45 protein-coding genes and 2 pseudogenes (1 of these 47 running past the window's edge) are annotated in these 57,671 nt (G+C 40.8%); 28 read left to right on the forward strand and 19 right to left on the reverse strand.

Going from position 1 to position 57,671, the window contains the following annotated elements:
- The 3 genes and pseudogenes from H6G86_RS18805 to H6G86_RS18815 form a co-directional block, all read left to right on the forward strand.
- Positions 1-181 (forward strand): annotated as a pseudogene (locus tag H6G86_RS18805) (IS66 family transposase); the annotation flags it as partial.
- Between the two features lie 380 nt (positions 182-561).
- A complete protein-coding gene (locus H6G86_RS18810) occupies positions 562-2,049 on the forward strand; it encodes an ABC transporter permease subunit (protein ID WP_190935567.1) in 1,488 nt (495 codons plus the stop codon).
- Positions 2,042-2,776, forward strand: coding sequence for an amino acid ABC transporter ATP-binding protein (locus H6G86_RS18815; RefSeq protein WP_190935568.1), 735 nt, complete (start codon positions 2,042-2,044; stop codon positions 2,774-2,776). The genes H6G86_RS18810 and H6G86_RS18815 overlap by 8 nt, the downstream gene beginning before the upstream one ends.
- Here the strand turns inward: H6G86_RS18815 and H6G86_RS18820 are convergent.
- Positions 2,773-3,261, reverse strand: a complete 489-nt coding sequence (locus tag H6G86_RS18820; protein WP_190935569.1) for an NUDIX hydrolase — start codon at positions 3,259-3,261, stop codon at positions 2,773-2,775. The genes H6G86_RS18815 and H6G86_RS18820 overlap by 4 nt on opposite strands.
- 62 nt (positions 3,262-3,323) lie before the next feature.
- On the opposite strand from H6G86_RS18820, the gene H6G86_RS18825 reads away from it, so the two are divergent.
- The gene (locus H6G86_RS18825; protein WP_199338338.1) at positions 3,324-3,944 is read left to right on the forward strand and encodes an NADPH-dependent FMN reductase; all 621 of its coding nucleotides are present in this window, start codon (positions 3,324-3,326) and stop codon (positions 3,942-3,944) included.
- Between the two features lie 5 nt (positions 3,945-3,949).
- Here H6G86_RS18825 and H6G86_RS18830 read toward each other — a convergent pair whose 3' ends face one another.
- The 4 genes from H6G86_RS18830 to H6G86_RS18845 form a co-directional block, all read right to left on the reverse strand.
- A complete protein-coding gene (locus H6G86_RS18830; protein ID WP_190935570.1) occupies positions 3,950-4,321 on the reverse strand; it encodes a sulfite exporter TauE/SafE family protein in 372 nt (123 codons plus the stop codon).
- A 23-nt stretch (positions 4,322-4,344) separates the two neighbouring features.
- Positions 4,345-5,310, reverse strand: coding sequence for an acetamidase/formamidase family protein (locus H6G86_RS18835; RefSeq protein WP_190935571.1), 966 nt, complete (start codon positions 5,308-5,310; stop codon positions 4,345-4,347).
- Positions 5,311-5,459: 149 nt separating this feature from the next.
- On the reverse strand, positions 5,460-5,957 hold the full coding sequence (locus H6G86_RS18840) for a PIN domain-containing protein (RefSeq protein ID WP_190935572.1): 498 nt from the start codon (positions 5,955-5,957) through the stop codon (positions 5,460-5,462).
- Complete coding sequence (locus H6G86_RS18845) at positions 5,950-6,204, reverse strand: UPF0175 family protein (protein ID WP_190935573.1); 255 nt, start codon at positions 6,202-6,204, stop codon at positions 5,950-5,952. Before H6G86_RS18845 ends, H6G86_RS18840 begins: the two co-directional genes overlap by 8 nt.
- Before the next feature lie 635 nt (positions 6,205-6,839).
- Here H6G86_RS18845 and H6G86_RS18850 point away from each other — a divergent pair.
- Together H6G86_RS18850 and H6G86_RS18855 are read left to right on the forward strand one after the other, a co-directional pair.
- Positions 6,840-8,072: a DUF4336 domain-containing protein gene (locus H6G86_RS18850; protein ID WP_190935574.1), complete on the forward strand. Its 1,233-nt coding sequence runs from the start codon at positions 6,840-6,842 to the stop codon at positions 8,070-8,072.
- Positions 8,073-8,287: 215 nt separating this feature from the next.
- The gene (locus H6G86_RS18855; protein ID WP_190935575.1) at positions 8,288-8,464 is read left to right on the forward strand and encodes a hypothetical protein; all 177 of its coding nucleotides are present in this window, start codon (positions 8,288-8,290) and stop codon (positions 8,462-8,464) included.
- Between the two features lie 148 nt (positions 8,465-8,612).
- Here the strand turns inward: H6G86_RS18855 and H6G86_RS18860 are convergent, their stop codons facing one another.
- The 4 genes from H6G86_RS18860 to H6G86_RS18875 all read right to left on the reverse strand — a co-directional run bounded on the left by H6G86_RS18860 (position 8,613) and on the right by H6G86_RS18875 (position 12,340).
- On the reverse strand, positions 8,613-9,119 hold the full coding sequence (locus H6G86_RS18860; RefSeq protein WP_190935576.1) for a GNAT family N-acetyltransferase: 507 nt from the start codon (positions 9,117-9,119) through the stop codon (positions 8,613-8,615).
- Between the two features lie 32 nt (positions 9,120-9,151).
- A complete protein-coding gene (locus tag H6G86_RS18865) occupies positions 9,152-9,706 on the reverse strand; it encodes a pyridoxamine 5'-phosphate oxidase family protein (RefSeq protein ID WP_190935577.1) in 555 nt (184 codons plus the stop codon).
- Between the two features lie 231 nt (positions 9,707-9,937).
- Complete coding sequence (locus H6G86_RS18870) at positions 9,938-10,462, reverse strand: DUF937 domain-containing protein (RefSeq protein ID WP_190935578.1); 525 nt, start codon at positions 10,460-10,462, stop codon at positions 9,938-9,940.
- 156 nt (positions 10,463-10,618) lie between these two features.
- The gene (locus H6G86_RS18875; protein WP_190935579.1) at positions 10,619-12,340 is read right to left on the reverse strand and encodes a sensor histidine kinase; all 1,722 of its coding nucleotides are present in this window, start codon (positions 12,338-12,340) and stop codon (positions 10,619-10,621) included.
- 380 nt (positions 12,341-12,720) lie between these two features.
- Here H6G86_RS18875 and H6G86_RS18880 point away from each other — a divergent pair, with 380 nt between their 5' ends.
- From H6G86_RS18880 to H6G86_RS18905, 6 genes are all read left to right on the forward strand, one after another.
- Positions 12,721-14,274, forward strand: a complete 1,554-nt coding sequence (locus H6G86_RS18880; RefSeq protein WP_190935580.1) for a YcjF family protein — start codon at positions 12,721-12,723, stop codon at positions 14,272-14,274.
- Positions 14,275-15,041: 767 nt separating this feature from the next.
- Complete coding sequence (locus H6G86_RS18885) at positions 15,042-18,164, forward strand: thioester reductase domain-containing protein (protein ID WP_190935581.1); 3,123 nt, start codon at positions 15,042-15,044, stop codon at positions 18,162-18,164.
- Positions 18,165-18,287: 123 nt separating this feature from the next.
- A complete protein-coding gene (locus tag H6G86_RS18890) occupies positions 18,288-19,331 on the forward strand; it encodes a methyltransferase (protein ID WP_190935582.1) in 1,044 nt (347 codons plus the stop codon).
- A 114-nt stretch (positions 19,332-19,445) separates the two neighbouring features.
- A complete protein-coding gene (locus H6G86_RS18895) occupies positions 19,446-20,621 on the forward strand; it encodes a biotin synthase BioB (RefSeq protein ID WP_190935583.1) in 1,176 nt (391 codons plus the stop codon).
- Between the two features lie 198 nt (positions 20,622-20,819).
- The gene (locus tag H6G86_RS18900) at positions 20,820-21,317 is read left to right on the forward strand and encodes a TerB family tellurite resistance protein (RefSeq protein ID WP_190935584.1); all 498 of its coding nucleotides are present in this window, start codon (positions 20,820-20,822) and stop codon (positions 21,315-21,317) included.
- Between the two features lie 544 nt (positions 21,318-21,861).
- Positions 21,862-23,631 (forward strand): serine/threonine-protein kinase, encoded by a 1,770-nt coding sequence (locus H6G86_RS18905; RefSeq protein ID WP_190935585.1) that lies wholly within the window; start codon positions 21,862-21,864, stop codon positions 23,629-23,631.
- A gap of 197 nt (positions 23,632-23,828) precedes the next feature.
- Here H6G86_RS18905 and H6G86_RS18910 read toward each other — a convergent pair whose 3' ends face one another.
- The 3 genes from H6G86_RS18910 to H6G86_RS18920 all read right to left on the reverse strand — a co-directional run bounded on the left by H6G86_RS18910 (position 23,829) and on the right by H6G86_RS18920 (position 29,915).
- Positions 23,829-25,124: a hybrid sensor histidine kinase/response regulator gene (locus H6G86_RS18910; protein WP_190935650.1), complete on the reverse strand. Its 1,296-nt coding sequence runs from the start codon at positions 25,122-25,124 to the stop codon at positions 23,829-23,831.
- On the reverse strand, positions 25,121-27,547 hold the full coding sequence (locus H6G86_RS18915) for a hybrid sensor histidine kinase/response regulator (RefSeq protein ID WP_190935586.1): 2,427 nt from the start codon (positions 27,545-27,547) through the stop codon (positions 25,121-25,123). Before H6G86_RS18915 ends, H6G86_RS18910 begins: the two co-directional genes overlap by 4 nt.
- 238 nt (positions 27,548-27,785) lie before the next feature.
- On the reverse strand, positions 27,786-29,915 hold the full coding sequence (locus H6G86_RS18920) for a serine/threonine-protein kinase (protein ID WP_190935587.1): 2,130 nt from the start codon (positions 29,913-29,915) through the stop codon (positions 27,786-27,788).
- A gap of 138 nt (positions 29,916-30,053) precedes the next feature.
- Between H6G86_RS18920 and H6G86_RS18925 the strand changes: the two genes are divergently transcribed.
- From H6G86_RS18925 to H6G86_RS18940, 4 genes are all read left to right on the forward strand, one after another.
- Positions 30,054-30,755 carry a rhomboid family intramembrane serine protease gene (locus tag H6G86_RS18925; protein WP_190935588.1) on the forward strand — a complete coding sequence of 234 codons (702 nt, stop codon included), beginning with the start codon at positions 30,054-30,056 and terminating at the stop codon, positions 30,753-30,755.
- 177 nt (positions 30,756-30,932) lie between these two features.
- Positions 30,933-33,569 (forward strand): hybrid sensor histidine kinase/response regulator, encoded by a 2,637-nt coding sequence (locus H6G86_RS18930; RefSeq protein ID WP_190935589.1) that lies wholly within the window; start codon positions 30,933-30,935, stop codon positions 33,567-33,569.
- Between the two features lie 532 nt (positions 33,570-34,101).
- The gene (locus H6G86_RS18935) at positions 34,102-35,439 is read left to right on the forward strand and encodes a GTPase family protein (RefSeq protein WP_190935590.1); all 1,338 of its coding nucleotides are present in this window, start codon (positions 34,102-34,104) and stop codon (positions 35,437-35,439) included.
- Between the two features lie 212 nt (positions 35,440-35,651).
- Positions 35,652-36,260 carry a Uma2 family endonuclease gene (locus H6G86_RS18940; protein ID WP_190935591.1) on the forward strand — a complete coding sequence of 203 codons (609 nt, stop codon included), beginning with the start codon at positions 35,652-35,654 and terminating at the stop codon, positions 36,258-36,260.
- Positions 36,261-36,263: 3 nt separating this feature from the next.
- Here the strand turns inward: H6G86_RS18940 and arfB are convergent, their stop codons facing one another.
- On the reverse strand, positions 36,264-36,680 hold the full coding sequence (gene arfB, locus H6G86_RS18945) for an alternative ribosome rescue aminoacyl-tRNA hydrolase ArfB (protein WP_190935592.1): 417 nt from the start codon (positions 36,678-36,680) through the stop codon (positions 36,264-36,266).
- Between the two features lie 46 nt (positions 36,681-36,726).
- Positions 36,727-36,981 carry an RNA-binding S4 domain-containing protein gene (locus tag H6G86_RS18950; RefSeq protein WP_190935593.1) on the reverse strand — a complete coding sequence of 85 codons (255 nt, stop codon included), beginning with the start codon at positions 36,979-36,981 and terminating at the stop codon, positions 36,727-36,729.
- Positions 36,982-37,446: 465 nt separating this feature from the next.
- On the opposite strand from H6G86_RS18950, the gene dpdE reads away from it, so the two are divergent.
- The 5 genes from dpdE (at position 37,447) to H6G86_RS18975 (ending at position 44,539) form a co-directional block, all read left to right on the forward strand.
- Positions 37,447-40,758: a protein DpdE gene (dpdE, locus tag H6G86_RS18955; RefSeq protein WP_190935594.1), complete on the forward strand. Its 3,312-nt coding sequence runs from the start codon at positions 37,447-37,449 to the stop codon at positions 40,756-40,758.
- Between the two features lie 237 nt (positions 40,759-40,995).
- A complete protein-coding gene (locus tag H6G86_RS18960; RefSeq protein ID WP_190935595.1) occupies positions 40,996-42,090 on the forward strand; it encodes a DUF4350 domain-containing protein in 1,095 nt (364 codons plus the stop codon).
- Positions 42,091-42,219: 129 nt separating this feature from the next.
- Positions 42,220-43,170: an AAA family ATPase gene (locus tag H6G86_RS18965; protein ID WP_114082403.1), complete on the forward strand. Its 951-nt coding sequence runs from the start codon at positions 42,220-42,222 to the stop codon at positions 43,168-43,170.
- 125 nt (positions 43,171-43,295) lie between these two features.
- On the forward strand, positions 43,296-43,775 hold the full coding sequence (locus H6G86_RS18970; RefSeq protein WP_190935596.1) for a YbjN domain-containing protein: 480 nt from the start codon (positions 43,296-43,298) through the stop codon (positions 43,773-43,775).
- A 38-nt stretch (positions 43,776-43,813) separates the two neighbouring features.
- Complete coding sequence (locus tag H6G86_RS18975; RefSeq protein ID WP_190935597.1) at positions 43,814-44,539, forward strand: lipoate--protein ligase family protein; 726 nt, start codon at positions 43,814-43,816, stop codon at positions 44,537-44,539.
- 44 nt (positions 44,540-44,583) lie between these two features.
- Here the strand turns inward: H6G86_RS18975 and rppA are convergent, their stop codons facing one another.
- Positions 44,584-45,282 (reverse strand): two-component system response regulator RppA, encoded by a 699-nt coding sequence (gene rppA / locus H6G86_RS18980; protein WP_190935598.1) that lies wholly within the window; start codon positions 45,280-45,282, stop codon positions 44,584-44,586.
- 66 nt (positions 45,283-45,348) lie between these two features.
- On the opposite strand from rppA, the gene hisG reads away from it, so the two are divergent.
- The 4 genes from hisG (at position 45,349) to H6G86_RS19000 (ending at position 51,757) form a co-directional block, all read left to right on the forward strand.
- A complete protein-coding gene (gene hisG / locus H6G86_RS18985; RefSeq protein ID WP_190935599.1) occupies positions 45,349-45,993 on the forward strand; it encodes an ATP phosphoribosyltransferase in 645 nt (214 codons plus the stop codon).
- Between the two features lie 465 nt (positions 45,994-46,458).
- Positions 46,459-49,020 carry a GAF domain-containing protein gene (locus H6G86_RS18990; protein WP_190935600.1) on the forward strand — a complete coding sequence of 854 codons (2,562 nt, stop codon included), beginning with the start codon at positions 46,459-46,461 and terminating at the stop codon, positions 49,018-49,020.
- A gap of 17 nt (positions 49,021-49,037) precedes the next feature.
- On the forward strand, positions 49,038-49,463 hold the full coding sequence (locus tag H6G86_RS18995) for a response regulator (RefSeq protein ID WP_175586658.1): 426 nt from the start codon (positions 49,038-49,040) through the stop codon (positions 49,461-49,463).
- 5 nt (positions 49,464-49,468) lie between these two features.
- Positions 49,469-51,757 carry a hybrid sensor histidine kinase/response regulator gene (locus H6G86_RS19000; RefSeq protein WP_190935651.1) on the forward strand — a complete coding sequence of 763 codons (2,289 nt, stop codon included), beginning with the start codon at positions 49,469-49,471 and terminating at the stop codon, positions 51,755-51,757.
- 268 nt (positions 51,758-52,025) lie between these two features.
- Here the strand turns inward: H6G86_RS19000 and ychF are convergent, their stop codons facing one another.
- The 3 genes from ychF to yidD all read right to left on the reverse strand — a co-directional run bounded on the left by ychF (position 52,026) and on the right by yidD (position 53,796).
- Positions 52,026-53,117, reverse strand: coding sequence for a redox-regulated ATPase YchF (gene ychF, locus H6G86_RS19005; RefSeq protein WP_190935601.1), 1,092 nt, complete (start codon positions 53,115-53,117; stop codon positions 52,026-52,028).
- 45 nt (positions 53,118-53,162) lie between these two features.
- The gene (locus H6G86_RS19010) at positions 53,163-53,360 is read right to left on the reverse strand and encodes a hypothetical protein (protein WP_174709765.1); all 198 of its coding nucleotides are present in this window, start codon (positions 53,358-53,360) and stop codon (positions 53,163-53,165) included.
- A gap of 199 nt (positions 53,361-53,559) precedes the next feature.
- Positions 53,560-53,796 carry a membrane protein insertion efficiency factor YidD gene (gene yidD, locus H6G86_RS19015; protein ID WP_012412579.1) on the reverse strand — a complete coding sequence of 79 codons (237 nt, stop codon included), beginning with the start codon at positions 53,794-53,796 and terminating at the stop codon, positions 53,560-53,562.
- A gap of 61 nt (positions 53,797-53,857) precedes the next feature.
- Here yidD and H6G86_RS19020 point away from each other — a divergent pair, with 61 nt between their 5' ends.
- Both H6G86_RS19020 and H6G86_RS19025 read left to right on the forward strand, forming a co-directional pair.
- Positions 53,858-54,559: a diacylglycerol/polyprenol kinase family protein gene (locus H6G86_RS19020; protein ID WP_190935602.1), complete on the forward strand. Its 702-nt coding sequence runs from the start codon at positions 53,858-53,860 to the stop codon at positions 54,557-54,559.
- Between the two features lie 171 nt (positions 54,560-54,730).
- Positions 54,731-54,856, forward strand: a pseudogene (locus H6G86_RS19025) (Uma2 family endonuclease); the annotation flags it as partial.
- Between the two features lie 34 nt (positions 54,857-54,890).
- Here the strand turns inward: H6G86_RS19025 and miaA are convergent.
- A complete protein-coding gene (miaA, locus tag H6G86_RS19030; protein ID WP_190935603.1) occupies positions 54,891-55,805 on the reverse strand; it encodes a tRNA (adenosine(37)-N6)-dimethylallyltransferase MiaA in 915 nt (304 codons plus the stop codon).
- Positions 55,806-56,002: 197 nt separating this feature from the next.
- Here miaA and gyrB point away from each other — a divergent pair, with 197 nt between their 5' ends.
- Positions 56,003-57,671, forward strand: partial view of a DNA topoisomerase (ATP-hydrolyzing) subunit B gene (gyrB, locus tag H6G86_RS19035; RefSeq protein ID WP_190935604.1) — the 5' portion only. 269 nt of this gene lie beyond the right edge of the window; only the first 1,669 of its 1,938 coding nucleotides appear in the window; the start codon lies at positions 56,003-56,005; the stop codon falls past the right edge of the window.

Genomic DNA, 57,671 nt, shown 5'->3' on the forward strand with positions numbered 1-57,671 from the left:
AAAACGTAAAGTTAGTGGTGGTTCCCGTTCAATGGAGCGGTTTCAGCATACTGCTAATTTGTTGACCGTGGTACAGACTTGTCGCCGTTAAGCTAGGTCTGCCATTGATTTTTTTGCCCAGGCTTTAATTGCTAATTCTAGTAACTCCCTGTCTCGCCCTTCTTTACTTCCTCAATATTAGACCTGAATCCTTACGTTAATTTAAAAGAATATCATCGTAAAATAGTAATGGAGCGAATGGGAAATCGAAAGGCAGGTAATGCTATAGCTTTACTCTAAAAACTCTATTACAAGCCAGTTTTTAATATAGAAATGGCTCAAGAATTTACCCAACTATCATACACTAACGCTAACATTTTAGTCAGAGAATTATGTAATATAGGAATTGTAGAAGAAGTTACTGGAAATAAACGTAACCGAGCTTTTATTTATGAACCATACCTGTCTATTTTTAAGGAGTCTTAACAACAAAGCAAATGTAGATTCAAAAGCTTCTGCACAAAAATTATAGCCACACTAAAATCTTTTGATAGCTATGAAATTTATATACTTATCAACTTCATGAAGAAAAAAAAAGTATGGCTATCAGCGATACTGGTTGTAGCAGTAGTAGGAATCAGTATCATTGCAGGACATAGTAATTCTCTAAAGGCTGCTTCACCTTTAGGGAAAGACACGCTGACGATGATTACTTCTCCAGATTATCCCCCTTATGAGTTTTATGATACGAAAGGAGGCGATCGCCAAATCGTTGGCTTTGATATAGATATAGCCAAAACCCTTGCTGAAAAATTAGGGTTTAAACTTAAAATAATGGAATCCGATTTTAATGGATTAATCCCTGCACTTCAAGCAAATCGCGCTGATTTTGTCATGGCTGGGATGACTCCGACTCCAGAACGTCAGAAAAATATTGATTTTTCAATTATTTATTACGAAGCTAAAGATACAATTGTCGCTCCTAAAGGTAGCAACTTGAAACAACCCCAAGACTTATCAGGAAAAAAGCTTGGGGTACAATTAGGAACGATCCAAGAACAAAATGCTCAGAAAATTGCTAAAAAAGTTTCAGGTATTCAGCTAAAGCAACTCAACAAAGTGCCGGAAGTAGTTCAAGAAATCAAATCTGGGCGAATTGATGCCGCAATTGTTGAGGATACCGTCGCGAAGGGATTTGCCCAAGCTAACCCAGATTTAGAATTTAATACTATTCCGTCAGAGGAAGCAAGTGGCTCGGCGATCGCTTTTCCTAAAGGTTCTTCATTTGTAGAACCGTTTAACAAAGTTCTTCAACAAATGAAGGACGATGGCACATTGAATAAACTTGTCGCCAAGTGGTTTTCAGAGAATACCGCTAACCCTGCATCCTCAACTCCTACCAAAGGCGGATTGAATCTCGACTTCACCAGAATTCTTCCCGATATTCCCTTTATTCTGCGGGGAATCCCTTTAACTTTGTTGTTCACGCTATTATCTGTAACCTTGGGGTTAATCTGGGGAACAATTCTGTCTCTATTAAAAATTCTTGGCATCAAGCCGCTTACCTGGGTTGCTAACGCCTACACCTCTGTTTTTCGAGGTACACCTTTGCTATTACAGTTGGCATTGGTTTACTACGCAACACCGCAGCTTACAGGCTATGACATTTCCGCATTGGAGGCTGGGGTGCTAACTTTTACCCTCAATTCTGGCGCTTATATGTCGGAAACCATCAGAGGTGGGATTCAAGCAGTGGATAAAGGACAAAGTGAAGCGGCGATGTCTATGGGTGTTCCCTATTGGTTGATGATGTGGGATGTGATTTTACCCCAAGCATTGAAGAACATTCTCCCAGCATTGGTGAATGAAACTATTGGATTGCTCAAAGATTCCGCGCTGGTGTCAACGATTGGGGTAGTGGAAATATTACGCAGCGCCCAAATCGTTGGTGCAAATAAGTATATTTATTTTGAACCACTGCTATTTGCAGGGTTAATCTACTATGTTTTGGTAATGGGTATGACTTTGGGTGCATCGGCTTTAGAAAGGAGGTTACGCGAAAGTGAGTAATGTAGTAATTCGCACGGAATTCTTATGTAAATCCTTTGGCAAACTGGATGTACTCAAAGATATTTCCACTGAGTTTTACCAAGGCGAAGTGGTTGCCATATTAGGCCCTTCTGGTTCAGGTAAATCTACCTTTCTGCGATGCATAAACTTGCTAGAACAACCCACCAGAGGCAGAATCTACTTTCACGACCAAGAAATTACCAATCCCAAGGCAAACATCGCTAAAGTACGGCAGCATTTGATGATGGTATTTCAACATTTTAATTTGTTTCCCCACATGAATGTGCTGCAAAATGTCACCTACGCACCCATAAAGGTGAAAGGAATAAACAAGCAAAAAGCAGAAGAACATGGCTTAGAATTGCTTGCTAAGGTAGGTTTAGAAGAAAAAGTGTCTGTGTACCCGTCCAAACTATCGGGGGGACAGAAACAGCGAGTTGCGATCGCGCGGGCATTAGCAATGGAACCAGAGATGATTTTGTTTGATGAACCCACCTCTGCATTAGATCCAGAAATGGTCAAAGATGTGTTGGAAGTGATGAAAGCTTTAGCGCTATCTGGTATGACAATGGCGATTGTCACTCATGAAATGGGGTTTGCAAGAGTTGTTGCCAATCGAATTATGTTCCTCGACCAGGGGATTCTAGCAGAAGATACTACTCCTAGTGAGTTTTTCCAAAATCCTCAGTGCGATCGCGCCAAGCAGTTCTTAGAAAAAATGCTTTAGAACATCAGAAATTCGCCGCTTTTTTTGTATTCTTGAAACTTTTCTAAAACGGGGCGATCGTTTGGCATTAACGTCGGTAAGTCCGCCAAATCAAAAAATTCCAGCGCCAGCGATTCTCCATCTAAGCAAGCGAGGCTGCCTGACCATTCAACGGCTCGCAAAATTAAAATGAAGGTTTGAACGCGATCGCCGTTGGGATAGGTTACAGTTTCAAAGGCTGGGTTGGAAGAAAACCCCACAGCTGCAAAACGCTTAACCGTTAAACCAGTTTCTTCAAAAACCTCTCGTGCTGAACATTCTTCGGCAGATTCACCTACTTCTGGACAGCCACCAGGTAGCCCCCAAAGTTTGAAATCACTTCGCTTTTGCAACAAAACACGCCCCAAATTATCCTCAATAATCACGCGTGCGCCAAATAATAGAAGTAGGCGATCGCCTACAGCTTGTCGTAACTTGCCGAGATAAGAGTCAGACCAATTTGCCATAACGAGAAAGTTTGTAAAGAAACTCTAAAGGTAGCAAATAGCGATCGCCTGAAAACAGGATAATGCAGCTGAACAGGTTAATTATTCCCATTCAACCTAGAATTATGGCATCTCCACCGAAAATCCTCGCCTTTGCTGGCAGTACCCGGATTGATTCTTACAACAAAAAACTGGTAAAAATCGCGGCGGCTGGCGCTAAGGCAGCAGGCGCAGAAGTGACTTATATAGACCTCCGCGATTTGCCCCTACCTCTGTTTGATGAAGACTTGGAAGCTCAAAAAGGACTACCAGCCAACGCCCGCACGTTTAAGGACTTGATGATTTCTCATCAAGGATTGTTGATTGCTTCGCCGGAATATAACAGTTCACTCACAGCAGTTTTGAAAAACGCCATTGACTGGGCATCCCGTCCAGCCCCAAATGAAGCACCGTTGGCTGCTTTTGCAGGGAAGGTTGCTAGTATTATGAGCGCTTCCCCAGGCGCTCTTGGTGGTTTGCGGGGGTTGGTTCATTTGCGCTCTATTTTGGGAAACATCAAAGTTTTGGTACTTCCTGACCAGGTAGCCGTACCCAAAGCTTACGAAGCCTTTAATCCTGATGGCACGTTAAAAGATCCTAAACAGCAACAATCTATTGAAAAGCTAGGCGATGACTTAACAAAGATATTGCTGAAGCTTAATTAAATTCTTCAATTTGACAGTAGATAGCGAATACCTATCATTAGCACAAAGATGCCATACAGCTTTTTCATCAACTCACTGCTAATAAACGGCTGATTTGCAAACAATGCCCCGAAGAAGTTACCCACGATTAAACCAACTGCAATAATCAGGGCATATTTGATATTAAGATTACCGTTGCGATGGTAAACCAAGGCTGCTAAAATCCCGATTGGCAAAATTTGAGCAGCCACAGATGTTCCTGTAGCTAACTTCTGATCCAAACCAATTACTAACACCATTGCCGGAATCATAATTGCGCCGCCACCGATACCAAACATTCCACCAGCAATGCCAGAAACTAAACCGATTAACAACAGTTGGATCAAGATATTAGACATAAAAATGGTTGATATATTGCAACTTACAAATTTACCGTATTAGACAAAATAGATTTGGGTAGCATTCCATGCACGCCTTTTTGAGGACTGTTCACAACTTGAGTAATGTGAAAATTCACAGCTAAACTACATAACACGTAAGCATCTTCTGGCGACAAGTTGGTGAAGCGTTCCAGAAAATCAATCATATTTTTTAAAGCCAGTTCTAAAGCTTCATCTAAGGTTTGGGCAAACCCCATTGTAATGATATGAGTTGGAGTTTCGGCAATTGGTGTTGTTAGCTGTAAATCCTTGCGAAGTTTGAGGGTAATTCTACCATTCATGGAAGTTTCAATGGCGGTGACATTTACTTCGCCATCTCCCTGTGCAGAATGCCCATCACCAATAGAAAATAATGCACCTGGTACGAAAATCGGCAAAAATAAACGAGAACCAGCTTGTAATTCCTGGTTGTCGATATTACCACCGTAAGAACCTGGTGGCACAGAAGTTCGAGAGGTTTCTGGAGTAGCGACACCAAGAATCCCAAAAAACGGTTTTAGGGGAATTTTTATGCCAGTACCCGCCGGAAATTCAGCGATATTGTTGACTAAATCTAGAGGAATGAATCTCAATGCAGGTTGAGGAAACTGATGTGGTAAAGCTCCCCAACCTGTACGAATGGCATTAAAGCCAACGGGTACACTAGGTGCGATCGCATCTAATTGTACTTCTAAAACATCCCCTGGTTCGGCATCACGCACATAAATCGGCCCTGTGAGTAAATGCGGCCCCCCAGCAATCTTGCGTTCTGGTAGAAGATTTTGGCAGATGTTGAGAAATTCTGGTGTGACAAATTCAGGTGGTGCTTTGTCGTAAACGTAGTAACCAGTATAAGTTTCCACATCAACCGTATCACCAGAATCAATAGTGAGCGCTGGTTTTAACAGATGGGAGAAACCACCCAGATGCACGGTTTCCTTAGTAGCTTTTAAAATGTAATGACTCATCGCTATTTTGTTTTTAGTTGCGTGGGCAATTGGGCGAACTGGTGTAGAATTTGTAACGGCATAGGAATATTCCCCACTGGATATTACGTCGAAAAAAAACCGCTATAGTAGTCAGCATTATTGCTTAGAATCACCGAAAGAAAATAGAATTAGTCTGTCTCTCCTGCTTGCTGAAGTGCAACAGCGATGACAGTTTCACTGAGTCGAATACCTCTGTTTAACATACGCTCAATAGCTTGTCGCATTAACACAGGATATCCTTCCTTTTTGGCACGCAACAAAATACCAATAGAACCTGTGAGCGTCAGACCACTCAATCTAGCAATCCGTCTGCCAACAGTCTCATCAATACACACAGTTTTAATACTTTCATTTAAAGCTAATTGAATTACAGATGCTTCACCTAAATCCAACGAGTTGAGCAAAAGAGGTGAAATATTAAGTGGAATTTGCCACTTTTGTAGCCAGGTTGCTGCCTCAAATTCTGTGACTGCAAACCCGCTTGCACCTCCAGCAAGTAATTCCTGACAAACTTCAAAAGGAACTAGTACTTGAGTATATAGCTGCAATACATCTAAATTACCAAGAGCCGCTACTAGACTAATTAGAGGAGCAGTATTAATGACGATGATCTCAGTGTTAGGCATTCTCTAGATCGGCAAGAAGTTCATCTTCTGTTAAATCAATCATAGCTACTCCATAATGATGCAAATTAAGTAAAAAAGAAACTCGATCTGTATTTACTAGTGCAGCTGCCATACCAGAAGACAGGCGTTTCATTTCAAATAGTTTTACTGCCATCGCCCATTTAGCCTCTTCTTCAAATTGTTCCCGTGTCTGTTGTAAGGCATCTGGAAGTGTCTCTGGGTAGTTGATTTTGATTTGCAATGACATAGGCCAAATTATTTTTTTGTAAGATAACTTTTCCCTTACTCTACATTGTTAAGTAGTGAATCACCATACTCTGGATCGTGAAATAGCTTACCATCTGCTAAGGTGTAGATAGCTTGTAAGCCACCACCGCCTCAAAGATGCAGCTTTTAGAGATTGTCTCGTTCTCAGTTGAAGACTGGGAATTCTTTTTCAACTTAGGTCAAGCCTCAGATGATTTGATCGCAAATTTAAGCAAGGATAGGAGCAATCATAAATTCTCTGATTGATATCTCAGCCGTCGGTTTAAAAAGCTTTATATTGCGCTGTAAATAATTTTGCGAAAATTCTAAATAGCTAATATCAGCAAAGTATCTTGCTAATTCTAGCTCTGTAGAGCATAGCTGTACTCAAACTCAGCTACTACATCTATTGTTGGATTAGGTAACAAAAAGTATTGACTAAAAGTGTAACTTTAATCGGGTTTTAAAATTTTATATTTACTCATGATTTTTATCGTGAATGAACTATACCGAAAATATTACGAATTACAATTATGAATTAATAATTGATCTGATTATCTCAATAATTTGCTAAACTCCAACTTTGGGGATAGTAAATAAAAACAATTTGAGCAGGGAATTTGGAGGGGTCGCAGAGTGGCTGATGATGAACGCATAGTCAATGCACAACAGATACATCCAAAAGACTTTTCATGGAAACTATGGCCTGTTCTGCCACTCTACCCTTATGGCAGGCGGCAGACAATCCGCAAAGAAGTGGTTAAGGACACAATCTGGAATTTTGACCAGATTCAGGGCATTTTCTACGTTGTTGTGCCGATTCGCATGACTGTAGTTAAACTCGAAGCTGGAGGTCTTCTTATCTATGCGCCTGTTGCACCAACCCCAGAGTGCATCCGGCTTGTGAATGAGTTGGTGGCGGAACACGGTAATGTTGAGTACATTATTCTGCCGACTATCTCCGGTATAGAACACAAAGTCTTTGTCGGCCCCTTCGCCAGATATTTTCCAACTGCACAGGTGTTTGTGGCTCCCCATCAGTGGAGTTTCCCGCTAAATCTGCCCCTTAGCTGGCTTGGTTTACCCCCAAAACGGACTCAGGTACTCCCAGAAGATAGTAGCAAAACCCCTTTTGCTGACGAGTTTGATTATGCAATGCTGGGCCCCATCGACCTTGGCCCTGGTCGATTTGCAGAAGTTGCTTTTTTTCACAAGCGATCGCATACTCTTTTAGTAACCGATTCTGTACTCTCTATCCCAGACGATCCACCTGCGATCGTTTTATTAGATCCATATCCCCTACTATTCCATGCCAAGGATCGTGCTTCTGATATTGTTGCAGACATTCAGGTAAATCGCCGTAAGGGTTGGCAGCGTATCTGTCTGTTTGCTTTGTACTTTCAACCAAGCGCACTAAATATACCCCAATGGAATCAGGTGTTTCAAGATGCCTTGAAAGCCCCAGAACGCTCAAGGAAAGCTTATTTTGGATTGTACCCCTTTCAATGGCATCCAGATTGGCTGCGATCGTTTGATGCCCTGCGAGGTAATGGGCGGTTGTTTGTTGCACCAATTTTACAGACGTTGATTCTCAACCGCGCACCGAAGGAAACTATTGACTGGGCTGATAAAGTTGCAAGTTGGGATTTCGAGTGGATTATTCCTTGCCACTTTGATGCACCGATAAAAGCGCAAGCGTATCAGTTTCGTCAAGCTTTCTCTTTTTTGGAAAAGCAGCCTGCTGTTAGTGGGGGTTTATTCAGCAGTAGCAGCTATCCTTTACCAGAGGAGGATTTTAAACTACTTAAAGAAATCGATGCAGGTTTAAATAAGTTGGGCATTGTGCCAGCAGCAAAGGAGAAGGTGTAAGAGAATTTTTTGTAACTGCTGTGCTAGAGAATCAGAAATTGCTATGACTGCAAAAATATAGTGGTTCGATTTTTGATTTATAAATTAAACTTTGGCATTCAATTAGTTTGCAAATTCTTACCAGAGAACTAAGATTAATTCCTTCTATTGACTGTGGTCTAGTTCATAGATTAGTTGGTTAACTTGAGAATAGCAACTATTAAAGATGAAAAAAGATGAATAAGACATTACTAACGATTTTGATGCTTGCACTGTTACTCTTATTCATCATTTCTCCCTTTGGTACCCTTGCTAGTTTGATGCTGGTAGTGTTAGTTTCAGCATTTTTCTCTTTACTTGGAAACTTATTTCAAGCAATAATTGCTGGTGACACTAACCCAAAAGGGTCATAAGGGACTTCCAAATAAAAAAATATTCCATCGCTTTCAGGGCAGGGAGCAGGGGAAGGGAAAATCGTAGTGAAGTACAAAGATTGGATAATTTATTTTTTGTAGTTTCCTAAACGCAAAATCAAAATCAAGAGAGGATTTTAAAACTATTTCAAAAATTAATTTTCATCTTAAAAGAGATGCTACCAACTCGATTGATTATTTCGCTACCAAGAACGACTTCAAAGCCAAACCTTTTATATAAACTCAAGGCTGAATTTGTCGATCTGATACTAAGTGATATTGATGAATAAGATGTTTGGGCTGCTGCTAACAAATGTGTGAGTAACTGCGTTCCTATACCTTTATTTCTATGTTGGGGAAGAATGGCAATAGCTAGTTCAGGAGTTTGATCGTCAACATAGCCATATCCTTTATTTTCACCTGTCAATAGACGCAGCCATGCAGATCCTACTGGCTGATTACTAGTTTCTAGAATAGCGATAAAGCCGCTATCATCTTTACATCCCCAATTTTTAACATATTTTGCCAAATCAGGATTATTTATAGCATCCTGCACTGTCAGATTACCTTCTTTTTCCATATGCGCTGCTTCATAAAGCATAAGCCAGAGAAAAGGCTCATCTTCCTGTATCAATGGACGAATAGAATAATCCATAACTCATGCCCCCAAGTCCGCTTTTGTAAAATTTAGGATAATTTACTTAGCGGTGTTGGTAAACCGTCAATGCTGACAAGATTTTTCTTCTGTTGATATTCTCTAACTCCCTCTTCACCTTTTTTACTAGCCCAGTTTACTAAAGTCTGGCGCTGACCCTTATATTCATAAAGTGGTACGCCAAAACCACAAGAAGTCTGTACTTTTTCAATATCAGCGACGATAATTTGGCGAGTTCCAGGCATTGGTAAAAACAGAGAGTACAGAGAGTCCCAGTCTGGAGAACTCGGTAAAATCGTGGTTCCTTGACCGTAAAGACGCAGGATACACGCAGGTTCTTCAAAGGCGCAAAACATGAAGGTTATCCGCCCATTTTCTTGCAAATGGGCTGAGGTTTCGTTACCACTGCCTGTAAGGTCTACGTAACCTACTTGCTTGGGAGAGAGAACGCGAAAGCATCCTAAACCTTTAGGAGATAGATTAACATGACCCGTAGGACTCAAGGGTGCAGAGCCAACAAAGAAAAGGTGTTGAGCTGCAATAAAGTCTTGCAGCTCGTCTGTAATACAGTCAAAAAGTTTAGACATAGACTGTCTGATTTATATTCACATACAAATTTCTCATCTTCTCAGCCTATGCTTTAGCTAAATATCTAGCAAGGCCCAATTGCCGATGTCTGAGCAAATGGGAGTTTGGAGTTAGGAAAAGTATTAAGTAAGTGGGCGTAAATAATTGTCTTTGAGATAAGGAAATAGGTATAAGGATTTTAGCCTAGTTCCTTTTTATTTACATAGTTTGATTTTATTGTGCCAACTTACTTACTGTCTCATATACCGACTAGCCATTTGGATGGCATCAGCAATATCTACATCACCATCGCCGTCAGCATCCAAGAAGGAATTCAGTACAGGGTTTCCGCCAGCTTGGGGATTTTGAGCATTTGCACCTGATTGCAAAAAATTCAGGACTAAAGGTACTGCTAAAGGTAGCAATTGTTGAACTATACCAGCATCCAATCCAGTGCGCTGGGCAGCAACCTGAGCTACCTGTTGTTGTATTTCAGGAGAAAACAGTGAATTGACGGCTTGGGGGTTAGGTGAAGTCCCAGCATATTGATTCACTAAACTTTGCGCGGCTTCATTACCATCTCTGGCTTGCTTGTCTTGTAAAGCGGAACGCACTTGACCACCCACAATTGACAAGACTGATTGAATGGTAGAAGGGTCTGCACCAGTACTTTGGCTTAATTGTTGTACAGTGTTAATAATTCCTCCCAGTTGCCCTAAGCTTCCCTGTTGATTGGGATTAGCAACTGCACCAAGAATCTGATCGAAAAGTCCCATAAATTTATTTCTCCCTTTGTTCTCAAAAAGCTTGCCAAAACTGGCTTGAAGTGTTTGTGTAGGCAAACTTTCGTCAGTCCCCTAAAAGATTTAAACACGCAACCTTATACTTGCTGTTGATTATTATGAAAAAATTAACTTTGAAAAGCTACTAACTCAAGGATGAGAAATGGGCAGAGCGATACCTGCGGTGGGCAGAGCCAACGCAAACTCTGTACCCTTATCTAACTCAGATTGGCAGGTAATCTTACCTTGATGTTTTTCTACCACAATTTGATATGCGATCGCTAGCCCTAAACCAGTACCAATGCCTCGTGGTTTGGTGGTAAAAAATGTTTCAAATATCTTTTTCTGATTTTCTGGTGAAATACCAGGGCCGTTGTCGGCAATTCGCACTATCACCAAATTATTCTCCCAGCATTCTGTAATAATAGTGATTTCAGGGAGAAATTCGGGATTTTCATCTGATTTTTGCTCCAAAGCATCAAGTGCGTTGCTGAGAAGATTCATAAATACTTGATAAAGTAAACCTGTATAACCTGGAATCGCGGGAATGTCTCCATAGCTGCGAACAAGGTTAATGCCATTTTTCAGGCGATTATTCAGAATCAATAATGTACTATCTAGACAAGCGTGTAGGTCGACTAACTGTGCTTCTCCATCGTCTAAACGAGAGAAATCTTTCAAACTTCGGACAATTTCTCGCGTGCGTTCAGCGCCAATTTTCATTGAATTAAAGAGTTTTGGCAAATCGACTTCTAGAAACTCCAAATCAATTTCTTCTGCTAGATTTTGTACATCAGTGGAAGGCTGAGGAACTTCGGCTTTATATACTTGCAGTAATGCGAATAAATCGTCAGTATAGGTTTTCGCGTGTACGAGGTTGCCAGAAATGAAATTTACAGGATTATTAATTTCGTGGGCAACACCAGCCAGCATTCTTCCCAAACTAGACATTTTTTCACTTTGAATTAGTCGGATTTGGGACTCAGCTTGTTGTTCTTCTAAAAGGTGCTTCACCTGTCGAATTAGCTGGTTAAGGGAATTAGTTAAAGCTCCAACTTCATCTTGGGTAATTACGGGCGCTTGCAAGTCAAAATTGGCTTCTTGGCTAACTCTCTGGGCGATATTTGTCACCGCTTTAATCGGATAAGCAATGATTGTACTGGTGTAGAAAGCTAGGATAGCAGCGATCGCTACTGACAGCAGCATACTACCAAGAATAATCTGAGCTTGGATGAGTGCAGCCTGATTCTGGGCTAGATGAGCTTCCTCTTGGCGTTTTTGAAGTGTTTTTGCAAAGTCGGTTAACTCATGGGCAAATTGATAAAACTTTAGAGCATCCTGACTTTGGCTGAATTTGGAGATTAATTGCTCTGCTTTTATAGCTCCCTCCGACTGTGAACTTAATGGCAAAATTTGCCGAATCAGCGACCTGAGTTGTTCAAAATATTCGGCTATTTTGCTGTTATGCTTTGTAAGCAGAGCTTGTAAATCCTCTTGGGAAATGCTTTGACTAAATTCTTGTGCCTGAGAAATCAACGTTTCTGCATCCGCTAGATCGGTTTTGAAATTAGAGATTCCCCTTTGTAACGCTTGCGGCTGCTGCAAAAAAGGCACTATTTCTTTCTGGTGGATCTGTATTTCCAACAGTTTGCCTTGTAAACTACTTAACAAGCTTCCTTCTTCGTCTACCAATATAATCTGCTGTTTGGCTTGTTGAAAGTAGCGATCGCCTATTACCAACCCTGCTGTCGTTCCTAAAACTGCAACTCCCAAAGCCAAACCGTATCCATAAAAAATTTTTTGCCGAATACTAAGGCGATGGAATCTTTGTTGAACCCAGTTAAAATATTTTAATTTAGGTATCGCAGTCATGGTATTACTCGCTGTTGAATTTTTTACTAGGTGGTTTTCATCAAAGACAAGAAATCCAGCCGCAAATGAGAGAGAACATATTTAATCGAAAATGCGCTCTCAGTTTATCAAAAGGGACTTTTTTCTACCCTGGTCAAAAATACTGAAACTATGAAGATTAGAAGTATCTGCCTACTGAATAAGGAGGGGTAGAAGAAGGGGAGGGGAAGCAAGGAGAGTGTGGGGAGTGTGGGGAGTGTGGGGGGTAAGACTTTTTCCCCGTCCTCCCACACCTCCCACGCCTCCCACACTCCTTAATTTCTCACTAGTGAGAAATCAAGGTGAAACTATTAAGATCAGAAGCATCTACCTACTGAAATACCCACTAATCTTTCCTAGCCATGCCTCTGTCGCGCATAGTAACGCTAATTGTTGGTCTGATAGTCATTTTGGGGCTAGCCCTATGGCTAATTGATTCCCTATCACGCCTCTATTGGCAATTGTCCTATTCGCCGTTGCTTGGCAATTTGCTGCTGTTGCTGCTGATTGTTCTTATAGGAGCCTTGGTAGCGGCTTTTGTCTATTATGTATTGGTAATTCAATCTGGGGAAAAGCGATCGCGCCGCAACCCCAAGCGAGTAACTGCGGCGCAAATTCCTGCTGCTAAATCTGACGCTGCTTCTACAACTCTCCAAGCTGTGCGCCAACAGGTAGCGCAAATTCAAGATGAAGTCACACGTCAGGCTTTATTAAGTCGATCGCGCGAGATTGAAGCGAACTTAGCACGCGGTGAAATTCAAGTAGTGGTATTTGGTACGGGGAGTGCTGGCAAAACTTCCCTAGTGAATGCGATTATGGGACGCATGGTGGGTCAAGTGGATGCACCGATGGGTACAACCCAGGTTGGAGAAACCTATTGTCTGCGGTTGAAGGGATTAGAACGCAAGATTTTAATTACAGATACGCCAGGGATTTTAGAAGCGGGTGTGGCGGGAACGGAACGGGAACAAATGGCGCGAGAACTGGCAACAGAAGCAGATTTGCTGTTGTTTGTGGTGGATAATGACTTACGACGCTCAGAATATGAGCCGTTGCGGGGATTGGCTGAAATTGGTAAGCGATCGCTCCTAGTTCTCAACAAAACCGATTTATATACAGATGAAGATAAAGAATCCATCCTCGCTAGGTTGCGTCAACGGGTACGGGGATTTATTGCTACTAATGATGTAGTGGCGATCGCAGCTAATCCCCAATCTGCACAACTAGAAACCGGCGAAACCTACCAGCCGGAACCCGATATTGTCCCTTTACTGCGGCGCACAGCTGCTGTTTTACGCGCCGAAGGTGAAGATTTGGTGGCGGATAACATTCTTTTGCAATCTCTGCGATTGGGAGACGAGGCGCGAAAACTTATCGATGGTCAGCGTCGCCGTCAAGCTGACAAAATCGTAGAACGATTTCAGTGGATTGGCGCTGGTGTGGTGTCAGTCACGCCAATACCAGTTGTGGATTTATTGGCGACAGCCGCAGTCAACGCTCAAATGGTTGTGGAAATTGGCAGAGTCTACGGCTGTGAATTGAATATGGAACGGGGACGAGAGTTAGCCCTTTCTTTAGCGAAAACTATTGCTAGTTTGGGCATTGTCAAGGGAGCAATTCAATTATTATCTACAGCGTTGCAACTCAATGTTGCCACCTTTCTTATTGGTAGGGCGATTCAAGGTGTGACAGCAGCTTATTTAACGCGAATTGCTGGTAAAAGTTTTATTGAATATTTTCGTCACGATCAAGATTGGGGTGACGGTGGAATGACGGAAGTTGTTCAGAAACAGTTTCAAATTAATCGCCGAGATGAATTTATTAAAGCTTTTATTCAAGAAGCGATCGCGCGCGTGGTGAAGCCGTTACAAGATAAATCTGAAGTAGTTGAACAAGATGAAGAAATCAATAGTTAAACAATTAAAAATTCAAAAACAAATGCGCTTCCTGTTATTAGGTGGGCAGAAGTCAAGTCGCTTCGCTCCAATTAAAAATTAAAAATGTAAAATTAGAAATTGCAAGACGCGACGCTCCTGCGTCGCTAACGCGGACTCGCTCTAAGCGAAGCCATGCCGAAGGCTTTACGCTGCGCTATCAGTGGGGGCTTGTACCCAAAATTAATTAATTAATTAAAAATTATTATTCTTCACTAATTTTTAATTTAATTTTTAATTAAAAAAAGGTCAAGGTAAAAGAATAATCGCTCAAACAGCAACTCTTTAAGACAGATATTTAAAGTGTATTAGTGCCATTTTATTGCTGTTGTAATTTAGCCAAAAGATGGTAATGCACATAACGCATTATCAAATTTTTTATTTTTCCTTAAGTTGTTTAGGTAAGATTCTTTTTCACAAATAATTGAGGAAGGTTAAGTAAAACCTATAAAATATAAAATATCTATCTGAATATATTATATATCGTGTTAACTGTCTTAAGTGTCTTAACTGTTCTTGCATTCTTATTAAAAGTCTGAGACGTTAAGAAAGATAAAGTGTGGTGTTATGCATTCCAATCAATTTGGAGAGCTTAAACAATGGCAACCACAACAACTAGCAAACTAAAGTCTACTTACAAGTCACAGCAAGCATCTGGAACGTTTAAACAAGTCTTTATTAGTTCCGCTTGCTGAAATTAGCTATGAAAAGTTTTGTCCTATAAATATCTGCTCAAAAAATAAATTCTAATGATTTTTGGTAGTCCATACCCTGACATTTTTATCCCTAAACAGCCACTGACAGAATTTGTATTGCAACGAGCAATAGAGTTAGCGGACAAACCAGCCCTCATTGAAGGGCTAACTAACAGCATAATAACATATAAACAACTAGCAGACTTCATTAGTCGAGTTGCTGGTAGGTTTGCGGCGCGCGGCTTCTGCAAGGGTGATGTATTGGCTATTTACAGCCCTAACCTTCCCGAATATGCGATCGCTTTCCATGCCGTAGCAACTTTAGGTGGGATCATCACTACAATCAACCCATCTCATACAGCAAAAGAGCTTACATATCAACTCAATGATGCTGGTACAAAATATCTCATCACCATCCCAGACCTTGTAGGGCATGCATTAGAAGCGATTGGTCAGTCAAAGGTAGAGGAAGTATTTGTATTTGGTGAAGCAGCTGGAGCTACCTCATTTTCTGTGCTTTTAGAAGGTGAAGGAGAGACACCACAAGTACAGATCAATCCACAAAAAGATTTGATAGCCTTGCTCTACTCTAGTGGCACTACTGGTATGCCTAAAGGTGTAATGCACACTCACCATTCATTTGTGGCCAATTTTCACCAATTCCAAAACTGCGAACCAGTCAGTGAGGCTGATGCAATTATCGGAGTTTTACCTTTTTTTCACGCCTACGGACTGGTAATGCTGAATTATAGCCTGGCTTGCGGTGCTACTGTTGTGACGATGCCGCACTTTGATTTAGAGGCCTTTCTAAGCCTGATTGAAAAGCATAAAATCACCCGTATCCACATCGTTCCGCCAATTTTGCTGGCATTAGCAAAGCAGCCAATAGTAGATAAATACGATCTTTCGAGCTTGCGGGTGCTGACTTCTGGGGCAGCACCACTAAGCCATCAATTGATCGAGGAGTGCGAACAGCGTCTTCCTAATTGCGTTGTAAAGCAAGCATACGGAACGACAGAAACCTTTGTGACCACCTATACTCCAGATGAACGTGAAAAAATCAAGCCTGGTTCAGTAGGTCAATGTCTCCCTCATGTGGAATGTCAAATCGTAGATGTCGATACCCAACAACCATTAGGTTTTAATCAAGCAGGGGAGTTGTGGGTACGGGGGCCACAGCTTATGAAAGGCTATTTGAATAATCCCGACGCAACTGCCAGCACAATTGATCGAGATGGTTGGTCTCACACCGGCGATATTGTCTATATTGACGAAGACGGCTACTTTTACATAGTCGATCGCATCAAAGAATTGATTAAGTGTAATGGCTACTCCATAGCACCAGCCGAATTAGAAGCAGTCTTGTTGAGTCATCCCGCGATCGCTGATACTTGTGTAGTCAAGAGTCCTCATCCTAGTAGTGGGGAAGTTCCCAAAGCTTTTGTCGTACTAAAAGCCGCTGCCACTGCACAGGAAATTATGGAGTTTGTCGCTGGGCAAGTTGCACCACATAAAATGATCCGCAGACTTGAATTTGTGGACAAAATTCCCAAATCACCTTCTGGCAAAATTTTGCGCCGCATATTGGCAGAACAAGAACTGATAAAGATTAAAGAAGCATCCTCCGACGAGCAGCCATTGCAGCAACAACTGGAGTTTCTACAACAGTTAGATAATGCTTGTTACAGTCAACGTCAAGAGCTATTAATTGCTTACATTCAAGAGCAATTTGCCAAAGTTTTAGGTATCAATACATCTCATCATCTGGATATAGAAAAGCCTTTGCATGAACTGAGGCTTGATTCTCTAATGAATATCGATTTGAAGAATCGTATTGATACTGAATTAGGGGTAGATATACCCATAGAAATGTTTCTGGGTAACTCCAATATCAACCAATTGGTAAATTTGTTACTTCAGCAACTAGCAGCAAAAAACACAATTATCGCAAAAAAATCGCCTGCTGAGTTAACAATAGATTTAAATTCAGAGGTTGTTTTGGACTCTACTATATTTCCTGAATATCCATCTGAGTCATTTGTAACTGAGCCTGCTGCTATTTTATTAACTGGAGCTACAGGTTTTTTAGGAGCTTTTTTACTGCAAGAACTGCTATTAAAAACCCAGGCGGATGTTTATTGCTTGGTACGTTCTACTGATGCTGAATCAGGGAAGATGAGGATTCAAAATAACTTAGAATCCTATGGAATTTGGTATGATAATTTTGCTGATAGAATTATTCCTGTGTTGGGTGATTTATCTCAACCACTGTTAGGTTTGTCATCACAAGATTTTCAAAATATCAGCAGCCTTATTGATGTGATTTATCACAACGCTGCTTGGATTAACTATGTTTATCCCTACTCAGCATTAAAGCCTACCAATGTTTTGGGAACTCAGGAAATATTGAGATTGGCGAGTTATGTAAAAATCAAGCCCGTACATTATATTTCTACTATTGCTGTTTTTGAGTCACCAGCTTATGCAGGAAAAGTCGTAAGTGAATCCGATCGACTTGCTCATAGTGAGGGAATGAAACTAGCTTATTCCCAGAGTAAATGGGTGGGAGAAAAATTAGTGATGTTAGCACGTGATCGCGGTATTCCAGTTGTGATTTATAGACCACCATTTATTTCCGGTCATAGTCAAACAGGCGCCTGGTATAAAAATGATGTAATTTGCCGCACCATCAAAGGCTGTATACAAATGGGGAGTATGACAGACATCACTGACACCTTGGATTTAGCCCCTGTGGATTACCTCAGCCAAAGTATTGTGTATTTATCACAGCAAAAAGATTCTCTTGGCAAGGCTTTTCACTTAAATAATCCTCAACCTATTTCTTGGAGAGAACTAACAGATTTTATTTGCAGTTTTGGTTATCCAGTGAAGCATATTGACTATAAAGATTGGGAAATACAGGTAAATGATTCCGTCCGCTCTAAAGAAAACCCTTTATATCATCTCTTACCTTTTTATCAAAAGCAGTTGTCTCAAGAAAAACTAGGTATTTCAGAGTGGTATCAGCAATCAACTTACCCAAAAATTAGTTGTTTGATGACACAGAATGCCCTATCAGTTAGTTCCATAGTGTGTCCGCCTGTAAATGCTCAACTGCTCAATACTTATTTCTCGTATTTTATTCGTAGTGGTTGGCTTGGCTTAGTTACAAAATAGCGAAAGAGAAGGAAGTAATTCAAAATAAAAAACCTAGCATAGGCTATTTGATTTGAATTTTTCTGATTGCTTTTCAATAGCTCAAGAAACCTTATTAGAAACCACTTTGTTCATTAGGTGTTTATGTTTCAAGCTCAATTACAACATCCTACAAGAAAAAATGAGATGCAGACTACACAAACATTAAAGCAAATGATCGCTGGTGCTTGGATTACCCAAGGTATTTATGTGATTGCTCAACTTGGTATTGCCGATTTACTCAAAGATGGTTCTAAAAATTATGCTGAATTAGCAACAGCAACTGGTGTAGATGCCCGATCGCTCTACCGACTACTACGCGCCCTTGCCAGTGTTGGTATATTTGCTGAAGGTAATTCAGGCTACTTTGAATTGACACCTGTTGCCGAAAGTTTGCAAAGCGATCGCACCGATTCCTTACGTGGTTATGCTATCAAGTCTGGTCAAGCCTGGGAATGGCAACCTTGGGGACATCTACTTGAAAGTATCAAAACCGGAAAACCTGTATTCAAAAATATCTTCGGAATGGAGAGATTTGATTACCTAGCCACTGACCCTTCAGCTTCTAAAATATACACTCAAGCTATAAGTAGTATTTCTGGTGAACAAGATGCGGCGATCGCAGCTGGTTACGACTTCTCATCCATCCACAACTTAATTGAGGTTGGAGGTGGAAATGGTACTTTAATGACCTCGATTCTTAAAGCAAATTTGACAATGCAGGGGATTTTATTTGATTTACCCCATGTAGTTGCACAAGCCAAGCCTTTGATAGAAGACTTGGGACTACAAAATCGTTGTCAATTAGTTGGCGGGAACTTCTTTGAGTCAGTACCCACAGGTGGAGATGCTTACTTGCTGCGGTATATTGTTCACGATTGGGATGATGAAAGAGCGATCGCCATCCTGAAAAATTGCTACCAAGCGATGCAGCCTAACGGCAGATTGCTGCTAGTCGAAATGGTTATACCTCAAGGCAATGAACCATTCTTTGGCAAACTCCTCGACTTGCAGATGCTCGTGAATTATGGCGGCCGTGAACGGACTGAAGCTGAGTATCAAGTCCTATTAGAAACAGCAGGCTTCTCATTGACAAAAATTTATCCAGTAGCACCTCCAATCAGCATGATTGAGGCTATTCGTCTATGAAACGGAATAGGTAACGGGCAACAGACAACAGGAAAACTAAGTCTCCGTTCCCGCCACCAAGAGGCTTGGTAAATCATTTGTTAGCAGAACACTCATAGTCTTAAGGTAAATGAAATGAAGCAAAATTTGATTGAAACTTTACTAGATATTTCAGAACAGGAAAAAGAGCGGCTTTTAGCAGCCATCCAAATTGATGCTATTACTGAAAGTCCATATCTAGAAAAGGAATCAACAGAATCCCAAGAGTACAGACAATTTTTCCAATCACTCTTCCAAGAAATACTTCATTTTGAAGACAACGATCAGCAAATGCTTTTTGAACTAGCAAGATATGTGCGTCACAAGTATTTGGAAAATAAAGGAAATTTGAGAGGTGTGATTGAGATTACTAATGCTTGCGAAAGGAGTTGTAATTATTGTCCAATGAGAATTGAAAATGAAGAATTAGGAGATCGTTATAATTTTTCTAGCGAAAAAATATTAGAAACCGCTATAGAAATCAAAGAAGCGAAAATTCCCATTGTATTCATTCAAGCAGGTGAAATCAAAGCAACGACTAAAACCGTATCTAGAGCCATACCTAAAATTAGACAGCTTTTTGAGAATAACGTCATCATCCTTCTGAATCTTGGCGATAAACCTAAAGAAGATTACACAATACTCAAAGAAGCTGGTGCAAATCAATACATTATTAAATTTGAAACGAGCAATTGGAATTTACACAACCAGGCTAGAGGATATAGTTTATCCGATCGCCTAGATAGAATCGATGATTTATTAAGTTTAGGATATGAGGTGGGAAGCGGAACAATTGTCGGTTTAAAAGCAGTAAATGCTAATGGAAAAATCGAAATTGAACAAACTCCAAAGATGCTGGCGAATGACCTTCTACTTGCCATAAAGAAGAAAATTCAGATGTGTAGTGCATCTCCTTTTGTACCTGGTAAAGGTACTCCACTAGCTCAAATGAGTCCGGGCAACGCCAGTATGACTTTAAATTGGATGGCTTTAGCCAGAATTATGATGCCAAAAGTTATGATACCTAGTGTAAGCGCTCTTAATGTTTTATTAGGACAAGATGGTCAATTAAAAGGACTGCAAGCAGGGGCAAATACGATCACCGTGAATTTTACCCCTCCCAACTATCAAGACCAGTACGCTATTTACAGTAAACAAAAACGGTACAAAGTCAAATACGAGTATGCTTTAGATATCATGGAAAAAGCAGGTATCGAGCCAACTTTACTGCCTAATGTGCCTAGCCAAAGCTTTTTATCTTCTCAAAAGTAGAATTTTATTTATCTTAAAAACTAGAAATCTAGTTAATTAAACAGTAGCCTTGAAAGCTTAAAAGCTACTGCTTGCCATGCTATTTTTTAAAATAAATAAAATAGAATAAATAACATTTTTTAATAATCATAATAGCTATTTATGTAATAATAAAAATTGACAAACATAAATAAATTCAAGTAATCCTAGGTCATAATCATGACAACAAATACAGCAAAAATAGAGACGGATTTAGGCATTAAATGGTTGTTCAATGAACAGTTTGGCTTTTCAGAAATTCCATTAAACGCATCTTATGAAGCTTACTTTAAAGCGATGCTTATTTGTGCTAATGGTGATGGCACATTGGCAGATGCAGAAAGAGATTGGGTGATTGGATATGCCTCTGCCTATAACCGCGATTCTGAAGTTATTGAAAAGCTCAAAGCTTACAAAGCTGACGAAGATTTAGAAACAGTATTTAAAGGAGATCCTGTCATCAGTGAAACAAGACGTTCCTTAATTCTTGATGCCATACAAACTTGTGCTGCTGATGGCGAATATAGCGAAAAAGAACGGGCTATTGTCCTCAAAGCAGCCAAAATACTCAATATTTCCAAAGATGAGTTGAAAAAGATTGAAGAAATCTATTTAGAGACAGTTAAACTCCGTGAAAAACGTATAGCAGCTCTGTTTCCCAACGGTTTACCTTACTAAATAAACTCTTATCTTACAAGATATAAATTCAGTAAGTTGATTGTATTTCTCTCGGTTAGTAGTCCGTTTTATTAATTATTTCGGGCTACCATATCCCCGAATTCTTCAATAATTCGAGGATATGGTAGCCTTTTTTTTTGATACTTCTACCCAAAACGATGAATATACTAATTATCCTGGGTGAAATCATATTTTTAATAGTCATTTTCTCGCTATTTAACTGGCTCATTGGCATAATCTTCAAGCAGGTCGCTAAAGTTTCTTGGCTGTAAGGAAAAACTGCAATTATCAGCTTACTGCACCGGAATATCAGCAGATGGTTAATTAATCTCCCTGTTAAGAATGCAGCATAGTCAATACTTCGCAAAGAAGTTGTGAAGTATTGGCTTTAATAAAAAATTATCTTTTTTTACGCAAAAATACTTAAAAAATTAAACTTGTATTTAAGGTATCAAAACTCTCTTGATTTATTTCTAAAGCATTCCGGAAACAGGAGGGAATGTCAGAAAAACTAAATAATAAGGACTTACTGAGTAACCAGGTCATGACCAACCACATAATCGGTAAATTATTACAAGAGCGTTACCAAATTGTCCAAAGCCTGGGTGCAGGGGTATTTGGACAAACATACATAGCTGTAGACGTAGATTTTCCCCAGAATCCTAAATGTGTTATTAAGCAGATAAAAGTTAGCAGTTTCGAACCTGGCTACTTGGAGATGCTGAGGTTAATGTTTCTAACTGAAACTGAAACCCTCAAGCTTCTAGGAAGCCATCAACAAATTCCTGAATTTATCGCCTGTTTTGAAGAAAACAGCCAGTTTTATTTAGTACAAGAGCTAATTGAAGGACATGCGCTGACTGCGGAATTGCCCATTGCTCAACAGTGGGGGTGTCTGTGGAGTGAAAGGGAAGTTGTACAATTCCTGATAGATGTCTTAAGTATTCTAGAATTTGTTCACTCTCAAGGCGTGATCCATTGTGACATCAAACCAGAAAACTTGATTAGACGTAATAGCGATGGCAAGTTAGTTTTGATTGACTTTGGCTCAATCCAGTCTATCGATTTTGGCATAGGTGCGGAATTGCCGATTTATAGGATTCCTGTCACCTCATTGGGATACATACCACCAGAGCAATTTATTGGACAAACACAGCCTAACAGCGATATTTATGCTTTGGGGATGATTGCTATCCAGGCTTTAACTGGGTTAGAACCATTACAATTAAAAGTTGATCCTCATACTAATGAAATTTTTTGGCGTTCTCAAAACACGCCAGTTAACGATTATCTAGCTGCTGTTCTCAGCCAAATGATCCGTTACGATTCTCAAAATCGCTTCCAGTCTGCGACTGAGGTACTGCGGGTACTTAAACAAATAATATGGGATCAGCCACCAGAAATATTAGAGGAAGATTCTGAATTTTTTCTAGCAGAAGTTGCCATTGAGGATAATGATTTTCAAAATCCTCCATCTGTCACATCATCCCCGTTATTGACAGGAATGAAAGTCGGACTAGCAGCTAATTCTTTATTGATGGGATTTGGTGTATATTCTTTAGTTAATACTGCACCAGCATACTCAGAAACAGATACTTTATATCAAGCAACAAAAGAATATCAAGCTGGAGATTTGCAAGAAGCGATCGCACTTGCTAAATCAATTCCCTCCCACAGCAATGTTTATCCAGAAGCTCAAGCCACAATTGAAGAATGGCAAGAGCAATGGCAAGCTGCTGCACAACAATACCAAATAGCTCAAATAGCTTTTCATGAGAGCCGATGGTCAGATGTTCTTGATGCTGTTTCTCAAATTCCAAATATTTCATATTGGCAATCTAAAACAGATAAACTAGTTCATCAAGCATACGTTAACATTGAAGCACAGACACAAGATTTATTAGCAAAAGCTTACGAAAGTGCCGAGATCAGAGATTTTTCTACTGCATTACAATATCTGCGGGAAATTCCTAAAGAAAGTCGTGCGGGGGCTTTAGTTCAAGAAAAGCTGGCTGAGTACAATCGAAAGCGCCAAATCAGAGCAGCTTATTTTTTACAGAACGCTTACAAAAAAGCATCTATCGGTGATTTTGATCGGGCTGTGAAATTTCTCCGAAATATTCCCCAAGATGCTCTGGTTTATGCTCAAGCTCAAGTTAAATTGAATGAGTATACTCAAAAGCAACGCGTGCAGACTAGCAATCAAAAGATAGCTTCTGCAAAAAGAACAAATTCATTTGTCTCTAAAAATTCAGATACTAACATTGAATATCTTCAGCAAGTAAATTATTTGCAAGAAGTGAATATTCGATAGTTACAGTAATTTTTAGATAAATGTATTTGTTACATAGAGCAATTTTAAGTAGAGATGCGAAATTGTACTGGGCTGGGCTTTACCCCGCTACGCTAACGCATCTCTACAAGTCTAAAATCATTAACAAAAATCCTTAACTAAACCGTATTGGTACATAAAGAAGTGATGGTTGCTTTTATTTAGTCTACAATTCTCATTTATCGAATGGGTAGTTCAATGATAAACTCTATACCTTCACCTGGTTTGGAATCGTATGTAAGCTTGCCATGATGGTTATTAACCACAATTTGGTAAGCAATAGATAGACCAAGCCCTGTTCCTTTACCGACAGGTTTTGTTGTGTAAAAAGCATCGAAGATTTTTGTTTTATCTGCATTGCTTATACCTGGGCCATTGTCAGAAACTCTTAAAATAACATGCTCTCCAATTGCCTCAGTTCTAATTTTAATTATCCCAGGATTTTGATAAAATGTATCAATATCTTTATTTTTATTTGCTTCTTCAATGGCATCGATTGCATTACAAATTAAGTTCATAAAAACTTGATTGATCTCGCCAGGAAAACACTCAACAAGTGGCAAATCCCCATATTCTTTAACTAATTTGATAGCTGGGTAATGAGTATTTCGCTTAAACCGATGTCCGAGAATGAGTAATGTGCTTTCTAACCCTTCATGCAAGTTAGCTAGTTTTTTACCAGCTTCTCTGTGACGCGAGAAGTTATTTAAATATGACACAATTTCTGTAACGCGATCTGTACCAAGTTGCATAGATTGAATAATTTTAGATAAATCATCTAATAAAAATTCAAGATCGCTTTTTTTAATGGCGCTTTGAAGTTCATCTGGTGGATCGGGAAGATATTTTTGATAGAGATGCAATAAACTAACTACTTCTTGTATATACTTTTCAACAAATTGTAAGTTGCCAGCTATAAAATTAATGGGATTATTAACTTCATGAGCAATTCCTGCTGTTAGTTGACCTAAAGCTGCTACCTTTTCTGCTTGAATAAGTTGAGTTTGAGTCTGCTGTAATTCGGCGTTTTTAGCAATCAAGGTTTTTGTCAAATTTCTCAGTTTGAGGTGATTTTCAATCCGCACTAATACTTCTTCATACTGAAAAGGTTTTGTAATGTAGTCTACGGCTCCCAATTGCAAACCTTTGACTTTATCAGCCGTTTCTGAAAGGGCTGTCATAAAAATGACTGGAATATCTTGGACACGAGGATTGCTTTTTAGCTGTTTACAGGTTTCAAAACCATCTATACCCGGCATCATTACATCCAGCAAGATTAAATCAGGTAAATCATCATTTTCTAATCGCTGAAGGGCTTTCTCTCCACTGCGGGCTGCCCAAACTTCAAAGCTAGACTGATCCAGAAAGCTGGATAAAACTTGTAAATTGGCAGGGTTATCGTCAACAACTAAAACAATTCCCCTAGAAGGGGCATAATTGATAGAATTATTTTGGTTTTCAATAATAGTTTTTATACTGTTTCTACCGCATATTTAGTCAAAAAATTTATAATTAAATCTTCATCAAATTGCCTTGCTAATTGCCGTAGTTCGTTAGCAAATGGTGCAAAAGTTGTATCTGTTTCTTCTAGTTGATCGGCCCACTTGAGAATGGCATTAAAGTTACCTCTACTGGCTAAAGTGACTAGTTCTTGCAACACCTGGGGGGAAGGAAGGATTAATTGAGCAGTTGCTGTCTTTCCATCTTTGGCTTTTTCTCCATCAGGCTGAGATTGCTTGTAAATCCATACCAAATTTAAGTATTGTTCTAGTTGATGCAATAATTTATCTACTTGTATGGGTTTGCTCAAGAAAGCATTACCTCCAGCTTGCAGACTGCGATTTTGGTCGGCTTCAAAGACACTAGCGGAAGAAACGATAATTAATACATCCTGAATTTCTGAAGTGTGACGCAGGTGTTTAATTAATTCAAACCCATCCATTTCTGGCATCAGCAAATCTGTGATGATTAAGTTTGGCTTGAGGGCGATCGCTTTTTCTAAACCTTCTTTACCGTTACTGGCTTCAACCACATTAAAACCCAGTGGTTGCAGTAAGTTTGTAATCACTGTGCGATTCTCCCAGCGATCGTCAACCATCAGGATGGTGTAGGGGCCACCCTCAAAGCCAATGATTTGTTTCTCTGAGGCAGTCATCGCAGATTGTACCCAGTCAGTCGCTTCGGGTATCTCTAACTCAAACGAAAAGCTACTCCCCTTACCAATCTGACTCTGAACATGGATATCGCTACCCATCATTTGTACCAACTGCCGAGTAATAGCTAAACCCAGCCCTGTACCTTCAGCTTGGCGCTTTTTCTCACCGACTTGTTCAAATGGTAAGAAAATCTGGCTCAATTCTGCGGGAGTTATCCCAATTCCTGTGTCTTCTACAGTAAAGCGAAGGCGATGTTTTATTATCTGCCCATCATTGGGAGGTTGATCGATTACTTCAATATTGAAAGTAACCTGACCTTCATCTGTAAATTTGATGGCATTTCCCAGCAGATTCAATAGTGCCTGACGTAATCTTTTGACATCGACATAAACCCCTGTAGGCAAATTGATCGCAGGTTTATAGATAAACGAAATGCCCTTTTGTTTTGCCCGAATGTGGCATATTTCGACAATTCCTTGAAGAAAGGAGGGGAAATGCACATAATAAGGATGCAGTTCTAACTTTTTTGCTTCAATTTTGGAGAGATCCAAAATGTCATTAATTAAAGTCAGCAGATGAGAGCCACATTGTTCAATAATATTGACGTGATATTGCTCTTGCTTAGGTAAAGCTGGGGAACGCAGTAAAATTTGGGCACAACCGAGAATGCCATTTAAAGGTGTTCGCAGTTCATGACTCATGTTTGCTAAAAATTCGCTTTTAGCATAGTTGGCTGTATCAGCCGCAGCTTTAGATTTTTTCAGTTCACGTTGTTCAAATGCTTGGACTTGCCACAAGACAGTAATCATGGTGAGTGTCAGTCCACCGACAATTAAGGCAATCAAATCGAGGAATTGCAATTGAGATTCAATATTTTGGCGGGGAATCACCAAAGCTACAGACCAATTAGCAGCTTGCAACGGCAGATAAGCTACATACTGTTTAGTGCCGTCAATTTCCATTAACTCAATTCCCTGTTGTTTGTTTACCATCCTCTGAGCGATCGCATTTAAATTGCGATCGCCAATTTTCAACAGCCTGAGTGCTGGTTTTTCTACGGTTGACATTAACGCCGAGTTAGGATGGACAATCGCTTGTCCTTGGGAATTGAGAGCAAAAGTATAGCTGTTCGTGCCGTATTGCAGGGAATTAACAACCTCTGCAATGTGATCGACTCTCACATTGCCTTGGAAGACTCCAATCGGTGAACTACTGCTAGCAGAATTTGACGAGATCGGGGTGGCGATCGCTATTAAAGGAATTCCTGTAGAACGGCTGATGAAAGGGTCAGAAATGTTGCTCTTTCCTGCAATTGCTTTTTGAAAGTAGTCTCTATCCTGAATATTTTTATTTGTTCGACCAACTTTTGTATTGGAAAATGAACCATCTGGGTTGACTATTTGGAAAAAGAAAAATTCATTGATCCGCTTGACTTCTGACTTTAAATAGGGTTCTGCTACAGACCAGTTTAAGGAGCGGACAGTTAAAGTATTCGCCAGGGTTTGTACCTCCGCTTGGCGAAGATGTAACCACTCTTCAATTTCACTATCCCCTCTCTGTACCTCTAAAAAAGCGCTATGTCTCAAATCTTTGAGCATCAGATTTCTAGTGGCTTGATAGCTGAAATAGGCAGAAATACTAAATATAAGGGTAGTGCCACCAAGAATAAATCGAATCAATAAATTGCGCGACGGATGATTTTCTCTGTCAGATGCCGATAGGCTGGAGTTTTGTTGTATCAAGGGTTAGCTCCTTAATTACATAATTCGGTAAGAAAAAATTCTCGGTTATGTTTAGATTTCCCCAGAAATTACCGATGCTCACAGCTTTTGGTAAAATAAACCAGAAATTTATAGGAATGCCATGAATTATAAGTTTTTATCTCAAAATATTCTTTACAATCAACTAAAATTCCAACTATTGCTTCTAATTAAGTGTTGTTAACAATTCGTAATTATTAATTACGAATTGTTTAGTATATTAGGGCGTTGTCTGCGGTGGATTAATAGGATTAGGAACTGGGATAACTGGCACAATTATAGGCTTTGGTTTCTCGCCTTGCAGTTTAATCTGGGCTTGATTGCGGCCATCTATAGCTTGTTGGTAATTAGGCTTGTATTTTATTGCTTGATCGTAAGACGCGATCGCATCTTGATAGCGTTTCAAATTTAGTAGAGCATTGCCTCTGCTATACCAGCTTTCAGAATGGTCTGGTTTATAACGAACGGCCTTATTATAAGATGCTAGTGCATCTTCATATTTTTGCAGAATGTATTGTGAATTTCCCAGATTGTACCAGAGTTGATAATCTTTTGACTTAAGTGTTGCGGCTTTATTATAAGATTTTATTGCTTCTTCATAGCGTTGGTTTTGATGCAGCGACCAGCCCAAGTTATACCATGCTTGATAGTTACTAGGATTGTATTTAATGACTTGATTAAAAGATTCAATTGCTTCTGGATAACGTCGTAAGTTGAGTAGGGTATTCCCTCTTGAAAACCAGGCTTGATAATAATTTGACTTGTACTGTACAGCCTTATCATAAGCTGTAAATGCATCTTGGTAGCGTTGCAAATTGACTAATGCATTCCCTAAATTATACCAAGCTTGCTCATAGTCTGGTTTTAAATCAACGACTTTTTGGTATGCTGCGATCGATTCTTCATATCGGTTAGAGTTCTGTAAAGCTAATCCTTTCTTGTACCAAGCTTCATAATTATCTGATTTTAATTCAATCGCTTTTTCATAAGCTTTAATTGCTTGGTCATATTGCTTTAAGCTACTAAAAGCTTCACCCTTAGCATTCCAGACTTCTGAGCTTTCATTATTTAACTGTAAGGCTTTGTCAAAAGATGCGATCGCTTCTTGATATCGCTGTAGACTTGCCAATACAAAGCCGCGTCCACTCCAAGCTTCAAAATAATCTGGCTTAATTTGGATTGCTCTATCATACGCAGCTAATGCTTCTTTAGATTTTTTTAATTTATACAGCGTTTTGCCTTGGCCATTCCATCCTTGAGCATAATCTGGTCTAATATTAACGGCTTTTTCATATACTTCTAATGCGTCTTGATAGCGTTGCAAATCAAAAAGTGTATTTCCTTCCTTGGATAATTCTATAGCGTTATTTGAATTAATGTGATTCAAAATAAATATTGATGCTACTCCACTTATCCCCACTAAAAATATTGTTAGTAAAACTTTACCTAAAATCCCTTTTCTCGGTTGTGGTTTAGTTAGATTTTTGGGAAGAGAAATAGGAGTTAACGCTATTGTTTCAGCCGGCGGTAGTGTTAACTCTTTCAGCGCTTTTAATGCTACTGTAGCCGAAGGATAGCGTTGTCGAAAGTCGTAGCACACCATTTTATCTAAGAATTGAGCAAATTCTTGCGTTACTGTGGCTTTATCGCGCCAGATAATTTCATTAGTCTCAGCATCTTTTACTATTTCCTCTGGTAATAATCCAGTGAGAGCTTGAATAGCAATGATTCCCGTAGCATAAATATCACTGCTTAATTTTGGCGTACCATGAGCTTGTTCTCCAGGAATATATCCAGGCGTACCTATGGCAACAGTACCTTTAGTTGAACCTTCGGGAGTAATTACTTGGGTAGTAATTTGTTTAACCGCACCAAAATCAATTAAGATTAATTTGCCATCCGGGTGTCGTCTGAGGATATTTCGGGGATTGACATCACGGTGAATTACATTCTGTTGATGGACAAATTCTAGAATTGTCAAAAGTTCTTGTAAAAGCGAAATTACTTGCTCTTGGCTAAGGGTTTTACCTGGTATTAATTCTTGACTCAGGTCATGACCTTCGATCAATTCCTGTACTAGATAAAATTCGGCATTTTCCTCAAAATAAGCTAAAAGTTGGGGAATGCGATCGTGAGTTCCTAATTTATACAGAACTTGTGCTTCTGTATCAAATAAACGCCTAGCCGTCTCTAAAGTTACCGGATCGTTTGCCTGGGGTTTGAGTTTTTTGACCACACATTGAGGTGAACCGGGTAATTGAGTATCATAAGCAACAAAGGTTTCACCAAAACCCCCTCCTCCCAAGTTACTAATAATTTGGTATCTTCCAACAAGTGTGTTTCCTAGCATCTCGTTTGCCTACTTAAGTGCGATGCGATCTGATTTCAATCTTGCCACACGTTAAGGGTTATAGGGGGAATGGGGAATAGGGAATGGGGAACAGAGGAGCAGATAAGAATATTTGGTGTTTCTTAATTATGAATTAGTATGATTCCTATTAGTGATAATATTCGTTGTTGGAATAAGCCGATTATTAATTATTGGCTAATTGGCATTAATATTGCCGTATTTTTATGGGAAATCCAACTAGAATTTATTGATACATTGGGCTATTTTGTCAATAGTTGGGGTGTGATTCCAGCGCAGATTAGTGGGGCAATTACAAATGTATTCTTTAACAACAACTCTGCTGCTTGGATAATTGTAATTTGGCGGGTATTTTCACTACTTTTTGGAATATTTCTGCACGGTAGTTTTAGCCAGATATTGGGAAATCTACTATTTCTGTGGGTTTTTGGTAAAACTGTAGAAAATATCTTGGGACACAGACGCTATCTTGGATTTTATCTGGCGGCTGGCATCTTAACAGGGGTCGTACAAATTCTAGCTGCACCGAGTTTGACAGTACCATTAATTGGGGGCAATGGCGCGATCGCAGCTATTTTAGGGGCATACATTATGAAGTTTCCTAAAGCTAAAATTGACACCATTTTACCGTTAATTATTGTGTATCTTCCTATCGAACTTCCCGCCTTTGTCTATATATTTTGGTGGTTTGTGCAACAGTTATTTTATGGTATCGGCAGTTTAAATATTCCCCCCATTGGCGTAAATCAATCGGGTGTTGTCTTCTGGGGGCAGGTTGTGGGATTATTTATTGGTGCAGCTTTCATACGATTGAAGAAATAATTGATTTGTCTTAATCTTTAGACATGGTTCTTAAATACCAGAGGATATCTTTTGGTTAAAACTCTTATGTGCCTTTTGATGGATTGCATTTTTTCGCTTAAAAATTCATACTGCTAAAACTAGGGTATGCCTACTCTTCAAGTCGGTGTTATTTTTAGTTGTTAGCGGTTTATTAAAATGCCAAATATTGATAAAATTAATTCTAACCTTACTGATGAATTAGCAGTTTTACGGCAGCGTGTAGCTGAGTTAGAGCAAGCAGAAATATTTTATCAGCAAAGGCAAGTAGCACTAGAAGAGCAATTAAGAAAACTGGCAACATCGGCACAAAGTTCGCATATTTCAGTTTTAGAATATGAGATTGAATGCCATCTGGAGCAGGAGAAGTCTACAGGCTTTAATCTGACAACAGATGTGGCAGTGACTTTACAGGAACTCCAACAAGAAATTGCACAGCGACAGCAGTTAGAAGTAATCCTGAAAGATAGTGAAGAACGGCTGAGACTGGCTCTAGATGTTTCTCAGATGGGCTTATGGGATTGGAATATTTTAACCAACCAAGTCATCTGGTCTGAAAATTATGAACTGCTTTTTGGTCTACTTCCAAGTAATTTTGATGGGCCTTATGAAACATTTCAAAAGTGCGTTTATCCTGAAGATAAGCAATCTGTAATGCAACGGATCAGCTACGCTTTGGCACAAAAAACTGACTACAACGATGAATTTCGGATAATTCGCTCAGACCAAAGTGTACATTGGATTTCTGCCAAGGGAAAATTTATCTATGATGAGCAAGGACAAGCGGTGCGAATGATCGGCGTTTGTATGGAAACTACTGTGTGCAAACAGGCTGAAGAAAGCACTCGTGAACTAACCACACAAGTCCAAGAACAGGCAAATGTTTTAAATGCCATCCTCACCGCTTCAGTAGATCACATTTATATCTTTAATCGCAGAGGTTGCTATCAGTATGTTAGTCGTGATGCAGCTACTATATTAGGTTTTAAACCCCAGGATCTTGTCGGAAAGACTTTGCAAGACCTGGATTTACCCACAGAGCTTGTAGAACAGGTAGACAATCAACTAAAAGCTGTGATTAAAAATGGGCAGCCCATCAAGGATGAGTGCAAATATGTAAGTGCTAATGGAGTGCATTATTATGAATACATTCTGACACCATTACGGAATTTAAAGCAAAGTATTGAAGGCGTAATTACTGTTTCTCGTGATATTACCGAACACAAACGGGCAGAAAAATCATTACGCGAAAGTGAAGCTCGATTTCGGCGTTTGTTTGAGTCTAACCTAATCGGGGTTGCTTTTTGGAATGTCGATGGCTTCGTTATTGATGCCAATGATGCCTTTCTTCAACTAGCTGGCTACACTCACGAGGAGTTTACTCTTTCAGGTAAAGTTAATTGGCGAGAACTCACTCCTATTGAATACAAGTATTTAGACGATCGCGCCATTTTAGAGGTGCAAACCACTGGAGTTTCCAAAATTTACGAGAAAGAGTACATCCACCGCAATGGTAAGCGAGTCCCAATTGTTTTAGGGATAGCCTTGCTAAATGACTCCCAAGAACATGGTGTTGCTTTTGTACTAGATATTACCGATCGCAAGTTGGCTGAAAAAGAATGCGATCGCCTCCTCCAATGCGAAAGAACAGCACGCCAAGAAGCAGAGATCGCCAACCAAATTAAAGATGAGTTTCTGGCAGTTCTCTCTCATGAACTGCGAACCCCACTCAACCCTATTCTGGGATGGTCGAAAATGTTACGGACTCGCAAGTTTGATGAACAAACCACTAACCGCGCCTTGGAAACCATTGAACGCAACGCCAAGTTACAAACCCAGTTAATTGAAGATTTGTTGGATGTGTCTCGCATTCTCCAAGGAAAATTAAACTTAAATATCTGTCCAGTGAACTTGGTAATGGTAGTTGAAGCAGCACTAGAAACGGTACGGCTAGCAGCAGAAGCTAAATCAATTGAAATTCAGACCATATTTGATGCCAGTTTAGGACAAGTTATGGGCGATCCAAATCGGCTCCAGCAAGTTGTGTGGAATCTACTTTCTAATGCGGTAAAATTTACACCAACCGGAGGACGAGTAGGAATTCGACTCATGGAAGCTAGTAATCAGATTCAAATTCAAGTCAGCGATACAGGTAAGGGAATTAACCCAGACTTTTTACCATTCGTGTTTGATTACTTTCGCCAAGCTGATGGCACAACTACACGCACATTTGGCGGACTAGGTTTAGGATTAGCGATCGTGCGTAAGGTTGTAGAAATGCACGGGGGAAAAGTTCAAGCCGAAAGTCCTGGAGAAGGATTGGGTGCAACCTTCACTGTTGAACTACCGCTTTTGGTGAGAAGTGAACAAGTTCGGCGGGAAGAGAATGAGTCTTTAGATTCTCAGCCTGAATCCTCACTCCTTTCAGACACTCAAGTTTTAGTGGTGGACGATGAACCAGATATCCGCGACTTAGTGAGCTTCATTTTGCAAGACTACGGTGTACAAGTAACCGCTGTATCCTCAGCACAGGAAGCATTAAAAGCGCTATCTGAGTCGATACCAGATGTTTTAATTAGTGATATTGGAATGCCAAAGACAGACGGTTATATGCTGATGCAGGAAGTGCGATCGCGATCGCCGCAAGAAGGAGGAAGCGTACCAGCGATCGCCCTGACAGCTTATGCAGGCGAAATGAATCAGCAGCAAGCACTAGCAGCCGGATTTCAAATGCATATTTCTAAACCAGTAGATCCAGATGTATTGGTGAAAGCGATCGTTGATTTGATTGAGTAGTCATTAAACTTCTTGGCATTTGTGGGGGAAGGGGTAAAGGGAAAAGGGGAAAGGAATAAAATTTCCCCTTTCCCTTTACCCTTTAACCTTTCCCCGACATCTTGCAAAAGTTACTTTTGCAAGATGTCTGTCTATTGGTCATTGGTCATTGGTACATACCGAGTGTTTTGTGGGCGAAAAAAACTTTTTTGTTAAGGATTAGTTCTTTGGGCGCATAGTATCTCAAGGACTCATTAACAATGCAATTCGAAACAATAGCATTGTCAGTCAAAACAATCGCATTGTCAGCCGAAACAATCGCATTTTCGGTCAAAACAATAGTATTGTCAGTCAAAACAATCGCATTGTTAGTCAAAACAATGGCATTGTCAGCCGAAACAATCGCATTGTTACCAATAAAACAAGGATTACTGTGCCCAAAGCGTGTATTGCTTCCATTCGAGAACCGCTATATAACACTACTAACGGTACTAGTTATCACTTTGAGAATCGCTATAAGATTAGTAAAAGGGTCTTCTACGTTTGAATAGAAATGATTGAGCAACGTGATGCTGACTCACCAACAACTGATTCTCAGCAATTGAGTGAACCGACCGATAAAGCAACTACCAAGTCGGTCGATAATTCTTGGACAAACCGCATTGGTGGTGTCTGGAACACAGCAACAACACGTTTAACCAAACTCCTACCCGTAGAACAACTGGCACAAACGGTTGTTGAATGGTTTAGCGTCAGTGAAACTCAGGTTGCAGAGATTTTAGAGAAAATTCGAGCCGAATTGCCAACCACAGAAGCATTGCTAATTGGTAAACCCCAAGCCGGGAAAAGTTCAATTGTGCGGGGATTGACAGGAGTTTCGGCTGAGATTATTGGTCAGGGTTTTCGTCCGCACACGCAACACACGCAACGCTATGCCTATCCTTCCAATGACCTGCCGTTACTAGTTTTTACTGACACGGTGGGACTAGGTGATGTCAACCAAGATACTCAAACAATCATTCAGGAGTTAGTTGGCGATTTACAAAAGGAAACTGCTTCTGCCAGAATCCTCCTGTTGACGGTCAAAATCAATGATTTTGCAACTGACACACTCCGACAAATTGCTCAAAAGTTACGCCAGCAGTATCCAAATATTCCCTGTCTGCTAGTAGTTACTTGCTTGCATGAGGTTTATCCTGCTGATATTGTCGATCATCCTGCCTATCCACCAGATTATCAAGAAGTCAACCGCGCATTTGCGGCAATGCAGCAAGCCTTCGCCGGGATAACTGACCGCTCTGTACTAATTGACTTTACCCTAGAAGAAGATGGCTACGATCCGGTATTTTATGGCTTAGAAGCACTGCGAGATTCTTTAGCAGAACTACTCCCACAAGCAGAAGCACAGGCGATTTATCAGCTATTAGATCGAGAAGAAGCCGGAAAGCAACTTGGCAACCTTTACCGAGATGCAGCACGCCGTTATATTTTGCCATTTGCGATTATGTCTGCCACCCTCGCGGCTGTACCTCTGCCTTTTGCCACAATGCCTGTACTAACTGCCTTGCAAGTATCAATGGTGGGTCTGTTGGGTAAATTATATGGACAGACAATTACACCATCACAGGCGGGGGGTGTTGTTAGTGCGATCGCAGGTGGTTTCTTAGCACAGGCAATTGCACGAGAATTAATTAAATTTATACCAGGTTTTGGGAGTGCGATCGCAGCGTCTTGGGCAGCCGCTTACACCTGGGCACTAGGGGAAGCAGCCTGCGTTTATTTTGGTGATTTAATGGGAGGTAAGAAACCCGATCCCCAAAGAATTCAGTTAGTGATGCAAGAAGCGTTTCAGGCGGCGCAAGAACGGTTTAAGATAGTTCGTAATCTCTAAGGTCAGTTTATCTGAGGTAATTACCACAGGTTCTTTAGCCAAACTAGCCAAATCTCTAATAGCTCCCAGATATCCTTGCTTTTGGTTTTGCCAATGCTGATTGATACCTCAAGCTAACTGGCAAGGACTCTGCTTTGTCATTGGTAAGGACTTTAAGCCTCATAACATAATTTTGTTGATTTCTAGCAACTTACTTAGGGGGACAATAAATTATGATTCAAGCTTTACGTAAACTAGTAACTTTTGAAGATTTTGCAGCATGGCGGCCCGAGGGCAGAAGATACGAATTACATGATGGCGTGATTGTTGAAATGGCACAACCAACGGGCGACCATGAAGATGTTGTCGGTTTTTTGGCGCTAGAAATATCTGCTGATATTAAGCGTCTAAATTTACTTTATTACATTCCAAAAACTGTATTAGTAAAACCACTTGAAGGTGAATCAGCTTATTCACCAGACATATTAATAATCAATCGGCCAAATTTAGTGAATGAGCCTTTATGGAAAAAGGAATCGACTGTATCTCAAGCGGCATCTATTCCATTAGTTATTGAAGTTGTTAGTAGTAATTGGCGGGATGATTACTACAAAAAATTAGCTGATTATGAAGCTATAGGTATTCCTGAATATTGGATTATAGATTACGCGGCTATAGGCGCTAGAAAGTTTATTGGCAATCCTAAACTGCCTACTATATCCATTTATCAATTAATCGATGGTGAGTACCAAGTTACTCAATTTAGAGGTAGCGATCCCATCGTCTCGCCTACTTTCCCAGAGTTAAATTTAACTGCTGAACAGATTTTTAAAGCTAGCTAAAATCTAAAATTCTGTCACCTGCCCTCTGTTAGACTTAACCTGTCCGCGCTTAGTTTTGTAGTCAAGCCGCTTTCTTTGAGAACTGCGAGTTGGTTTCGTGGGTTTGCGTTTTATCGTCACGACAACTGCACTTTGAATGAGTTCTTGAAGTCGTGTCAAAGCTGATTCCCGATTGTTTTCTTGACTTCGGTGTTCCTGCGCTTTAATGACAACAACTCCTTCTTGGGTAATGCGTCGATCGTTCAGCTTTAAAAGCTGTTCTTTATAATAATCTGGTAATGATGAAGCGACAATATCGAAGCGTAAGTGAATCGCTGTGGAAACCTTATTTACATTCTGGCCTCCTGCTCCTTGCGAACGAATCGCACTAATTTCAATATCACTCTGGGGGATTATAACTTTATTGGAAATTTGCAGCATCGCTCACAAGGCAAAAAAGGAACTTTTCAATTTGGGATAAAAATTTTTACTCGGTTTGTTCGGGAAAATCTATTACTACATTTAGGTCTTCATTGTTATCCAAATTCACCTCTAAAGTTTTTCCTTCTATTGTCACTTTATCACCCGGTACTAGTCGCCGCCCTCGTCGGGTTTCCAGCATACCGTTTACTTGGACATCGCCACCTTGAATCATTAGCTTGGCTTGTCCTCCAGTTGGCACTATACCCATCAACTTTAAATATTGGTTTAACTTAATTGTGTTGTCTCGAATTTTCTTCATACTAAATAAAACTACATCATCTTAATTGTACCCTGGTGTTATCAAGGCAAAGTGTGAATCTATTGCGCCACATCACCAACTAAGTACAGTATTTCATTAATTCGGTACCAATTAATTTGGCAACAAGTAAGTCGGTGAGAATAATCTAAACTATATTAAATAATGTAAAAAATATTGAAATTAATTTGTAGTGAGGGTTTCAGGATTTGCTACAAACCTTTAATTATTTACGCCATCTTTTAATGATAATACGCCCTGATAGCTTTACAAAGGATTATATTACAACGCAAATCAACCTTTGGGCTGATTTTACGAACTGGTGGTGGAGTGTAGGCATAGACATCGCTAAAACGAAAAACAGAAATGCCAGTTTATTATCTATAATGTTGATCGACAAAATTTCCAGATATTAGGTGAACAAACTAGTCTGGAAAGTTCTTTTAGTGTGTTCAGGGGACTGGATCTATGATTAAGCTCGGTTTATTGGTACAGTCCCAGAATAACTCTTTGGGTATCGGCAAAGTTACGGAAATATCTGATACCAATGCAAACGTTGAGTATTTTTGCTCTATAGGGCAACGTCTTCAAAAAACTTTACCTTTAAGTTCGCTCTCTGAGGTCAGGCTTGAACCACAGGCTCGATGCTATATTAAGTACCAAACTCAGGATAAATGGATAGTTGGGAGAGTTTTCATTTGGGATGAAGATACAGAAATGTATCAAATTGATTTACCAGATAAGAAAACTGCGATCGCTACTGAAGAAGACATTTACGTTCGTTGTAATCTCCCAAATACAGACCCCATCGAAACTCTAGCGATGAAGGGTCACGAAACGCCTTACTTCCACGACAAAAGATTGGCTTTCGTCAAATCCTTGATTAAGCAACGTGCTGTCAGTCGCGGGATGACAGGACTGATTTCGGCAAATATTAATCTTTATCCTCACCAGGTTGAAGTAGTGCGGCGGGTACTGGAAGACCCAATTCAACGCTACTTGCTAGCAGACGAGGTGGGACTCGGAAAAACCATCGAAGCGGGTGCAATTCTGCGTCAATTCCTCTTAGATGAACCGAAAAGGGGTGCGGTGGTATTAGTTCCGCAATACTTGCTCAAACAATGGCGGACTGAGTTAGAAAACAAATTTTACATTTCCCATTTTGGCAAACGGGTAGCGGTGCTGGCGGTTGAAGATATCCATAAAATCAACCTGAAGGCGAGAATAGGCTGCTTAATTTTAGATGAAGCTCATCATATTGCAGCAATGGCGACTTCCAAGGATGCAACAGTGCGCCAGCGTTTTCAGACTTGTAAAGAACTGGCTCATAAAAGCGATCGCTTACTTTTATTATCCGCCACTCCTGTTCTCAATCATGAGCAAGATTTCTTGGCAATGTTGCACTTGCTCGACCCAGCAACCTATAAAATTGGTGATTTAGCAGGTTTTCGCGCCAAAGTTGAAAGCCGTCAGGAAATTGGTAGACTTCTGCTTTCTTTCAAAGAAGATGCTGAACCCGTTGTTCTCAAAAGCAACTTACAGCAACTACGAAACCTGTTAGCTGAGGATGAGTATTTCTTGAAGCTGGCGGATGATTTAGAAAATTGTTTACAAACAAATTCTCCAGAGCAAGATCAAATCGTCCAAGGGATTCGTACTCACGTCAGCGATATCTATCGACTACACCGCCGAATGCTTCGCAACCGTCGCGCGGCAGTGGAAGATGTGATATTTGACCGCAATTTTACACCCAAAGAAGAGTACGATTTAGACGAGCGATCGCCTGATATCCACGAACTGCTGAATCAATGGCGGAGTGTTGCTCCTGCTGAAAAGCCATATCAGCGAATTTTTCTGCTGTTATTTCTAGCGGCTGGTACTTGGTTAGGCATTTTAGAGCAGGTAATTACCGCCCGCTTAACTGGTAAGCCTCATGCTAAACTCATCCAGGAGTTTAAAGAAGATGATATTCGCCTATTAACTACAACCCCCAAATTCTCAGGGGAAGAAGAGATTCTGCAATCCTTCCTTAAAATTATTCGTCAACCCCAAGAAGACGGAGGACGGACGGAAAATTTGAAAACTGTACTGCTGAATCAGCTAGGTACATACTTCAAAATTCCCGCAAACGTTCGGAAGAATCAAAAGGAATTCATCACGAGAATACAGCAGAGAATCAAGAGGCCAATTACTGGCGATATTCTGCCCAAATTTATTGTATTCACCAGTTTTGCCCAAAGTTGTGGCGAAATAGTCCGGTATTTGTCTGATACCTTTGGTGCAGAGACAATCGCCAAACATCAATTTGGAGAATCACCAGACAAAGTTGAGGAAGGCTTAAATAAGTTTAGGAATAACCCAAACTGCTTTATTCTAGTATGCGATCGCTCAGGAGAAGAAGGGCTTAATCTCCAATTTGCCGATTGGTTAATTCATTTTGACCTTCCTTGGTCGCCTAATCAACTAGAGCAAAGACTTGGCAGACTTGACCGCATTGGCAGCAAAATTGGAGTCCAATCTTGTGTCTTGATTGGCCCTTATTTGGAAGATAGCCCTCACAATGCTTGGTATCAAGTATTAAAAGATGGATTTGGTATTTTCCAGCAATCAATTGCGAGTTTACAGTTTTATGTAGATGATAAACTTGCAGAATTAGAAACAGCTTTGTTTCAATCAAGTGCTGCTGGATTGTTAGAGATGATTTCACCAATTCAAGAGCAAATTGAAGCCGAAATTGCAAAAATTAGCGAACAAAATGCTCTAGATGAAATTGACGCTAACGATGAAATTGCCACCGAGTATTTTCAAGACCTCGATAATTATGATGCTTGTCATCTAGAAATGAAACGAGCAATTGAAGGTTGGATTTGTGAGGCACTGGGATTTAGAGGACTCAATAACCCCGACTCATCAGAGATGCGACGTTATCAACCCTCAACGCGGACATTAGTTCCCATAAATGAGTTAAAAAACCGTTTTGCTGATAGTTACCTAGACCAATTTGGTACTTATAATCGCAGGGTGGCAAACCAGAATCCTGGTATTAAACTCTTTCGAGTTGGGGAAGGATTTGTCGAAGCACTCTGGAACTATATAAACTGGGATGACCGAGGTGAAGCCTTTGCAATGTGGCGCACTGATTCATCTTGGGATGCAAAAGAAGGGAAAGAATGGTTCGGTTTCCAATGCAATTATGTAGTCGAGGCAAATTTAAGAATTGCCAAGCAAGTTTTACTAGATAACAAACTCGATAGTTCTCAATTCAAAAACTTGCAACGACGTGTTGATGCTCTATTTCCGCCAATTATAGAAACTATCTATGTTGATGGTCGCAATGAGCCAATCCGCGTTGTTGAAGATAAAGCTCTCTTAAGTATTCTGCAACGTTCATATAAAGATAAAAACAATAATCAAGGACGAGATTACAATCTGGCAAAAGAGCGCTTAGGAATTATTGACGATTTTGTTGACCCTAGTAAATGGCAAAATTTCTGCTATCAAGTACGTAACACTTCTGCGGAATTACTTTCAAATCGTCCCGATTTTATTGACTTGTGCCAAAGTTGTGCTAAAGTCGCCGAAAAGAAATTAGCCAATAGAGTAGAGCAATTTCGCCTGCGTTTGAACCAACAAAGTTGGGATAATGCTCTTGCAGAAGAATTGAAGATAGAAACTGCTTTAAATGCAGCCATTCTAGAAGGGATTCGCCAGCCCCAGATTAGGCTTGATTCTGTCGGTTTTATTGTTGTATCGGGGCGATCGCTTGTGCAATTTGAATGATACTATGTGAGTTTAAATAGCCTTAGTCAGTATACTAACCCCACCCGGTAAAAGAGGTGGGGTTTTTTACGACTTCCAAATAAAAGTATTTTTATTTAAATAGCTTGTATTTTTTATTACTACAAGTGTTTTAATACAGGTTTAAGAAAAGTAATGATATTTTTGACTTTCCCGGAAAAATAAGTAAGTATTAACACTTGTGATACAGAAACAAAGTGATGATTGTGAAAGTCGAAGATGAAACGTTCAAATCGCCTTGCTTGGATGGGAGCGATCGCACTAGTTGCGATCGTTTTGCTTACTTTGTTAGTGGCTCCCAATAATACAAAAATTAGCACTGGCTCTACTTATAACCGCGCCTCTGATGGGTATGGTGCTTGGTATGCTTTTATGCAACAGCAGGGAATTTCTATCAAGCGTTGGCAAAAACCTTTTAGTGATATTCAGCCAGAAAATAGCCCAGTTACCTTTCTACAGGTAAGCGCCTATCCAAGGGAGACAGCATTGAATGGTCAAGAGCGCGAATGGGTAGAAAAAGGGAATACTTTGGTAATTTTGGGTGCGGGGGCGCGAGTTACAGAAGCAGAGTTTAGCACTATGCAAAAATCTCCTCAAGGTGATATCAAAATTGATACACGTAGACGATATCAGAAAGCCAACTCCAAGCAAGTTGATTTAGGCGATCGCTTTGGTGCTGTTGTCTGGGAAAAAAGTTACAACCAGGGAAAGGTAATTTTTTCTACCACTCCTTATTTAGCCGCCAACGCTTATCAAGACTATTTAAGTAATTTCCAGTATTTAGCTAATTTAGTAACTGAAAAAGGTAACACAGTAATTGTTGATGAATACATCCACGGCTATAAAGATGCTGATGTCAGAAAAAAAGAAAGCGAAGGTAATTTATCTAGCTTTTTTGCTAAAACTCCTTTATTTCCAATATTAGTGCAGGTAAGTATTCTGCTATTGGTGCTAACTTGGGCCCAGAATCGCCGCTTTGGGAAGCCAGTGGCTTTAGATACACCAGTTACAGATAATAGCGAAGCATACATCCAAGCTTTAGCAGGAGTCTTGCAGAAAGCTGATAGCACCGACTTTGTTGTCGAGATGGTGGGTAAACAAGAACAGCTCCAACTACAAAAAGCCTTGGGATTAGGACAAGTACTTTTAGAACCTCAAGCCTTAATCAATTTCTGGAAAGAAAAAACAGGCACAAGTGCAGCAGAACTAGATGCAGTTTTAAAGCTACAATCCCACAAACAACCCATCAGTGAGCGAGAACTGTTAAGCTGGTTGGGCAAATGGCAAAACATTAGATTAATTCGTAATTCGTAATGACGCGACGCTCCTGCGTCGCTAACGCTTCGCTATCGCGGACTCGCTACCGCTACGCTAACGTAATTCGTAATTAATTTTTGGAATTATGCATAATATTTCTGTATTGGTTATTTATCAATAAAAAAAATGAGCGAAACTCATCCTATCTTAATTCGCCTTGGTCAAGGTCTTAATCAAGTAGTTGTTGGACAATCGAGCCTAATACAACAACTTTTAGTAGCACTACTAGCGGGTGGGCACGTAATTTTAGAAGGAGTCCCAGGAACTGGTAAAACTCTCCTGGTAAAAGTATTAGCACAGTTAATTCAAGGGGATTTTCGCCGAATTCAACTAACACCAGATGTCTTACCTTCAGATATTACTGGGACAAATATCTTTGACTTGAATAGCCGCAATTTCACTTTGAAAAAAGGGCCAATATTTACCGAAGTTCTGCTAGCAGACGAAATCAACCGGACTCCTCCCAAGACACAAGCGGCGTTGCTGGAAGCGATGGAAGAGATGCAGGTAACATTGGATGGTGAAAGTTTGCCCTTACCAGATTTATTTTGGGTGATTGCAACCCAAAATCCCCTGGAATTTGAGGGGACTTATCCTTTACCAGAAGCGCAATTGGATAGATTTTTATTTAAGTTAGTGGTAGATTACCCAGATCAAGCTGCGGAAAAGCAAATGTTACTCAATCGTCAGGCTGGCTTTTCAGCAAGGCGTTTGGATATTAGCCGTTTGAAACCGATAGCAACAGTAGCCGACATCTTACAAGCACGACAAGCAGTTAAAGAAGTTAAAGTATCAGAAGCGATCGTTGATTATTTGTTAGCCTTGGTGAGAATATCGCGTCAATATCCCGATTTAACCTTGGGTGCATCACCTCGCGCCGCCGGTGCTTGGTTGCAGACATCTCAAGCATTAGCGTGGTTAGCTGGCAGAGATTTTGTCACGCCAGATGATGTAAAAGCAGTTGCATCACCATTGCTGCGTCATCGCCTCATTTTGAAACCAGAAGCAATGCTGGATGGTTTACAAATGGATGCAGTAATTGCGTCGGTAATTAATCAAGTACCAGTTCCAAGGTGAAAAAATTCTTGCTATATTCCAGGCTATTTGGAAAGTAGACCCAAAAGGAAGCTCAAACTAACTGCCTCCACAAGTTATAAAGTATGTGTAGATGAAACAGCGAGTATATTGAGAAAAAAATCTGTATGGCAAGCTACCAAGAAACCGTAACTAGTGACGAATCCATTAATGAGCTAATCGCCGAGACAACAGGCATTAACCATCTGGAGGTGATTGAAAATGTCATCGACTCTTTGGAACAAGATGATAGTGCGATGGTTAGTCATACTCCAGAGGGTGGCTATCTCTGGAAGTTTAAGTACGGAAGTGTGCAGGTATATGTCCAACTCAACGGTACAACCGATGAAGACACCATAACGGTTTGGTCTGCGGTGCTAAATTTACCTGCTAAAGATGAACCCAGATTGCTGCGTTATCTGTTGGAGTTGAACTGCTCCAGCACTTTTGAAGCGCGTTTTGGTATTATAGAAAACAAAGTGGTTGTGATTTCAACACGCACCTTAGCGGAGTTATCTCCCGGCGAAGTGTCTCGGCTGATTACCATTGTGGCAACAATCGCTGATAACAACGATGAAGCTTTACAAACTGAATTTGGTGCAACTTAAGGAATTTTGGATTTTGGATTGGGCTTATACTGCATTAGATGTATAGCAAGCAGGTGTGGCGACTAATTCCTTTGCTAGAGGCGGCTGGTAATGTGCAGATGGCCATTGACAACTGGTTACTAGAACAGCACCAGTCTGGAAAACATCCGTCCACTTTGCGCTTTTATACCTGGTCGCCATCTGCCATTTCTCTTGGCTATCATCAACGACAATACCCTGAATATTGGCAAAATTTGACTTGGCAAGGGCAGAAATTGGATTTAGTGCAACGTCCTACTGGCGGACGGGCGGTATTACACCAAGGTGATTTAACTTACACTGTAGTCACATCTGGAATTACGGGTAGTCGCCTCCAGGTGTATGAAAAGATTTGTGAGTTTTTGATTCAAGGGTGGCGATCGCTCGGCGTAGAATTACATTACGGTACAGAAGGGCGAGGTTACATCCACAACCCTAACTGTTTTGGCACAGCAACCAGTGCAGATTTAGTTTTGCCAGATGGTACCAAACTCATTGGTAGCGCTCAACTGCGACGTAGTGGAGCAATTTTGCAACATGGTTCCATCCGTTTGCAACCCGATGCTGAACTGTTTGCTCAAGTATTTGGTGCAGAATCTTTTACGACTGTACAACTACCTCAAAGTCTGAGTGTGGAAAAGATTATTGCAGATTTAATCACCGCAGCTAGTGATTGTTTTAATATACACATAGAGTTGCAACCACTCTCACTCTCTGAGTGGAAAGAAATTTTGGCAAAAATATGATTTTCCTACTAATTAATTTCTGGAGATGAGTTGGAAACAGACAGCTAAACTGACTCCACTGAAGAAGCACCGAAACGATAGCCTTTGCCGTAGACTGTATGAATTAGTGTAGTTTCTCTACCTACCTCAATCTTACGACGCAACAAACGAATTAATGCTGCAATCACATTACTACTGGGTTGTTCTGACTCTTGCCACAAATTTTCCATAATTTGGGCATGAGTCATTAGTTGTCCAGTGTGTTCCATAAAATATTGCAGCAACTGGCTTTCTTTTTGCGATAACTCAATTATTCGTCCTTGGCGATAGGCGACTTGATTTTCACAATCGAGTTCTAAATCAGCGACAGTTAAACGTCCGGTGGTGGTTTCATAGGTTTGGGAACCAGAACGACGCAATAAAGCCCGGACTCTAGCTAGTAACTCCCGTAGTTCAAAAGGTTTAACTAAATAGTCATCAGCACCAGCATCTAAACCTTGTACGCGGTCATCGAGAGTATCTTTAGCTGTGAGAAACAGCACGGGAGTGGTTTTGCCTTGTCGTCGCAATTGCTGACAAATTTCTAACCCCGTTTTTCCTGGTAGCATCCAATCTAAAATTAGTAGGTCATAACTGCCTGCTTGTGCATATTCGCTGCCAATTGTGCCATCGAAAGCGGCATCCACAATATAACCCTCACGAGTCAACAAGCGACTCAAGGGTTCAGTTAGTTCAACTTCATCATCAACTAATAAAATTCTCATGCTGCTGTGGTAAGCATATAGAGATATTATTCAACTGCTGGATCGCCAAGGATATTAAGAAAAAGAATGCTGACTGTTGCATTGCCAAAAGGGGAACTCCTTAAAAATAGCATCCGCTTGCTACAATCTGTGGGATTAGATTTTAGCGCTTTTTTAGATTCAGGAACTCGCCAACTTCAAATTCCTGATACTAAGGGAATTGCAAAAGCTTTGTTGGTGCGGGCGCAGGATGTGCCTGTCTATGTAGAATATGGTCAAGCACAACTGGGTGTTGTTGGTTACGATGTGCTGCGGGAGAAGCAGCCGCAAGTTGCCCACTTGGTAGATTTGCAGTTTGGGTATTGTCGGATGTCAGTGGCGGTACAAGCATCGAGTTCTTACCGATCGCCTTTAGATTTACCACCACATGGTAGAGTTGCTTCAAAATATGTAAATTGCGCTCGTGAATATTTCCACAGTCTAGATTTACCCGTGGAAATCGTACCGTTGTATGGTTCAGTGGAATTAGGCCCGATTACTGGAATGTCAGAAGCGATCGTGGATTTGGTTTCTACAGGGCGGACTATGCGCGAAAATGGTTTAATTGAAATCGCGACCCTGTATGAAAGCACGGCGCGGTTGATTGCCCATCCTCTGAGTTACCGTATGAACACAGGTAATGTGAGTGATTTAATTGCCAAGCTGCGGGAAGCAGTTTTGGTAGAGGTTTAACAGTTAAGTTGGTCGGCGCAATTAAAGCTAACTGTCATTTGTCATTTGTCATTTGTCATCAGTAAGGGTTTTAAGCCTATTTACGTTTCGTAACATACTTGAGTTTTTTCGCGCCAGCTTACTTACAGCAGAATTCAGAAGTAAAATCATGATTTTCATCAACAAAATCATGATTTTCATCAACAAAATCATGATTTTTCTCACCATAACCTTTGATGTAGTGACAAATGGCTAGCAGATAGTTTGCAACAATTAAATCTCATCATGCAGACTAAATTTGTTTACACTAGGATTAGTGCGATGGCGTACCCGCCTGCCGTAGAAGTACGACAAAATTGAAACAGAATTCCCTGAACAGCCAAAGGCGGGGAAATGACTAAGAATTGTTAATAAAAGTTAAGCTACTCTTGAGACAGCCATGCTGTTGACTGAAAATATTACATTTAGATTTTTTAATAAAAATTAATGAAAGCTGGACACGTTGATACAGAAATGGCGCGGTTAGAAGCCCTCCGTCAGTATCAAATTCTTGACACCGAACCCGAAGAAGCTTACGACAATCTTGCTCAGTTAGCAGCATTTATTTGTGGTACTTCTATCTCTTTGGTAAATTTCATTGATGAAAACCGTCAATGGTTTAAGGCAAAAGTAGGTTTAGATGTATCAGAAATGCCCCGGAGTATTGGGTTATCTTACCTTTGCCAAGAGCGACGTAATGTTGTGGTGGTTCCTGATACCCTAGCTGATGAAAAATTGGCAAATAATCCGGTAGTAACTGGCTATCCTTATGTACGTTTTTATGCAGGTGTACCCTTAATTACTCCCAAGGGAGATATGCTGGGAACTCTGTGTGTAATTGACCAAGTTCCAAAAGAATTGAGCCAAAAACAAGTGGAGGCGCTTGTGGCTCTGAGTCGCTTGGTAATCGACCAACTAGAACTTAGGCGTTATGTAACTGAGGTATCTCAAGTTACTGAAAAGCTCATGGCCCAAGAGCAAGCAGCCCGCGTCCAGTCTGAAGCTGCGAGAACCCGCATCCATAATCTTCTTGAAAGCATCACTGATGGGTTTTTTGCCCTGGATAAAAAGTCGCGATTCACCTACATTAATGGTCAAGCAGAACGGCTGTTGCGAAAAAAACAAAATGAGCTTCTGGGTAAAAACATCTGGGAAGTGTTTCCAGAAATCATCGGCACAACATTTTACCGTGAGTATCACAGGGCTATCTTAGAACAGGTGAGTGTGGAATTTGAGGAGTTTTATCCACCATTAAACTGCTGGCTTCAAGTCCATGCCTATCCTGCAAAAGACGGCTTGTCTATTTATTTTCAAGACATTACTGAACGGCGGCGAACAGTAGAAGCACTACGAGAAAGTGAAGAACGTTGGCAATTAGCATTACATGGTAATAATGATGGCATTTGGGATTGGAACTTCAAGACTAATGAAGTGTTCTTCTCAACTCGGTGGAAGGAAATGCTCGGTTATAAAGACCACGAAGTTTCCATCGGTTGGGACGAATGGATAAAACGAATCCACCCCGATGAGCGAGATTGGGTACTTCAAGCCTTCCAAGACCACTTTGCCAAGAAAACACCGTTTTATGTCTGTGAATATCGAGTCCAGTGCCAAGACGGCAGCTATAAATGGATTCTAGATCGAGGACAGGCACTTTGGGACGCATTGGGTGATATAGTTCGCATGGTGGGTTCTTATACAGATATCACAGATCGCAAGCGGGCAGATGAAGAATTAAAGCGGCAGAATTTGCGATCGCAATTATTTGCAGAAATCACCCTGAAAATTCGAGAATCTTTACAAATAGATGAAATTCTCGAAACCACAGTGACAGAGGTACAAAAATTATTAAACGCTGACCGAGTTTTAATTTTTCGACTGGAAGCTGATGGTTCGGGAACAGTGATACAAGAGGCGGTGCTGCCTGGTTGGCCCGTAATTTTGGGACAAAATCTTAACGATACCTGCTTTACAGAACAATACCTAGAGAGATATCGTCAAGGAAGAGTCGGTGCCATTGAAGACATTGAAGCTGCTGACATTCAACCATGCCATCGAGAATTTCTTCAGCAGTTTGCTGTGAGAGCTAACCTTGTGGTACCGATTATTGGCAGGGACAGAATTTGGGGATTGTTGCTGGCTCATCAGTGTGCCGCACCTCGAAAGTGGAATAACTTTGAGACGGAGTTGTTAAAGCAACTAGCTAACCAAATTGGCATTGCTTTATCTCAAGCACAACTATTAGAAAAAGAAATCCAACAAAGTCAAGAACTCGTCCGTTCTAATGCAGAATTGGAACAGTTTGCTTATGTGGCTTCTCATGACTTGCAAGAGCCTTTACGGATGGTAACAAGTTATTTACAGCTACTAGAGCGAAGATACAAAAATCAACTTGATGCCAATGCCGATCAGTTTATCACCTACGCAGTAGATGGGGCGCGGCGAATGCAGACCCTAATCAACGATTTGTTGAACTATTCCCGCGTCAGCACCCGTGGACAGCCCTTTAAATTAGTTGATTGCGATGTAATCTTACAGCAAGCGATCGCTAATCTCCAAATTGCGATCGCAGATAGTCAGGCAATTGTCACTTACGATTCGCTTCCTGAAGTGATGGCTGATACTACCCAACTCACACAAGTATTTCAAAACCTGATTGGCAACGCGATCAAATTTTGCCAGAATCAGCAGCCACAAATTCACATTGGGGTAGCCAAGCCAAATCCAAACTCAGACGAAGAAAGTTTAAATTCTATACCATTGGCAGATGAATGGTTATTCTCGATACGTGATAATGGGATTGGTTTGGAATCCCAGTATGCAGAACGTATTTTTATAATTTTTCAGCGCTTGCACGGTAGAGACAAGTATCCTGGTACTGGAATTGGTCTGGCAATTTGTAAAAAAATTATAGAACGTCACGGCGGCAGGATCTGGGTTGAATCGAAACCGGGTCAAGGCTCGACTTTCTACTTCACAATTCCAGATAGAGCAGGTAAGCAATCGTGAGCGTTATAACAGCGATTATGCCTATTGAGGTTTTGTTAGTAGAGGACAATCCTGGCGATGCCCAACTTACACGCATCGCCCTAGAAGATAGTAAAATCTCGATTAACCTCAACGTCGTCGAAGATGGTGTGGAGGCGATGGCATTCTTGCGAAAACAAGAAAAATATGTTAAAGCAGTCCATCCCGATATTGTGTTGCTCGATTTAAATCTCCCCAGAAAAGATGGGCGGGAGGTACTGGCAGAAATCAAAGGAGATGAAAAGCTCAAGCGAATTCCTGTGGTAATTCTGACGACTTCCCAAGCTGAAGAAGACATCCTCAAAGCATATAATTTATGTGCAAACTGTTATATAACTAAGCCAGTAGATTTCGATCAATTCGTTAAAATTGTACAATCAATAGAAAATTTTTGGTTTGCGATCGTAAAACTGCCACCGGAGTAGTGGAAATGGCAGGTAAAAATATTAAAGTCTTGTTAGTAGAAGATAACCCTGGTGATGTTTTTTTATTACAGGAGCTTTTAAAGGAAGTTACCACAGTTGTAGTTGATTTGATGCCCGTTGAGCGGCTTTCAGAAGCAATTAACTACTTAGCAAAAGAAATTTTTGATGTAATTCTACTAGACCTCTCGCTGCCAGATAGCCAGGGGCTAGAAACCTTTGTCATCGCTCACCATCAGGCTAAAGCTACTCCCATAATTGTGCTGACAGGTATAAACGATGAAACCCTAGCAATTAGGGCGATGCAAGAAGGAGCGCAGGATTATTTGGTGAAAGGGCAAGTAACTGGCGACTTGTTGGTACGTTCCATGCGTTATGCCATCGAACGTCAACGGGCAGACGACGCATTGCGCCATAGTGAGGAGCGATTTCGGGTGGCCCTCAAAAACTCTCCCATCTTTGTCTACAACCAAGATATAGATTTACGCTACACCTGGGTTTACAATCCGCCATCTGGATTGACAGTTGAAGAAATATTGGGCAAACAAGACTTGGATCTTATCCCAGGTGAAGATGCTCAACGTCTTACCACAATTAAACGTGGGGTGCTAACCACTGGTATAGGAACGCGAGAGGAAGTATCAATTACAATCAAAGATACAACTCGATATTACGATTTGACAGTTGAGCCATTGCGGAATGAGTCGCAAGAAATTCTCGGTGTGACATGCGCGAGTATTGATATTAGCGAACGACAAGCTGCGCTACGCGAACGCAAATTGGCAGAAGAAAAAATCCGCGAACAAGCAGCATTACTTGATGTCACCACAGATGCCATTTGCGTGCGAGATTTAAACAATCAAATTATTTTCTGGAACAAAGGTGCAGAAACACTTTACGGCTGGAAAGCTACAGAAGCTTGGGGCAAAAATGCTACTGAGCTTTTGTATGACGAACCTTCCCCAGAAATCGAAGCGGCTCTTTTACAAGCTACTAGTAAAGGTAAGTGGCAGGGAGAGTTAACTAAACTGACTAAAATGGGTAAGGAAATCCTTGTTGCTAGTCGCTGGAGTTTGGTGTACGGCGAACAAGGAAAACCTAAAGCGATTCTCACCGTTGACACAGATATTACCGATAAAAAACATCTAGAAGCCCAATTATTTCGCGCCCAACGCTTGGAAAGTATTGGCACCTTAGCTAGTGGCATTGCTCACGACCTCAACAATATCCTGACACCTATTCTGGCAGGAGCGCAACTTTTACCACTCAAATTTCCTGATGCAGATGAGCGGACTCGCCATCTACTGGAAATTTTGGAAATCAACGCTAGACGCGGGGCTGATTTAGTCAAACAGGTGCTGTCCTTTGCACGGGGTGTAGAAGGAAAGCGTATCACTTTGCAACTCAGACATCTGATTGTGGAAGTTGCCAAGATTCTTAAAGAGACATTTCCCAAATCCATACAAATCAGTACCGATGTCCTGCAAGATTTGTGGATGGTTTCTGGAGATAGCACCCAACTGCATCAAGTATTAATGAACCTCTGCGTTAACGCCCGCGATGCAATGCCAAATGGCGGTAATTTGAGTATTCTTGCTGAAAATTTGTTGATTGATGAAAATTATGCACGCATGAACCTGGAAGCCAAAGAGGGGCCTTACATAGTAATTACTGTCTCCGATACTGGAGTTGGGATTCCTAAAGAAATCTTAGATAGAATTTTCGAGCCATTCTTTACCACAAAAGATGTTGGAAAAGGCACAGGGTTAGGACTTTCCACCGTGCTGGGGATCATTAAAAGCCACGGTGGTTTTGTGAACGTCTATAGCGAACTGGGAAGTGGCACCAGCTTTAAAGTTTACTTGCCAGCAGTGAAGGGAATGGAAACATTTACTCCCGAAGAATTGCCACCACAGAAGGGACATGGAGAATTGATTTTGATTGTGGATGATGAAGTTGCCATTCAAGAGATTACCAAAACATCACTGGAAACTCATAACTACAAAACCCTAATTGCCAATGATGGCATTGAAGCGATCGCGGTATACGCTCAAAACCGGGATAAAATTAGTGCCGTACTGATGGATATTATGCTACCTTCACTCGATGGTTTAACTGCCATCCGTACCCTGCAAAAAATTAACCCCAAAGTCAGAATTATTGCCAGCAGTGGACTTATGTCTGAAAATAAGCTCAGTTCAATAGCTGCTGTTGGTGTCAATACATTTTTGGTCAAGCCCTATACTGTCAACGAATTATTGGTTTCTTTACAGAAAGTACTATCGGGAGCTAACTAAATACGTAATTACACTTGATGAAAATTTCGGTTCTTATATATACATGGTGGGTGGGAGTAACTGAGCGATATGTCCTTTGATAACCTATGTAAACTGCTATCTGAAAAGAGATTGCTGGTTTATTTGCGTTTATTTGCGATCGCCTAACAACTGCCTTAAGGAGTGTCAAGGTATACAGTGCGATGGCGTACCCGCCCACCGTAGGCGATCGCAATTTGCTATAAGTTAACCATTATCTGATTGATAACGGTCACTTAATTAATTACCCCTACACATTAAATCGGAACAACATTACATCCCCTTCTTGCACAACATACTCTTTTCCTTCACTGCGAACCAACCCTTTTTCTTTCGCAGCATTCATCGAACCAGTTGTTACCAAATCTTTATAAGCGACAGTTTCAGCGCGAATAAATCCCCGCTCAAAATCACTGTGGATTACACCAGCAGCTTGAGGTGCAGACATTCCGGCATTAATTGTCCAAGCGCGGGTTTCTTTGGGGCCGCAGGTAAAATATGTCCGCAAGCCGAGAAGCGAGTAAGTTGCCCGAATCAACGATTTCAAACCGCCTTCTTCCACACCTAAAGACGCAAGAAAATCAGCTTTATCTTCCTCTGGTAATTCCACTAATTCAGCTTCAACTTGAGCCGAAACTATCACAACTTGGGCATTTTCTGTTGCTGCGATTTGCCGCACTGTTTCCACAAAATGATTACCAGTTGCCAACTCATCCTCAGATACATTCGCGGCGTAGATAATCGGTTTATAAGTGAGCAAATCCAGCCCTTTAATAATTACTTCTTCTTCTTCATTCAAACTTACCTGACGCACCGATTTACCTTCATTTAAAGCCGCAGCTAATTTTTCTAAAACTGTGATTTCAAACTGTGCATCTTTGTTGGTACGAGCTTGTTTGCGAGTGCGATCAATTCGCCGCTCAATTTGTGATAAATCTGATAAACCCAATTCTATATTAATGATTTCAATATCTCGTGCTGGATCAACAGAACCAGCAACGTGGATAATATCGTCATTTTCAAAACAACGTACCACATGAACAATCGCATCAACTTCTCGGATGTGGGACAGGAATTGATTTCCTAGTCCCTCACCCTGACTTGCACCTTTAACTAAACCGGCAATATCTACAAATTCCACCCGCGCCGGGATAGTTTGTACCGAAGTGGCAATCTTAGCAAGAATATTTAACCGTTCATCCGGTACTGCGACAACGCCGACATTCGGTTCAATCGTGCAAAAAGGGAAGTTAGCTGCTTCTGCCTTAGCATTAGCAACTACAGCATTAAATAAAGTAGATTTTCCGACGTTGGGAAGTCCGACAATTCCGGCTCTTAGCATTTTGGATTTTAGATTTGAGATTTTGGATTACATTACCAAGGTAATCTAAACAGGTTCCGGTATGGTTTGGGGAATTGGCCCTGGAACCGTCTGAGGAATGGGAGCAGGTACTGGTTCTGGTACAGGCCCCGGTAACGGTTGAGGAATCGCTGGCCCCGGCACAGGTTCGGGACTAGGTAGCGGATTCGGGCCAGGAGTAGGAATTTGTGGTTCGGGTATAGAAATCGCAGTAAGATTTAGCATGGTAAGTCTAAATTAAATTATTCAACCTTCCCAAGGTAGATGACAACCTCATCTGTTGACATCTCCCCAAATATCTATACCCACGAACACATCCTTTAATAATTTACCGCTCCTCTCATTCTCTGCGTCCCTCTGCGCTTCCCTTTGCGCCCCTCTGCGTTTAAATTTCACCCCTCAATTCCCCACTATTTGCACAAAACTACTCCTCCTTAACCTTTTCCACCACCTCTGGGACTGGATCGTAACCACCTGGATGAAACGGATGACAGCGCAAAATCCGCCGAGTTGCCATCCAGCTACCACGTAACACTCCAAATCGTTCAATAGCTTCAATAGCATACATCGAACAAGTTGGTTGAAAGCGACAAGTCGGGAGAAACAACGGCGAGATAAACATTCGGTAGCCCCGAATCAGCCAAATAAATAATAGTTTCATTGCAGTTACCTAAATCTTATAAATTAGTAACAGAGGTAAAATTTTTCATTTTCTTACATCTTTGTTGATTACATTTTCTGACTTCACCTCAATTCCGATTTTATGGCTGCAAATTGCGATTACTGCAATTTGGGTGTTACTCATCCTTCTGATTGCAGGGGTGGTAAACCGCTTTGCCAACAAGCCAGAAATCGTGCGGAAGATAGTTCATATTGGCACTGGTAACGTGATTTTACTTGCTTGGTGGCTAGATATCCCCGCCAGTGTAGGGATTACAGCTTCCATTCTAGCGAGTGCAATCACCTTATTATCCTACCGATTGCCTATTCTTCCTGGTATTAATAGCGTTGGGCGGCAAAGTTTCGGGACATTTTTTTACTCTGTTAGTTTCGGTATTTTAGTTGCCAGCTTCTGGTACTTACAACAACCCCAGTACGCAGCACTAGGAATTTTGATCATGACTTGGGGAGATGGACTAGCAGCTTTAATTGGACAACGCTTTGGTACACACAAGTATAAAGTCTTTGGCACACAAAAAAGTTGGGAAGGCTCCCTAACTATGATGTTTGTTAGCTATTTGATCAGTATTTTGATTTTAGTTGGAACTCAAGGAAACAGTTGGCAAACTTGGGTAATATCACTCGCGGTTGCATTTATCGCTACAGTTTTAGAGGCTTTTTCTTTTTTGGGTATTGACAATTTGACAGTCCCTTTGGGTAGTGCAGCCCTTGCCTTCTTTTTAAGTCAGTTAGTCTATTTCTAATTAAGCAAACAAGAGATATTTGCCCGATACGTTTCTCTAAATATCTAATAGTCTGTCAAATATATTTTGATGGATAAAGGAACGAACCACAAAGGACGCAAAGAGCGCTAAGGAAGAAGGAAAGAAGAAAAATTGAAAGATTTACTTATCCGTCAATTAGTTCTTGACAGACTTGTTTTGCTAACTGGAGATGAACGCGCCGAACAGGAACGACAACGCGCCGAACAAGCTGAACAACGCACCCAAATTTTAGCAGAACGGCTACGAGCTATGGGCATTGATCCCGAAACTCTCTAGGACACTCATGTAAAAACGCGAAAATTTTGCGTCTTTATATAAACGAAGAATGAGCGCAATTTGTAAACTCATTTATCCTGTGCCAAACCTTATCTAATAAATCAGGATCATTCGCATCAAACCATTCAATTTGGGAATATGCGCGAAACCAAGTGCGTTGTCGCTTGGCAAATTGTCGTGTATGCAAAACTATTAACTCTTTCGCTTCATCTAAGGAAATATCCCCAGCTAAATATTGTTTGATTTCTTGATAGCCCAAAGTATTCAACAAAGACAAATCAGCGCCATATTTTTGACAAAGATATTCCACCTCCACAACCAAACCATCTGCTATCATTTGGTCAGTACGCTGTTTAATCCGATTCCCCAACTTTTCAACATTGCAATCCAAACCTATTTGCAAAATTGGATAATTCGGCGGATTCTCCCCTTGTTGTTCGGAAATCGGGCATCCAGTAACATAATATACCTCTAAGGCTCTTAGAGTTCGTACTGAATCATTAGCATGAATTTTTTGTGCTGCAACGGGGTCAACTTGTTGTAACATGGCGTAGAGTTGTGGTTGACCGAGAGATTCAAGTTGCGATCGCAATTCAATTTGTGGTGCAACTCTCGGAATTTTCATCCCTTGAACAATGGAACGGATATATAAACCAGTACCACCAACTAGCAAAAGTGGCGTAACATCAACAGAAGCAATTAACGCTTGTGTTTGTTCCTGGTAGTCTGCTACTGTCATCGTGTCTGTGGGATCGCAGATATCTATTAAATAGTGCGGCACTAATTTTTGTTCAGCCACAGTTGGTTTTGCCGTCCCAATATCAAACTTACGGTAAACTTGACGAGAATCGGCACTAATAATTACAGAACCAAACCGCATCGCCAAAGCCAAAGCCAAACTCGACTTACCCGTTGCCGTCGCCCCACAAATCACAATTAATTTAGTCATTAGTCATTAGTCATTAATTTTCTTCTCTTTCTCCCATGCCCACGTTTGCCCTTATTGCATGGTAGTGCAACCCTAGTATAAACTTCTCTTGAAAATGCCCTACAGACGCTAGCAAGGCTTTTGTGTTACAATTTTGGAGTGTTTTTGCTTTTATTTATTTTTAGGCGAGTTTAACCCCACGCATCAGGAGAGTTTACATGACGAGCAGTTACAGTGCCGATCAGATTCAAGTTCTGGAAGGTCTGGAAGCCGTCCGCAAACGACCAGGAATGTACATTGGTACCACCGGGCCGCGAGGACTCCACCATTTAGTTTACGAGGTGGTGGACAATTCAATAGATGAGGCTTTGGCGGGTCATTGCACTCATATAGAGGTGGATATCAACGCTGATGGTTCCGTAACTGTAACAGATGATGGTCGCGGTATTCCCGTTGATACTCACTCGCGCACCGGGAAATCAGCTTTAGAAACCGTGATGACGGTACTACACGCTGGTGGTAAGTTTGGCGGCGGTGGCTACAAGGTTTCTGGAGGATTGCACGGGGTTGGTATTTCTGTTGTTAATGCCCTATCTGAAGTTGTAGAAGTTACAGTTTGGCGAGATAAAAAGGTTCATCTCCAACGCTATGAACGCGGTATCCCAGTTACCGAACTGCAAACCAAGCCTTACAAAGAAGAGAGAACTGGAACTTCTGTCACTTTCAAGCCAGATACCCAAATCTTTACAACTAGCATTGAGTTTGATTACATCACTTTATCAGGTCGCCTACGGGAGTTGGCGTATCTGAATGCAGGTGTCAAAATTACCTTTACCGATAATCGTCTAGAACTACTAAAAAGCGATACACCGAAGGTAGAATCCTACAATTACAAGGGTGGGATCAAAGAGTACATTGCTTACATGAACCGTGAGAAGCAACCCCTGCATGAAGAAATTATCTATGTACAGGGCGAACGCAACAACGTACAAGTGGAAGTTTCTTTGCAATGGTGTACTGATGCTTATACGGATAATGTGTTAGGTTTTGCTAACAATATTCGTACCGTGGATGGTGGTACGCACTTAGAAGGGTTGAAGGCGGTTTTGACGCGGACATTAAATGCGATCGCCCGCAAGCGCAATAAAATTAAAGAGAATGAACCTAATCTCAGTGGCGAACACGTCCGAGAAGGTTTGACTGCGGTAATTTCCGTTAAAGTCCCAGATCCAGAATTTGAAGGACAAACCAAAACCAAACTCGGTAACACCGAAGTACGGGGGATTGTCGATTCTCTGGTGGGAGAAGTTCTCACTGAATATCTAGAATTTCATCCGGCGATCGCAGATTCAATTTTAGATAAAGCTATCCAAGCTTTCAAAGCCGCAGAAGCAGCGCGTCATGCGCGGGAATTAGTTCGACGCAAATCTGTACTAGAATCTTCACCATTACCTGGTAAATTAGCAGATTGTAGTTCTCGCGATCCTAGCGAATCTGAGATATTCATCGTGGAAGGGGACTCAGCAGGCGGGAGTGCAAAACAGGGACGCGATCGCCGCACTCAAGCTATCTTGCCTCTACGTGGTAAAATTCTTAACATTGAAAAAACCGATGACGCTAAAATTTATAAAAATAACGAAGTTCAATCGTTAATTACAGCCCTCGGTTTAGGTGTCAAAGGTGATGAATTCGATTCCAACCAACTGCGTTATCACCGCATAGTCATCATGACGGATGCTGACGTAGATGGAGCGCACATCCGTACTTTGTTGTTAACATTCTTCTATCGATATCAACGAGCGCTCATCGAACAAGGCTTTATTTATATTGCTTGTCCCCCACTGTTTAAAGTAGAACGGGGACGTAATCATGAGTACTGCTATAGCG

It is taken from the genome of Nostoc sp. FACHB-133 (assembly GCF_014698055.1).
In the GTDB taxonomy this organism is placed as follows: Bacteria; Cyanobacteriota; Cyanobacteriia; order Cyanobacteriales; family Nostocaceae; genus Nostoc.

Excerpts from the sequence above, each read along its gene's own strand:
- H6G86_RS18970 (WP_190935596.1), top strand. The coding sequence starts at position 43,296 with ATGGCAAGCTACCAAGAAACCGTAACTAGTGACGAATCCATTAATGAG.
- dpdE (WP_190935594.1), top strand. The coding sequence starts at position 37,447 with ATGATTAAGCTCGGTTTATTGGTACAGTCCCAGAATAACTCTTTGGGT.
- H6G86_RS18960 (WP_190935595.1), top strand. The coding sequence starts at position 40,996 with ATGAAACGTTCAAATCGCCTTGCTTGGATGGGAGCGATCGCACTAGTT.
- H6G86_RS18880 (WP_190935580.1), top strand. The coding sequence starts at position 12,721 with ATGCCTCTGTCGCGCATAGTAACGCTAATTGTTGGTCTGATAGTCATT.
- H6G86_RS18840 (WP_190935572.1), bottom strand. The coding sequence starts at position 5,957 with ATGCCTAACACTGAGATCATCGTCATTAATACTGCTCCTCTAATTAGT.
- H6G86_RS18965 (WP_114082403.1), top strand. The coding sequence starts at position 42,220 with ATGAGCGAAACTCATCCTATCTTAATTCGCCTTGGTCAAGGTCTTAAT.
- H6G86_RS18810 (WP_190935567.1), top strand. The coding sequence starts at position 562 with ATGAAGAAAAAAAAAGTATGGCTATCAGCGATACTGGTTGTAGCAGTA.
- H6G86_RS19010 (WP_174709765.1), bottom strand. The coding sequence starts at position 53,360 with ATGCTAAATCTTACTGCGATTTCTATACCCGAACCACAAATTCCTACT.
- H6G86_RS18900 (WP_190935584.1), top strand. The coding sequence starts at position 20,820 with ATGACAACAAATACAGCAAAAATAGAGACGGATTTAGGCATTAAATGG.
- H6G86_RS18835 (WP_190935571.1), bottom strand. The coding sequence starts at position 5,310 with ATGAGTCATTACATTTTAAAAGCTACTAAGGAAACCGTGCATCTGGGT.
- H6G86_RS18975 (WP_190935597.1), top strand. The coding sequence starts at position 43,814 with ATGTATAGCAAGCAGGTGTGGCGACTAATTCCTTTGCTAGAGGCGGCT.
- hisG (WP_190935599.1), top strand. The coding sequence starts at position 45,349 with ATGCTGACTGTTGCATTGCCAAAAGGGGAACTCCTTAAAAATAGCATC.
- H6G86_RS18855 (WP_190935575.1), top strand. The coding sequence starts at position 8,288 with ATGAATAAGACATTACTAACGATTTTGATGCTTGCACTGTTACTCTTA.
- H6G86_RS18885 (WP_190935581.1), top strand. The coding sequence starts at position 15,042 with ATGATTTTTGGTAGTCCATACCCTGACATTTTTATCCCTAAACAGCCA.
- H6G86_RS18830 (WP_190935570.1), bottom strand. The coding sequence starts at position 4,321 with ATGTCTAATATCTTGATCCAACTGTTGTTAATCGGTTTAGTTTCTGGC.
- rppA (WP_190935598.1), bottom strand. The coding sequence starts at position 45,282 with ATGAGAATTTTATTAGTTGATGATGAAGTTGAACTAACTGAACCCTTG.
- H6G86_RS18890 (WP_190935582.1), top strand. The coding sequence starts at position 18,288 with ATGTTTCAAGCTCAATTACAACATCCTACAAGAAAAAATGAGATGCAG.
- H6G86_RS18825 (WP_199338338.1), top strand. The coding sequence starts at position 3,324 with ATGCAGCTGAACAGGTTAATTATTCCCATTCAACCTAGAATTATGGCA.
- H6G86_RS18845 (WP_190935573.1), bottom strand. The coding sequence starts at position 6,204 with ATGTCATTGCAAATCAAAATCAACTACCCAGAGACACTTCCAGATGCC.
- H6G86_RS18860 (WP_190935576.1), bottom strand. The coding sequence starts at position 9,119 with ATGGATTATTCTATTCGTCCATTGATACAGGAAGATGAGCCTTTTCTC.
- ychF (WP_190935601.1), bottom strand. The coding sequence starts at position 53,117 with ATGCTAAGAGCCGGAATTGTCGGACTTCCCAACGTCGGAAAATCTACT.
- H6G86_RS18990 (WP_190935600.1), top strand. The coding sequence starts at position 46,459 with ATGAAAGCTGGACACGTTGATACAGAAATGGCGCGGTTAGAAGCCCTC.
- H6G86_RS18820 (WP_190935569.1), bottom strand. The coding sequence starts at position 3,261 with ATGGCAAATTGGTCTGACTCTTATCTCGGCAAGTTACGACAAGCTGTA.
- H6G86_RS18950 (WP_190935593.1), bottom strand. The coding sequence starts at position 36,981 with ATGAAGAAAATTCGAGACAACACAATTAAGTTAAACCAATATTTAAAG.
- yidD (WP_012412579.1), bottom strand. The coding sequence starts at position 53,796 with ATGAAACTATTATTTATTTGGCTGATTCGGGGCTACCGAATGTTTATC.
- H6G86_RS18905 (WP_190935585.1), top strand. The coding sequence starts at position 21,862 with ATGACCAACCACATAATCGGTAAATTATTACAAGAGCGTTACCAAATT.
- H6G86_RS18895 (WP_190935583.1), top strand. The coding sequence starts at position 19,446 with ATGAAGCAAAATTTGATTGAAACTTTACTAGATATTTCAGAACAGGAA.
- H6G86_RS19000 (WP_190935651.1), top strand. The coding sequence starts at position 49,469 with ATGGCAGGTAAAAATATTAAAGTCTTGTTAGTAGAAGATAACCCTGGT.
- H6G86_RS18940 (WP_190935591.1), top strand. The coding sequence starts at position 35,652 with ATGATTCAAGCTTTACGTAAACTAGTAACTTTTGAAGATTTTGCAGCA.
- H6G86_RS18870 (WP_190935578.1), bottom strand. The coding sequence starts at position 10,462 with ATGGGACTTTTCGATCAGATTCTTGGTGCAGTTGCTAATCCCAATCAA.
- H6G86_RS18865 (WP_190935577.1), bottom strand. The coding sequence starts at position 9,706 with ATGTCTAAACTTTTTGACTGTATTACAGACGAGCTGCAAGACTTTATT.
- H6G86_RS18875 (WP_190935579.1), bottom strand. The coding sequence starts at position 12,340 with ATGACTGCGATACCTAAATTAAAATATTTTAACTGGGTTCAACAAAGA.
- H6G86_RS18930 (WP_190935589.1), top strand. The coding sequence starts at position 30,933 with ATGCCAAATATTGATAAAATTAATTCTAACCTTACTGATGAATTAGCA.
- miaA (WP_190935603.1), bottom strand. The coding sequence starts at position 55,805 with ATGACTAAATTAATTGTGATTTGTGGGGCGACGGCAACGGGTAAGTCG.
- H6G86_RS18925 (WP_190935588.1), top strand. The coding sequence starts at position 30,054 with ATGATTCCTATTAGTGATAATATTCGTTGTTGGAATAAGCCGATTATT.
- H6G86_RS18995 (WP_175586658.1), top strand. The coding sequence starts at position 49,038 with ATGCCTATTGAGGTTTTGTTAGTAGAGGACAATCCTGGCGATGCCCAA.
- arfB (WP_190935592.1), bottom strand. The coding sequence starts at position 36,680 with ATGCTGCAAATTTCCAATAAAGTTATAATCCCCCAGAGTGATATTGAA.
- H6G86_RS18920 (WP_190935587.1), bottom strand. The coding sequence starts at position 29,915 with ATGCTAGGAAACACACTTGTTGGAAGATACCAAATTATTAGTAACTTG.
- H6G86_RS18935 (WP_190935590.1), top strand. The coding sequence starts at position 34,102 with ATGATTGAGCAACGTGATGCTGACTCACCAACAACTGATTCTCAGCAA.